55 protein-coding genes and 1 tRNA gene (2 of these 56 cut by a window edge) are annotated in these 55,393 nt (G+C 65.9%); 13 read left to right on the top strand and 43 right to left on the bottom strand.

Annotated features, from left to right (window positions below):
* From DTPSY_RS02130 to DTPSY_RS02085, 10 genes are all read right to left on the bottom strand, one after another.
* Positions 1-522 carry the 5' portion of a peptidylprolyl isomerase gene (locus tag DTPSY_RS02130; RefSeq protein WP_012655474.1) on the bottom strand. The gene continues 315 nt to the left of window position 1, outside the view, so the window shows 522 of its 837 coding nt (coding positions 1-522); its start codon is at positions 520-522; its stop codon lies off the left edge, out of view.
* Between the two features lie 91 nt (positions 523-613).
* A complete protein-coding gene (gene narI / locus DTPSY_RS02125) occupies positions 614-1,348 on the bottom strand; it encodes a respiratory nitrate reductase subunit gamma (protein WP_012655473.1) in 735 nt (244 codons plus the stop codon).
* A complete protein-coding gene (narJ, locus tag DTPSY_RS02120) occupies positions 1,345-2,043 on the bottom strand; it encodes a nitrate reductase molybdenum cofactor assembly chaperone (RefSeq protein WP_012655472.1) in 699 nt (232 codons plus the stop codon). The genes narI and narJ overlap by 4 nt, the downstream gene beginning before the upstream one ends.
* 19 nt (positions 2,044-2,062) lie before the next feature.
* Positions 2,063-3,586 carry a nitrate reductase subunit beta gene (gene narH, locus DTPSY_RS02115; RefSeq protein WP_012655471.1) on the bottom strand — a complete coding sequence of 508 codons (1,524 nt, stop codon included), beginning with the start codon at positions 3,584-3,586 and terminating at the stop codon, positions 2,063-2,065.
* A gap of 18 nt (positions 3,587-3,604) precedes the next feature.
* Positions 3,605-7,393, bottom strand: coding sequence for a nitrate reductase subunit alpha (locus DTPSY_RS02110; protein ID WP_012655470.1), 3,789 nt, complete (start codon positions 7,391-7,393; stop codon positions 3,605-3,607).
* Between the two features lie 36 nt (positions 7,394-7,429).
* Positions 7,430-8,875: a NarK family nitrate/nitrite MFS transporter gene (locus DTPSY_RS02105; RefSeq protein ID WP_012655469.1), complete on the bottom strand. Its 1,446-nt coding sequence runs from the start codon at positions 8,873-8,875 to the stop codon at positions 7,430-7,432.
* A gap of 19 nt (positions 8,876-8,894) precedes the next feature.
* Positions 8,895-10,202, bottom strand: coding sequence for an MFS transporter (locus DTPSY_RS02100; RefSeq protein WP_012655468.1), 1,308 nt, complete (start codon positions 10,200-10,202; stop codon positions 8,895-8,897).
* Between the two features lie 145 nt (positions 10,203-10,347).
* Positions 10,348-11,019: a response regulator gene (locus tag DTPSY_RS02095; protein WP_011803893.1), complete on the bottom strand. Its 672-nt coding sequence runs from the start codon at positions 11,017-11,019 to the stop codon at positions 10,348-10,350.
* Positions 11,016-12,932, bottom strand: a complete 1,917-nt coding sequence (locus DTPSY_RS02090; RefSeq protein ID WP_012655467.1) for a type IV pili methyl-accepting chemotaxis transducer N-terminal domain-containing protein — start codon at positions 12,930-12,932, stop codon at positions 11,016-11,018. Before DTPSY_RS02090 ends, DTPSY_RS02095 begins: the two co-directional genes overlap by 4 nt.
* Positions 12,933-13,102: 170 nt before the next feature.
* Entirely contained in the window at positions 13,103-15,544 is a 2,442-nt protein-coding gene (locus DTPSY_RS02085) for an adenosylcobalamin-dependent ribonucleoside-diphosphate reductase (protein ID WP_012655466.1), read from the bottom strand.
* A gap of 276 nt (positions 15,545-15,820) precedes the next feature.
* On the opposite strand from DTPSY_RS02085, the gene DTPSY_RS02080 reads away from it, so the two are divergent.
* Positions 15,821-16,675 carry a ChaN family lipoprotein gene (locus DTPSY_RS02080; protein ID WP_041838936.1) on the top strand — a complete coding sequence of 285 codons (855 nt, stop codon included), beginning with the start codon at positions 15,821-15,823 and terminating at the stop codon, positions 16,673-16,675.
* 27 nt (positions 16,676-16,702) lie between these two features.
* Here the strand turns inward: DTPSY_RS02080 and DTPSY_RS02075 are convergent, their stop codons facing one another.
* Positions 16,703-19,075 (bottom strand): putative bifunctional diguanylate cyclase/phosphodiesterase, encoded by a 2,373-nt coding sequence (locus tag DTPSY_RS02075; RefSeq protein WP_012655464.1) that lies wholly within the window; start codon positions 19,073-19,075, stop codon positions 16,703-16,705.
* Here DTPSY_RS02075 and purU point away from each other — a divergent pair, their 5' ends adjacent.
* The 4 genes from purU (at position 19,076) to DTPSY_RS02055 (ending at position 23,077) form a co-directional block, all read left to right on the top strand.
* A complete protein-coding gene (gene purU / locus DTPSY_RS02070; RefSeq protein WP_012655463.1) occupies positions 19,076-19,924 on the top strand; it encodes a formyltetrahydrofolate deformylase in 849 nt (282 codons plus the stop codon).
* A gap of 24 nt (positions 19,925-19,948) precedes the next feature.
* A complete protein-coding gene (locus DTPSY_RS02065) occupies positions 19,949-20,869 on the top strand; it encodes a LysR substrate-binding domain-containing protein (protein ID WP_012655462.1) in 921 nt (306 codons plus the stop codon).
* Between the two features lie 175 nt (positions 20,870-21,044).
* Positions 21,045-22,529: an FAD-linked oxidase C-terminal domain-containing protein gene (locus DTPSY_RS02060; protein ID WP_187148595.1), complete on the top strand. Its 1,485-nt coding sequence runs from the start codon at positions 21,045-21,047 to the stop codon at positions 22,527-22,529.
* 92 nt (positions 22,530-22,621) lie between these two features.
* On the top strand, positions 22,622-23,077 hold the full coding sequence (locus tag DTPSY_RS02055; protein WP_012655460.1) for a hypothetical protein: 456 nt from the start codon (positions 22,622-22,624) through the stop codon (positions 23,075-23,077).
* Between the two features lie 59 nt (positions 23,078-23,136).
* On the opposite strand, the gene DTPSY_RS02050 is transcribed toward DTPSY_RS02055, so the two are convergent.
* The 3 genes from DTPSY_RS02050 to DTPSY_RS02040 all read right to left on the bottom strand — a co-directional run bounded on the left by DTPSY_RS02050 (position 23,137) and on the right by DTPSY_RS02040 (position 26,454).
* On the bottom strand, positions 23,137-24,483 hold the full coding sequence (locus DTPSY_RS02050) for a DUF445 domain-containing protein (RefSeq protein WP_187148593.1): 1,347 nt from the start codon (positions 24,481-24,483) through the stop codon (positions 23,137-23,139).
* 79 nt (positions 24,484-24,562) lie between these two features.
* Positions 24,563-25,699 carry an aminotransferase class V-fold PLP-dependent enzyme gene (locus DTPSY_RS02045; protein WP_012655458.1) on the bottom strand — a complete coding sequence of 379 codons (1,137 nt, stop codon included), beginning with the start codon at positions 25,697-25,699 and terminating at the stop codon, positions 24,563-24,565.
* 38 nt (positions 25,700-25,737) lie between these two features.
* Positions 25,738-26,454: a YggS family pyridoxal phosphate-dependent enzyme gene (locus tag DTPSY_RS02040; protein ID WP_012655457.1), complete on the bottom strand. Its 717-nt coding sequence runs from the start codon at positions 26,452-26,454 to the stop codon at positions 25,738-25,740.
* A 39-nt stretch (positions 26,455-26,493) separates the two neighbouring features.
* Between DTPSY_RS02040 and DTPSY_RS02035 the strand changes: the two genes are divergently transcribed.
* The 4 genes from DTPSY_RS02035 (at position 26,494) to DTPSY_RS02020 (ending at position 30,419) form a co-directional block, all read left to right on the top strand.
* The gene (locus tag DTPSY_RS02035) at positions 26,494-27,537 is read left to right on the top strand and encodes a type IV pilus twitching motility protein PilT (RefSeq protein WP_011803881.1); all 1,044 of its coding nucleotides are present in this window, start codon (positions 26,494-26,496) and stop codon (positions 27,535-27,537) included.
* 76 nt (positions 27,538-27,613) lie between these two features.
* Positions 27,614-28,243, top strand: a complete 630-nt coding sequence (locus DTPSY_RS02030) for a Crp/Fnr family transcriptional regulator (RefSeq protein WP_012655456.1) — start codon at positions 27,614-27,616, stop codon at positions 28,241-28,243.
* 46 nt (positions 28,244-28,289) lie between these two features.
* Positions 28,290-29,426, top strand: coding sequence for a PilT/PilU family type 4a pilus ATPase (locus tag DTPSY_RS02025; RefSeq protein ID WP_012655455.1), 1,137 nt, complete (start codon positions 28,290-28,292; stop codon positions 29,424-29,426).
* 63 nt (positions 29,427-29,489) lie between these two features.
* Positions 29,490-30,419: an NAD(P)-dependent oxidoreductase gene (locus DTPSY_RS02020; RefSeq protein WP_012655454.1), complete on the top strand. Its 930-nt coding sequence runs from the start codon at positions 29,490-29,492 to the stop codon at positions 30,417-30,419.
* 97 nt (positions 30,420-30,516) lie between these two features.
* Here the strand turns inward: DTPSY_RS02020 and DTPSY_RS02015 are convergent, their stop codons facing one another.
* From DTPSY_RS02015 to DTPSY_RS02005, 3 genes are read right to left on the bottom strand one after another with little or no spacing between them, the layout of a single operon-like run.
* Positions 30,517-31,191 (bottom strand): BON domain-containing protein, encoded by a 675-nt coding sequence (locus tag DTPSY_RS02015; RefSeq protein WP_012655453.1) that lies wholly within the window; start codon positions 31,189-31,191, stop codon positions 30,517-30,519.
* Positions 31,188-31,781 carry an SIS domain-containing protein gene (locus tag DTPSY_RS02010; RefSeq protein WP_012655452.1) on the bottom strand — a complete coding sequence of 198 codons (594 nt, stop codon included), beginning with the start codon at positions 31,779-31,781 and terminating at the stop codon, positions 31,188-31,190. The genes DTPSY_RS02015 and DTPSY_RS02010 overlap by 4 nt, the downstream gene beginning before the upstream one ends.
* Positions 31,782-31,839: 58 nt before the next feature.
* Positions 31,840-32,238 (bottom strand): YraN family protein, encoded by a 399-nt coding sequence (locus DTPSY_RS02005; protein ID WP_012655451.1) that lies wholly within the window; start codon positions 32,236-32,238, stop codon positions 31,840-31,842.
* On the opposite strand from DTPSY_RS02005, the gene rsmI reads away from it, so the two are divergent.
* Positions 32,238-33,176: a 16S rRNA (cytidine(1402)-2'-O)-methyltransferase gene (gene rsmI, locus DTPSY_RS02000; protein WP_041838778.1), complete on the top strand. Its 939-nt coding sequence runs from the start codon at positions 32,238-32,240 to the stop codon at positions 33,174-33,176. The two genes, DTPSY_RS02005 and rsmI, sit on opposite strands and share 1 nt — an antisense overlap.
* A gap of 208 nt (positions 33,177-33,384) precedes the next feature.
* Here rsmI and DTPSY_RS01995 read toward each other — a convergent pair whose 3' ends face one another.
* Together DTPSY_RS01995 and DTPSY_RS01990 are read right to left on the bottom strand one after the other, a co-directional pair.
* Positions 33,385-34,314, bottom strand: coding sequence for a lysylphosphatidylglycerol synthase transmembrane domain-containing protein (locus DTPSY_RS01995; RefSeq protein WP_041838777.1), 930 nt, complete (start codon positions 34,312-34,314; stop codon positions 33,385-33,387).
* Entirely contained in the window at positions 34,311-35,342 is a 1,032-nt protein-coding gene (locus tag DTPSY_RS01990; RefSeq protein WP_012655448.1) for a glycosyltransferase family 2 protein, read from the bottom strand. Before DTPSY_RS01990 ends, DTPSY_RS01995 begins: the two co-directional genes overlap by 4 nt.
* Before the next feature lie 112 nt (positions 35,343-35,454).
* Here DTPSY_RS01990 and DTPSY_RS01985 point away from each other — a divergent pair, with 112 nt between their 5' ends.
* From DTPSY_RS01985 to DTPSY_RS01975, 3 genes are read left to right on the top strand one after another with little or no spacing between them, the layout of a single operon-like run.
* Positions 35,455-36,972, top strand: a complete 1,518-nt coding sequence (locus tag DTPSY_RS01985) for an ArnT family glycosyltransferase (RefSeq protein WP_012655447.1) — start codon at positions 35,455-35,457, stop codon at positions 36,970-36,972.
* Positions 36,969-37,979, top strand: coding sequence for an NAD-dependent epimerase (locus DTPSY_RS01980; protein WP_012655446.1), 1,011 nt, complete (start codon positions 36,969-36,971; stop codon positions 37,977-37,979). The genes DTPSY_RS01985 and DTPSY_RS01980 overlap by 4 nt, the downstream gene beginning before the upstream one ends.
* Positions 37,976-39,316, top strand: coding sequence for a UDP-glucose dehydrogenase family protein (locus DTPSY_RS01975; RefSeq protein ID WP_012655445.1), 1,341 nt, complete (start codon positions 37,976-37,978; stop codon positions 39,314-39,316). The genes DTPSY_RS01980 and DTPSY_RS01975 overlap by 4 nt, the downstream gene beginning before the upstream one ends.
* A 149-nt stretch (positions 39,317-39,465) precedes the next feature.
* Here the strand turns inward: DTPSY_RS01975 and DTPSY_RS01970 are convergent.
* From DTPSY_RS01970 to DTPSY_RS01860, 24 genes are all read right to left on the bottom strand, one after another.
* Positions 39,466-39,542, bottom strand: a tRNA-Met gene (locus DTPSY_RS01970).
* A gap of 24 nt (positions 39,543-39,566) precedes the next feature.
* Entirely contained in the window at positions 39,567-39,956 is a 390-nt protein-coding gene (gene rplQ, locus DTPSY_RS01965; protein WP_011803868.1) for a 50S ribosomal protein L17, read from the bottom strand.
* An 89-nt stretch (positions 39,957-40,045) separates the two neighbouring features.
* Positions 40,046-41,038, bottom strand: coding sequence for a DNA-directed RNA polymerase subunit alpha (locus DTPSY_RS01960; RefSeq protein WP_011803867.1), 993 nt, complete (start codon positions 41,036-41,038; stop codon positions 40,046-40,048).
* A 111-nt stretch (positions 41,039-41,149) separates the two neighbouring features.
* Positions 41,150-41,773, bottom strand: a complete 624-nt coding sequence (gene rpsD, locus DTPSY_RS01955) for a 30S ribosomal protein S4 (protein ID WP_012655444.1) — start codon at positions 41,771-41,773, stop codon at positions 41,150-41,152.
* Between the two features lie 88 nt (positions 41,774-41,861).
* The gene (rpsK, locus tag DTPSY_RS01950; protein WP_011803865.1) at positions 41,862-42,266 is read right to left on the bottom strand and encodes a 30S ribosomal protein S11; all 405 of its coding nucleotides are present in this window, start codon (positions 42,264-42,266) and stop codon (positions 41,862-41,864) included.
* Between the two features lie 17 nt (positions 42,267-42,283).
* Complete coding sequence (rpsM, locus tag DTPSY_RS01945; protein ID WP_011803864.1) at positions 42,284-42,649, bottom strand: 30S ribosomal protein S13; 366 nt, start codon at positions 42,647-42,649, stop codon at positions 42,284-42,286.
* Between the two features lie 23 nt (positions 42,650-42,672).
* The gene (gene rpmJ / locus DTPSY_RS17825) at positions 42,673-42,786 is read right to left on the bottom strand and encodes a 50S ribosomal protein L36 (protein WP_003050535.1); all 114 of its coding nucleotides are present in this window, start codon (positions 42,784-42,786) and stop codon (positions 42,673-42,675) included.
* A gap of 144 nt (positions 42,787-42,930) precedes the next feature.
* A complete protein-coding gene (gene secY / locus DTPSY_RS01940) occupies positions 42,931-44,250 on the bottom strand; it encodes a preprotein translocase subunit SecY (protein WP_011803863.1) in 1,320 nt (439 codons plus the stop codon).
* Between the two features lie 23 nt (positions 44,251-44,273).
* The gene (gene rplO, locus DTPSY_RS01935) at positions 44,274-44,705 is read right to left on the bottom strand and encodes a 50S ribosomal protein L15 (RefSeq protein WP_011803862.1); all 432 of its coding nucleotides are present in this window, start codon (positions 44,703-44,705) and stop codon (positions 44,274-44,276) included.
* A gap of 10 nt (positions 44,706-44,715) precedes the next feature.
* Positions 44,716-44,898 carry a 50S ribosomal protein L30 gene (rpmD, locus tag DTPSY_RS01930; protein ID WP_012655443.1) on the bottom strand — a complete coding sequence of 61 codons (183 nt, stop codon included), beginning with the start codon at positions 44,896-44,898 and terminating at the stop codon, positions 44,716-44,718.
* A 14-nt stretch (positions 44,899-44,912) separates the two neighbouring features.
* Positions 44,913-45,434, bottom strand: coding sequence for a 30S ribosomal protein S5 (gene rpsE, locus DTPSY_RS01925; protein WP_011803860.1), 522 nt, complete (start codon positions 45,432-45,434; stop codon positions 44,913-44,915).
* A gap of 17 nt (positions 45,435-45,451) precedes the next feature.
* The gene (gene rplR, locus DTPSY_RS01920) at positions 45,452-45,817 is read right to left on the bottom strand and encodes a 50S ribosomal protein L18 (protein ID WP_011803859.1); all 366 of its coding nucleotides are present in this window, start codon (positions 45,815-45,817) and stop codon (positions 45,452-45,454) included.
* Positions 45,818-45,828: 11 nt separating this feature from the next.
* Positions 45,829-46,362, bottom strand: a complete 534-nt coding sequence (gene rplF, locus DTPSY_RS01915) for a 50S ribosomal protein L6 (protein WP_011803858.1) — start codon at positions 46,360-46,362, stop codon at positions 45,829-45,831.
* A 24-nt stretch (positions 46,363-46,386) separates the two neighbouring features.
* A complete protein-coding gene (gene rpsH, locus DTPSY_RS01910) occupies positions 46,387-46,782 on the bottom strand; it encodes a 30S ribosomal protein S8 (protein WP_011803857.1) in 396 nt (131 codons plus the stop codon).
* Positions 46,783-46,802: 20 nt separating this feature from the next.
* A complete protein-coding gene (rpsN, locus tag DTPSY_RS01905) occupies positions 46,803-47,108 on the bottom strand; it encodes a 30S ribosomal protein S14 (protein ID WP_011803856.1) in 306 nt (101 codons plus the stop codon).
* 9 nt (positions 47,109-47,117) lie between these two features.
* A complete protein-coding gene (gene rplE, locus DTPSY_RS01900; protein ID WP_011803855.1) occupies positions 47,118-47,657 on the bottom strand; it encodes a 50S ribosomal protein L5 in 540 nt (179 codons plus the stop codon).
* Between the two features lie 9 nt (positions 47,658-47,666).
* Entirely contained in the window at positions 47,667-47,987 is a 321-nt protein-coding gene (rplX, locus tag DTPSY_RS01895; RefSeq protein ID WP_011803854.1) for a 50S ribosomal protein L24, read from the bottom strand.
* Positions 47,988-47,997: 10 nt separating this feature from the next.
* Entirely contained in the window at positions 47,998-48,366 is a 369-nt protein-coding gene (rplN, locus tag DTPSY_RS01890) for a 50S ribosomal protein L14 (protein ID WP_011803853.1), read from the bottom strand.
* 191 nt (positions 48,367-48,557) lie between these two features.
* Positions 48,558-50,156: a glycerol-3-phosphate dehydrogenase/oxidase gene (locus DTPSY_RS01885; RefSeq protein WP_012655442.1), complete on the bottom strand. Its 1,599-nt coding sequence runs from the start codon at positions 50,154-50,156 to the stop codon at positions 48,558-48,560.
* A 101-nt stretch (positions 50,157-50,257) separates the two neighbouring features.
* On the bottom strand, positions 50,258-51,991 hold the full coding sequence (locus tag DTPSY_RS01880; RefSeq protein ID WP_012655441.1) for an ABC transporter substrate-binding protein: 1,734 nt from the start codon (positions 51,989-51,991) through the stop codon (positions 50,258-50,260).
* Positions 51,992-52,164: 173 nt separating this feature from the next.
* A complete protein-coding gene (locus DTPSY_RS01875; RefSeq protein ID WP_011803850.1) occupies positions 52,165-52,473 on the bottom strand; it encodes a DUF2160 domain-containing protein in 309 nt (102 codons plus the stop codon).
* A gap of 12 nt (positions 52,474-52,485) precedes the next feature.
* On the bottom strand, positions 52,486-53,298 hold the full coding sequence (locus DTPSY_RS01870) for a carbohydrate ABC transporter permease (RefSeq protein WP_012655440.1): 813 nt from the start codon (positions 53,296-53,298) through the stop codon (positions 52,486-52,488).
* Entirely contained in the window at positions 53,291-54,187 is an 897-nt protein-coding gene (locus DTPSY_RS01865) for a carbohydrate ABC transporter permease (protein WP_012655439.1), read from the bottom strand. The genes DTPSY_RS01870 and DTPSY_RS01865 overlap by 8 nt, the downstream gene beginning before the upstream one ends.
* Positions 54,188-54,328: 141 nt before the next feature.
* Positions 54,329-55,393, bottom strand: the 3' portion of a protein-coding gene (locus tag DTPSY_RS01860; RefSeq protein ID WP_012655437.1) for an ABC transporter ATP-binding protein. It continues 6 nt past the right edge of the window; only the last 1,065 of its 1,071 coding nucleotides appear in the window; the start codon falls outside the window, past its right edge; its stop codon occupies positions 54,329-54,331.

Here is a 55,393-nt window from a genome sequence, read left to right as displayed (position 1 = left end):
CCCGCTGGGGCAGTTGGACCACTGGCCCGCCGCGGCGGCAAAGCGCGCGCCGTCATCGTCAGCGCAACGCAGGTCCAGCAACACGCCTTCGGCGCGCTGGCGCAGCAGCTTCACATCCACCCCCGGGGTGACCGCGAACAGCACGTGGCGCATCCGCACGCGCTCGCCCTGCCCGCCCAGCGTCGGGTGGGCGGCGTGGTAGCGGCGGCAGGCCTCCTCGGAGGGCTCGGGCACTTGCAGGGCCTGGTCGAGCAGGCGCTCGATGGCCTGCGATGCCTCGGCGCTGGTGGCGCCGTCCAGGCCCGGCGCGTCGTCTTGCGACAACAGCCCCTCGCGCTGCGCCTGCTGGCGCAGCAGTTCGGTGCAGGCGCGCTGGCGCAGTGCATCGGGCGGCAGGATCTCGCCTTCGGCGTGCAAAGGCACGCCATTGATGCGGGCCACCGGGGCGGCGTCTTCCTGTGGGAGGTTGTCGGTGCTGCCGGCGCAGCCGCAGCCGCCCGATCCGCAGGTGGTGTTGCTCATGGGGTTCTCCTGGAGGCTAGGAGGCCGAAAGCCGATTTCAAGCGAAATTGGCCTCCAGCCCGCTACCAGCAAGCGCTGGTAGCTATTCACTTCATAGCGCGTTGCGATTGCCCGGCTGGTTGTGGCCTGCGGGCAGGTTCATGCGGCGGGCGCGCACCAGTTGGTACGGGCGCGTGATGTAGGCCAGTGTGCCAAACCCGCTCCACACGTGCACCAAGCGGGTGAACGGGAAGATCAGGAACACGGTCATGCCCAGGAACATGTGCGCCTTGAACACCCAGCCGGCATTGGCCAACAGTTCCACGGCGCCGCCGCGGAAGGTGACGATGCGTTGCGCCCATTCGGCCAGCAGCATCATCATGGAGCCGTCCAGGTGCTGCGCCGACAGCGGAATGGTCGCCAGGCCCAGGGCCAACTGCACCCACAGCACCCACAGCAGCAGGATATCGCTGGTCTTGGAGGTGGCGCGGATACGCGCATCCGTCAGGCGGCGGTGCAGCAGCAGCGTCACGCCGATGAAGCCCAGGGTGCCGGCGACGCCGCCAACAACCATGGCCATGATCTGCTTGGCGCCTGCGCTCATGAAGGGCTCGTACAGCGCGTGCGGCGTGAGCATGCCCACGAAGTGGCCGAAGAACAGGACCAGCACGCCCACGTGGAACAGGTTGCTGCCCCAGCGCAGGCTGCCGCGGCGCAGCAGCTGCGAGGAGTCGCTCTTCCATGTGTACTGGTCGCGGTCGAAGCGCGCCCAGCTGCCGATGAAGAAAACGGCCAGACAGATGTAGGGGTACAGGCCGAACAAGAGGTTGTCGATCCAGGCGGTCATACCGAGGCTCCTTGGGACGAGTTGGTGCGTGCGTTGCGCACGAAATGCAGGGGTTGGGGCTGGTCCGGGCGGTTCTGGCCGCGGGTGGCGCAGCCGTCGAATGCCTCGGGCTCGGCCCAGGCGTCGTCCAGGCCCGGCTCGGGCGCGATGGCGACGGCCTGCACGCGCTGGCCGGCGACTTCGAGCACCGCCGCGATCACGCAGGCGTAGGGGTTGCCCTTGCTGGTCAGCGCGGTGAACAGCGCATTGAGGATGTGCGCCATCTCGCCGAGGAATTCGCGCGCCACGGCCGGCGGCTGGGTGGAGGCGAACTCCAGCACCACCGCCAGATGGTCGGGCAGTTCCTGCGCGTCGAACTGCAGGCCGGCCTTCTCGTAGGTCTGCATCAGGTCGATGAGCGCGGGGCCGCGCTCGCGCGAGTCGCCGTGCACGTGCTCGAACAGGTGCAGCGAAGTCTGCCGGCCGCGGTCGAAGGTGTCGACGTAGCGCGCCTCGGCCTCGTAGGGCTCCATGGCACACAGTTGGCGGCACAGGGCTTCGATCTCCTGCATGCGCGCCTCGGGCAGGGCGCGCTCCAGCCGCAACGCGTCCAGCAGCGCCGGCGCGTTCGCACGCAGCGCGGCATCGGGATAGCCCAGCAGGTGCGCCAGCGCACGCAGCGTCAGGCGCAGGGATTCAGGCGTTTTCTGGAACATGGCAATTCTTCCTTTCGCCTCAGACCGTGGCCTTGATGGGGATGGTGCGTCGCTTCTTGCCACCGAACATGCTCACGTCCGTGGAGCCGTCGGAGCAGCCATTGCCGAACGAGAAGCCGCAGCCGCCGCGCAGGTCGAATGCGTTCTCGGCGTACTCGCGGTGCGCCGAGGGGATGACGAAGCGGTCTTCGTAGTTGGCGATCGCCATGACCTGGTACATGTCTTCCACTTCATGCACCGTGAGCCCCACCTGTTGCAGCACGGCCAGGTTCTGCTGGCGGTCCACATGCATACCGCGCTGGTAGGCGCGCATGGCCAGCATGCGCTCCAGCGCCCGCACCACGGGGCCGGTGTCGCCGGCGGTGAGCAGGTTGGCCAGGTACTGCACGGGGATGCGCAGCTGCGACACGTCGGGAATCTCGCCATTCACGCCCAGGTGGCCGGCGTTGGCCGCCGAGGTGATGGGCGACAGCGGCGGCACGTACCACACCATGGGCAGTGTGCGGTACTCGGGGTGCAGCGGCAGTGCGATCTTCCAGTCCACGGCCATCTTGTAGACGGGGCTGTTCTTGGCGGCTTCCAGCCAGGCGTCGGAGATGCCGTCGGCTTTGGCCTGGCGGATCACGTCCGGGTCGTTGGGGTCCAGGAAGATGTCCAGCTGCGCCTCGTACAGGTCGCGGTCGCGCTCCACGCTGGCGGCTTCCTGGATGCGGTCGGCGTCATACAGCAGCACGCCCAGGTAGCGGATGCGGCCCACGCAGGTCTCGGAGCACACCGTGGGCTGCCCCGCCTCGATGCGCGGGTAGCAGAAGATGCACTTCTCGGCCTTGCCGGTCTGCCAGTTGTAATAGATCTTCTTGTAGGGGCAGCCCGAGACGCACATGCGCCAGCCGCGGCACTTGTCCTGGTCGATCAGCACGATGCCGTCTTCCTCGCGCTTGTAGATCGAGCCCGAGGGGCACGATGCCACGCACGCCGGGTTCAGGCAGTGCTCGCACAGGCGCGGCAGGTACATCATGAAGGTGTTCTCGAACTGGCCGTACATGTCCTTCTGGACCTGCTCGAAGTTCACGTCGGCGCTGCGCTTGGAGAACTCGCCGCCCAGGATTTCCTCCCAGTTCGGGCCCCATTCGATCTTTTCCATGCGCTGGCCCGTGATCAGGCTGCGCGGGCGCGCCGTGGGCGCGGCCTTCATCTCGGGCGCCGACTGCAGGTGGTCGTAGTCGAAGGTGAAGGGCTCGTAGTAGTCGTCGATCTGCGGCAGGTTAGGGTTGGCGAAGATGCGCATGAGCAGCTTCCACTTGCCGCCCTGGCGGGGGGCGATGGAGCCGTCCGGGTTGCGCACCCAGCCGCCGTTCCACTTGTCCTGGTTTTCCCATTCCTTGGGATAGCCGATGCCGGGCTTGGTCTCGACGTTATTGAACCAGGCGTATTCCACGCCGGGACGGCTGGTCCAGACGTTCTTGCAGGTGACGGAACAGGTGTGGCAACCAATGCACTTGTCCAGGTTCAGCACCATGCCGATTTGTGCGCGAATTTTCATCGTGTCTCTCCTTGTCGCTCAGGCGTGGGCGGCGCTGGTGGATGCCTCGTCGTCCATCCAGTCGACGCGGCGCATCTTGCGCACCAGCACGAACTCGTCGCGGTTGGTGCCGATGGTCCCGTAATAGTTGAAGCCGTAGCTGTACTGCGCGTACCCGCCGATCATGTGCGTGGGCTTCAGCACCACGCGCGTGACGGAGTTGTGGATGCCGCCGCGCGTGCCCGTGATCTCCGAGCCCGGGGTGTTGATGATCTTTTCCTGCGCGTGGTACATGAGCACCATGCCCGGGTTCACGCGCTGGCTGACCACCGCACGGGCCGCAATGGCGCCGTTGGCGTTGAACAGCTCCACCCAGTCGTTGTCCACGATGCCGCCGCGCTTGGCGTCGTCCTCGCTGAGCCAGATCACCGGGCCGCCGCGGTTGAGCGTGAGCATGTGCAGGTTGTCGCTGTACGTGCTGTGGATGCCCCACTTCTGGTGCGGCGTGATGAAGTTCAGCGCGATCTCGGGATTGCCGTTGGGCATCTTGCCCTCGACCTCGTGCAGTGCCTTCAGGTGCACCGGCGGACGGTAGCTCACGAAGCCCTCGCCAAAGTCGCGCATCCAGGGATGGTCCTGGTAGAACTGCTGGCGACCCGTGAGGGTGCGCCATGGGATCAGCTCATGCACGTTGGTGTAGCCGGCGTTGTAGCTGACCTTCTCGCTCTCCAGCCCGCTCCAGGTGGGCGAGCTGATGATCTTGCGCGGCTGCGCCTGGATGTCGCGGAAACGGATCTTCTCGTCCTCGCGGTGCAGCGCCAGGTGCACGTGTTCGCGCCCGGTCTGCTTGCCCAGGGCCTCCCAGGCCTTGCAGGCCACGTGGCCGTTGGTCTCGGGGGCGAGCATCATCACCACTTCGGTGGCGTCAATATCGCTCACGATGCGCGGACGGCCCTGCGTGACGCCTTCCTCGCGCACGCGGCCGTTGAGGTCGCCCAGCTGCGCCACTTCGGTCTCGGTGTTCCAGGCAATGCCTTTACCGCCGTTGCCGACCTTGTCCATCAGCGGGCCCAGGGCCGTGAAGCGCTTGTAGGTGTTGGGGTAGTCGCGCTCGACCACCGTCACCTGCGGAGCGGTCACGCCGGGGATCAGGTCGCACTCGCCGCGCTTCCAGTCCTTCACGCCGTAGGGCTGTGCCAGCTCGGCCGGGGTGTCGTGCATGATCGGCGTGAGTACGACTTCCTTTTCCACGCCCAGGTGGCCCACGCAGACTTCGCTGAAGGCCTTGGCGAAGCCCTTGTAGATCTCCCAGTCGCTGCGCGACTGCCACGCAGGGTCGACGGCTGCCGACAGCGGGTGGATGAAGGGGTGCATGTCGCTGGTGTTGAGGTCGTTCTTCTCGTACCACGTCGCCGTGGGCAGCACGATGTCCGAATACAGGCAAGTCGTGCTCATGCGAAAGTCCAACGTCACCAGCAGGTCCAGCTTGCCTTCGGGCGCCTGGGCATGCCACTTCACCTCGGTGGGCTTGGCCTCGTCCTTGCCCAGGTCCTTGCCCTGCACGCCGTTGGTGGTGCCCAGCAGGTGCTTGAGGAAGTACTCATGCCCCTTGCCCGACGAGCCCAGGATGTTGGAACGCCACACGAACATGTTGCGCGGCCAGTTCATCGGGTTGTCGGGATCCTCACAGCTCAGCGTGAGCGAGCCGTTCTTGAGCGACTGCACCACGTAGTCCTTGGCGTCCATCCCCTTGGCGGCAGCATCCCGCACCACTTGCAGCGGGTTGGTCTGCAGCTGCGGCGCGCTGGGCAGCCAGCCCATGCGCTCGGAGCGCACGTTGAAATCGATCATCGAACCCTGGTAGGCCTTGGCATCCGCCAGGGGCGAGAGCACTTCCTCGACGCCCAGTTTCTCGTAGCGCCACTGGTCGGTGTGGGCGTAGAAGAAGCTGGTGGAGTTCTGCTGGCGCGGCGGACGGATCCAGTCCAGCGCGAAGGCCAGCGCGGTCCAGCCCGTCTGCGGGCGCAGCTTTTCCTGGCCCACGTAGTGCGACCAGCCGCCGCCGCTCTGGCCGATACAGCCGCACATCATCAGCATGTTGATGATGCCGCGGTAGTTCATGTCGCAGTGGTACCAGTGGTTCATGGCCGCGCCGATGATCACCATGGACTTGCCGTGGGTCTTGTCGGCGTTGTCGGCAAACTGGCGCGCAATGGCGATCACCTGGTCGCGCGGCACGCCGGTAATGCTTTCCTGCCACGCCGGGGTATAGGGGGCGTTGGCGTCGTAGCCTCCGTCCTTCTCCTCGCCCTGCAGGCCGCGCAGGATGCCGTAGTTGGCCACCTGCAGGTCGAACACCGTGGCCACGGCCACGCGGCCCTGCACGCCCTCGCCCTGCAGGTCGAGGTGGGTGATGGGCACGCGGCGCACGATCACGTCGCCGCCCTGGTCGTTGGCCTCAAAGTTGGGGGTCTCGATGCCGCCGAAGTACGGGAAGGCGACATCGGTCACCTGGTGCTCTTGCGCCCCGTCTTCCAGCACCGACAGCTTGAGCTGCACGTCGTTGCCCGTGCGCGCCTCCTTGGACTCCAGATTCCACAGGCCCTGGTCGTCACGGCCGTCCTTGCCCCAACGGAAGCCGATGGAGCCATTGGGCAGCGCCACCTTGCCGTCGGTACCGTAGGCCACGGTCTTCCAGTCGGGGTGGTTGGTCTGGCCCAGCTTGTCGCCGAAGTCGCTGGCGCGCACATAGCGGTCGGGGACCATCACCGTGCGGCCATCCGGCAGCGTCTTCTCCTTGAGCACCACCAGCAGCGGCAGGTCGGTGTAGCGGCGCGCGTAGTCGTCGAAATACGCCGAGCGCTTGTCGAAGTAGAACTCCTTGAGGATCACGTGGCCCATGGCCATGGCCACGGCGGCGTCGGTGCCTTGCTTGGGGTGCAGCCACAAGTCCGCCAGCTTGGCCACCTCGGAGTAATCGGGCGTCACGGCCACGACCTTGGCGCCCTTGTAACGCACTTCGGTGAAGAAGTGCGCATCGGGTGTGCGCGTCTGGGGCACGTTGGAGCCCCAGGCGATGATGAAGTTGGAGTTGTACCAGTCGGCCGACTCGGGCACGTCGGTCTGCTCGCCCCACACCTGCGGGCTGGACGGCGGCAGATCACAGTACCAGTCATAGAAGCTCATCGGCACGCCGCCGATCAGGTTCAGGTAGCGGCTGCCGGCAGCGTACGAGATCATCGACATGGCCGGGATCGGCGAGAAGCCGATGATGCGGTCCGGCCCGTGCTTCTTGATGGTGTAGACGTTCGCCGCAGCGATCATCTGGTTGACCTCGTCCCAGGTGCTGCGCACGAAGCCGCCCAGGCCGCGCTGCTTCTGCCATTCGCGGCGCGCGCTGTCGTTCTCGACGATGGCGGCCCAGGCGTCCACGGGGCTCTTGGCGATGGCCAGTGCGGCACGCCAGTGCTTGAGCAGGCGGCCACGCACCATGGGGTATTTCACGCGATTGGCGCTGTACAGGTACCAGCTGTAGCTGGCGCCGCGTGCGCAGCCGCGCGGCTCATGGTTGGGCAGATCGGGGCGCGTGCGCGGGTAGTCGGTCTGCTGCGTTTCCCACGTGACGATGCCGCCCTTGACGTAGATCTTCCACGAGCAACTGCCCGTGCAGTTCACACCGTGGGTGGAGCGCACGATCTTGTCGTGCGCCCAGCGGTCGCGATAGGCGTCTTCCCATGTACGGTCTTCGCCGTTGGTCTGGCCGTGGCCCTGCGAGAAGGTTTCGCGCGGCTGCGCAAAGTACGAGAGACGGTCTAGGAAATGGCTCATCGTGGGACTCCTTGGAAATCGTTGTAGTGGCGTGGCTCAGCAGGGCATCTCTGCATGCTTGCGAGAGTAGTACCACCAAGTGATGATGATGCAGAGAACATAGAAAACGGCAAACATCCACAGCGCGAATTCGGGACCGCCCGTCGCGGCGATGGAGCTGCCATAGCTCTTGGGAATGAAAAAGCCCCCGTAGGCGCCCAGCGCTCCGGCGAAGCCCACCGCGGCCGCGCCTTCGGTGTTGCCATCCTTGATGGCTTGGGCGCGCGATGCTTCGTCATCGGTGCGCAACTCGCGCAGCTTCTGGGCCAGAAATATCACGGGGATCATGCGGAAGGTGGAGCCGTTGCCGATGCCGGTGGTGAAGAAGAGTACCAGGAACATCAGGAAGAAGCCCGTGAAGCTGCCTTCAGCCGGGCCAAAGGGCAGCGCAAAACCGCCCGAGCCCTTGGGTAGGAAAAACAGAACACCCACCACGGCCAGCGCCATGACGAGGAAGTTCCAGACCGTGACCCGGGCACCGCCCACCTTGTCGGCCAGCCAGCCGCCGAACGGACGCACCACGGCGCCCACTAGCGGACCCAGCCAGGCGTAGGCCAGGGGGTTGACTTCAGGGAAGAGCGCCTTGATCAGCAGCGGAAAGCCTGCGGCAAAACCGATGAACGAACCGAAGGTGCCCAGGTACAGCACGCACATGATCCAGTTGTGCTTGCGCTTGAAGATGGCCGCCTGCGCGGCGAAGCTGGCACGCGCATCGGCAATGTCGTTCATGCCGAACCACGCCGCCACCGCGGCCAGTGCGATCCAGGGCACCCAGATGAAGGCGGCGTTCTGCGCCCACACCATCTGCTCCTGGCCATTCTTCACGATGGTCTGGGGCTCCCCGCCAAAGATACCGAAGATGCCTGCCGTAATGACCAGCGGGCTCAGGAACTGCACCACCGACACCCCCAGGTTGCCCAGGCCGGCATTCACACCCAGCGCGGAACCCTTGCGCTCCTTCGGAAAGAAGAAGCTGATATTGGCCATGCTGGAGCTGAAGTTACCGCCGCCCAGGCCGCACAGCAGCGCCAACAAAAGCATGGTGGGGTAGCTGGTGGTGTTGTCCTGCACCGCATAGCCGATGCCGATGGCGGGGACCAGCAGCGACGCGGTGGACAGCGCAGTCCAGCGGCGGCCGCCGAAGATGGGCACCATGAAGGAATAGAAGATACGCAGCGTGGCGCCGGACAACGCCGGGGCGGCAGCCAGCCAGAACAGCTGGTTGGTCGAATACTTGAAACCCAGTGCCGGCAAGTTCACGGCGACCACACTCCAGACCTGCCAGATGGCGAAGGCCAGGAACAGTGCGGGCACCGAGATCCAGAGATTGATCTTGGCGACAGCCTCGCCCTCTCGCGCCCAGAAGGACTTGTCCTCGGGGGTCCAGAGCGTGAGCACCCGGCCTTTGCGGCCGCTGCCTTGCGAAACGGTGTTGGTGGACATGTGGGATCTCCGGTGGGGATCAGTGGGCAGCCGGGGCGGCGTTGTGAGACTTCATCACGTCGGTGCGGCGCACCTCGGTGAAATACATCCAGATCAACGAAACCCATACCACGCCGTACATCAGCATGAAGGCACTGGAGCGGATGCCCGTCCAGTCCATGAGCATGCCGAACAGGATGGGCAGGATGAAGCCGCCCATGCCGCCCGCCAGGCCCACGATGCCGCTGATGGCGCCGATGTTCTTGGGGTAGTCGTCGCTGATGTACTTGAACACGCTGGCCTTGCCGAAAGCCCAGGCGATGCCCAGGACGAACATCAGCGCGGTGAACATGTATACGTTCAAGCCGACGTGCAAGGTGGTGGGTCCGTTGACGGTCTGGATGGTGAAGTCGGTCTGCGGGTAGGACAGCAGGAACAGGCAGATCCAGCTCACCCACATCACCCACCAGGTCACGGAGTGCGCCCCGAACTTGTCGGACAGCACGCCGCCGATGGCGCGCAGCACGCCACCCGGCAGCGAGAAGCAGGCTGCCAGCAGCGCCGCCACACGGATGTCGAGGCCGTACTCACCGACGTAGTACTGCACCATCCACAGGGAAAGCGCCACATAACCACCGAACACGATGCTGTAGTACTGGCAGTACTTGAGCACCTTGGGGTCCTTCAGTGCCTTGAGCTGTTCGCCAAAGGACACGTTGCTGGGCACCAGGTGTGCCGGGTCGCTGTGGCTGAACAGCCAGAACAGCACCAGCGTACCGAGCATGATGGCGGCATACACATGCGGCACGGCAGCCCACCCGAAAGCCACCAGGATCACGGGCGCCACGAACTTGTTCACGGCCGCGCCCGAGTTGCCCGCGCCATACACGCCCATGGCCGTGCCCTGGCGGTGCTTGGGGAACCACCGGGCCACGTAGGGCGTACCGACCGAGAACGAGCCGCCGGCCAAACCGACGAACAGGCCGATCACGAGGAAATGCCAGTATTCGGTGGCGTAACCCATCATCCAGATGGCGGGAACGGTGGCGGCCATGAGCAACGCCATCACGATGCGGCCGCCGTAGCGGTCGGTCCAGATACCCAGCGGCACGCGCACCAGCGAGCCCGTGAGCACGGGCATGGCCGTGAGCAGACCGAACTGGGTGGAGCTGAGGTTCAGCATCTTCTTGATCGGGATCCCGATGACGCCGAACATCATCCAGACCATGAAGCAGACGGTGAAGGCGAGCGTGCTGACGATGAGCACTGACCAGGCTTTGCGGGTATGGCGTGGATCTTCGCCGATGGTTGAGGCGCTCGGCGCGGCGCGCTGGGGCAGTTGAGCCATTGCAGATGTCCTCTCTTGGGTACGGTGCAATGGTCCCGCAACTGGCCGTGCCTGCACATCCTTCGCTGGGACACCGCGGGCGGTGCAAAAGGACGAGGGCGGCCTATGCCGCCCTACTCCCTAAGAACTATGCCGGGCTCTGGGGTTATTCCGTGAGGCGGTGGCGGTCCGAGGCGTAGACCGCCGCCTGCACGCGCGAGGACAGTCCCAGCTTGCGCAGAATGTGCTGCACATGGATCTTCACGGTGGTCTCGGCAATGTCGAGCGCACGTGCGATCTCCTTGTTGCTGAGACCGCGCGCAATCTCGCGCAACACGTCTTCTTCGCGCGGCGACAGCACCGACGCGGGCTCTTCCTCTTCGGGCAAGGGCTCGGGCGTGGGCGCCCCCTGGGACTGGAACGCCGCCACCAGCTTGCCCATCATTTCGGGGCTGACCACCGGCTCGCCGCGTGCAGCCCGCCGTATCGCCTGCGCAAGCAGGTCACCGTCAATGGTCTTGAGCAAATACCCCTGCGCGCCGTTGCGCAAGGCGGCCGCCAGATCCTGCCCATCTTCGCTCACCGTGAGCATCAACACGCGGCTGCCCTGCGACGCCTCGCGCAGGCCGGCGATGGCGTCCACGCCGCGCACACCGGGCAGGTGGTTGTCCAGCAGGATCACGTCGGGGCGCAGCGCAGGCAGCAGACGCAATGCCTCCGCGGCGTCCCCGGCCTCGCCCACCACGCGCAGGTCCGGCTGCTGGGACAGCAGCGCCACCAGTCCGCGGCGCAGCAAGGTGTGGTCATCGATCAGGAAAAGCGTGGTGGGAGCATTCATGCGGCGGCGGAAGAAACAAGGGAGAGGGGCAACGCAGGCTCCTCGCGGGTGGTTGGTGGCAGCTCCAGGATTACGCAGGTGCCACCGCCGCCGGGGCGCGAAACCAGCTCCAGATGCGCACCAATGCGCTGCGCGCGTTCACGCATGATGCCCAGGCCCACATGCAGCGAATCGGGTGGCACGCTGTCCGGGTCGAACCCGCGGCCATCGTCCTGCACCTCGAAGCGCCAGCGGGGGTGACGCTGCACCCGCAGCTCCACGCGGCGTGCATCGGCGTGCTTGCGCACGTTGGACAAGGCCTCCTGCAGGATGTGCAGCACCTGGATCTGCACGTCCTGCGCCAGCGGCAGGCCGTGCCCCGCCATGCTCAGCGCCGTGGCCGCGCCGGTCTGGTGTTCGAACTTCGAGAGCGTGGCGCGCAGCGCCGCTTCGATGTCCTCGTCCTGCGTGCGCGTGCGAAAGTGCACCAGCAGCTCACGCACGTCGGCATAGCATTCGCGCACACCGGTATCCAGCTCCGCCATGCTGCGGTCACGCGCCTCGGTGTTGCCCTTCGCCACCGCGTCGCGCAGCAGCTGGGTTTGGATCTTGAGAAAGGCCAGCGACTGCGCGATGGAGTCGTGCAATTCGCGCGCAATGAGGCTACGCTCCTGCGCCACCGCTGCCTCGCGCTCCAGCGCCGAGGCGCGCAGGCTTTCCATGGAAGTGGCCAAGTGGTGCGCCATGGTGGACAGTAGCTCGCGCATCTCCGCCGACAGCTCCAGCGGACTGCGATACAGCAGCGTGACCTCACCCAACAGGCGCTGGTGCATCTGCACCGGGATACTCACCACCGTCTCGAAGCCGGCCTCGCGGCAATGCGGCAACTGCAGGCCCCCGGCAGGCATGATCGGAATCACACGCATGCGCGCCTGGCCCTGCGCCTGTCCGCATTCGCAGGCGCCGGTGACCACACAGTGCTCATGTTCCACCAGCGACTGGGGCAGCCCGTCGGAGGCCAGCAGCACGTAGCGCTCGTTGGCTTCGTCCGACCAGCGCACAGCCGCCGCGTCGCACCCCGCCACGCGGCGGATCTGCTGCACGAAACCCTGGGTCAACTCTTCCAGGCTTCCCGCCTCCGCCGCAAGGGCGCTCACCGCATACAACGCCGCCAGGCGCTGGTTGCGCACTTCGATGGTGGCGGTCTTTTCGCGTACCTTGCGCTCCAGGTCCTCATGCGAGGTCTGCAGCGCATGGGCCATGAGGTTGAAACCCGCCGTCAGCTGGCCGAACTCGTCGTCGGCTTCCACCTCCAGGCGCGTGCCCAGGTCGCCCTTGCGCAACCGCGCCAGGGCCTGTTGCAGCCGCGTGACGGGGTTGAGTACGAGCAGGTAGCTCAGCGCCATGAAGGCCACAGCCGAGCCGATGGCCAACGCCACCATGAACAGGTGGAACAGATGCAGCACCGCCGTGAGGCGCACGATCTGGATCTCGATGGCCTCGACAAAGCTGTCCAGGTCCAGCACGAAGGCATCGGCGCGCGCCACGGCCGCGGCGGTGCTTTCATAGTGCGCGGCGGCTTTCCAGTCGTTTTCGATGAGCAGCCACTGCCGCCGGATGTGTTCGTAGCGCTCGCGCGTGTCATCGCTCCAGGGCACGAACAGCGGCCGGGCGGGGTCACCCGTGCGCAGCAACTCCAGCCCTTCGTTGAAGCGCGTTTCCAGCCGCGCGAATTCCTGGGGCGACTCGTTCTGCTGGGCCAGCACCATGCGCAGCATGTTCATGCGCAGGCGGCCCGCCTCGTTCACCGCAGCGGCGCCCCCCTCCAACTTCCAGGTCACCCACAGCGTGAAGCCGATGGATGCCAGCGCCACCAGCAGGAACACCGTGCCCATGGCCAGCAGCTTGGTGGACAGCGTGGACTTGTTGCGCATGGCGGCAGTGTAGGCACACGCCTTTGAAATGTCTTGATGGAAGTCAAGTTTGCTCAAGCCTACGGCCGCGGCATACAAGCGAAAACATGATTTCGCGCGCTCCCATCAAGCGCGGATAGCTATCATACTGATAGTAAACGCCCTGGCGTTGCCAGGGCATTCCGGTCTGCTCAGCCGCAGCTGCCCAGGGCGCCGCACTGGGTGCAGTAGTCGCAGCCGTCCTTGCGGATCACGGCGTGGGCACCGCACTCATTGCACTTCTTGCCGGCCATGGCCGGAGGCATGCCGGTCGCGGGCGCTGCGGCGGGCTCGTCCAGCGGCAGCACCTGCTGCTGCGGCATGGCACGCTGGGCCAGGATGTTCTGCACGGCATACGCGATGGCGGCCACCTCGGAGTCGTGCCACAGCGGCACGTGGGTGCCGTCGGCCTTCTGGTGCGTGCCCAGGCGCACGGGGCCACGGTCCCAGGCGACCTTGCGCATGTCGGACAACGCGCGCTCCAGGAAGCCGCCGCGCGCGGCCAGCGACAGCAGGCGCATGCTGGAGGTGATCCACTGCTGCGATTCGCCGCTCTGCCCCACGGGCATGAAGAACTCGATGGCGCGGTCCACCGTGCCGCCGCGCCCGTCAGGCACGGGCAGGAAGGAGACGATCAGGTACAGCGTCTTGTGGCCTTCCTGCGTCCAGTACTCCAGCTTCTCCGCCACGGCCGACAGGCCGCCCGTGGGACGGCTCTCGATCATGGTGCGCATGGGGTCCACCACCACCGGGGCGGGCACAGCCTCGGGTGCGGCGGCGGGGGCTGGCGCTGCGGCGGGCGTGACTTCCAGCACAGCGCCCAGGATGCTGTTGGGCCGGTAGGTGGCCAGGCCCTTCAGGCCCGAGTGCCAGGCCTGCATGTACAGGCCCTTGAAATCGGCGTAGGGGTAGTCCTCGGGCACGTTCACGGTCTTGGAGATCGCCGTGTCCACGAAGGGCTGCACGGCCTCCATCATGGCCACGTGGTCGGCGGCCGCCATGTCCATGGCGCTCACGAAATACGCAGGCAGATGGTTCACGTCGCCGCCCAGCGTCTTGTACAGACGCCAGGCGTAGTCCTCCACCACGTACTCGCTCTTGCTGCCGTCGGCCTCGCGCTTGCGGCGCGTGTAGCTCCAGGAGAACGGCGGCTCGATGCCGTTGGAGGCGTTGTCGGCGAAAGCCAGACTCACCGTGCCCGTGGGCGCGATGGACAGCAGATGGCTGTTGCGGATGCCGTGCTTGCGGATGGCCTTCTGGATGTCCGCGGGCAGGCGGCTGGCGAAGGTGCCCTTGGCCAGGTAGCCATCGGCGTCGAACTTGGGGAATGCGCCCTTTTCCTTGGCCAGTTCCACCGACGCGCGGTAGGCCGCGTTGCGCATGCGCTCGGCGATCTGTACCGCCATGTCGCGCCCTTCCCGGCGGTCGTAGCGCTTGCACAGCATGGCCAGCGTGTTACCCATGCCCGTGAAGCCCACGCCGATGCGGCGCTTGGCCGCCGACTCGGCCTGCTGCTGCGGCAGGGGCCAGAAGGTCACGTCCAGCACGTTGTCCAGCGCGCGTACCTGGGTGGCCACGGCCTGCTCGAAGGCATCGAAGTCGAACGACGCCTCGCCATGCAGCCCGAACGGGTTGCGCACGAAGCGTGTGAGGATGATCGGGCCCAGGTCGCAGCAGCCGTAGGGCGGCAGCGGCTGCTCGCCACACGGGTTGGTCGCCTGGATGGTCTCGGTGTAGTGCAGGTTGTTGTCGGTGTTGATCTGGTCCAGGAACAGGATGCCGGGCTCAGCGAAGTCGTAAGCCGACTTCATGATCGTGTCCCACAATTCGCGCGCGCGCACCGTGCGGTACACCCACTGGCCGTCGGCACGCTGGTGTGCGCCCTGGGCCTGCAGCTCCGCACCGGGCGCGGCGCCATGCACCAGCTCCCAATCACGGTCCTGCTCCACCGCCTCCATGAAGGCATCGGGCACGCCCACGGACACATTGAAATTGTTCCAGCGGCCCGGCGTACGCTTGGCGGTGATGAAGTCCAGCACGTCCGGGTGGTCGATGCGCAGCACGCCCATCTGCGCGCCGCGGCGCGCGCCCGCACTCTCCACCGTGGAGCAGGACTGGTCGAAGACGTTGATGTAACTGCAGGGGCCCGAGGCCATGGAGGCCGTGCCCTTCACCAGCGCGCCGCGCGGGCGGATGCGCGAGAAGTCGTAGCCCACGCCGCCGCCGCGGCGCATGGTCTCGGCGGCCTCGCGCAGGGCCTCGTAGATGCCGGGGTAGCCCGCGTCGTCCACGCCCTGGATGCAGTCGCCTACGGGCTGCACGAAGCAGTTGATGAGGGTGGCCTGGATGTCGGTGCCGGCGGCGCTCATGATGCGCCCCGCCCCGATGGCGCCGGCACGCAGGTTGTCCAGGAAGCGCGCCTCCAGGGCCTGGCGCATGTCCTCGCGCTCGACCGAGGCCAACGCCCGCGCCACGCGGCGGAACAGATCCTCGACATCGCTCTCGCCGTCTTTGAAGTATTTCTCCTTCAGCACATCCATGCTGATGGGTTGTGTAGACAGGGCGGGGGCAAGGTCGGTGATTTCACGCTGCATGGAGGGGCTCCGAAAGGGATTCTGACGGGCACGCCGCGGGCAGCCGCGGCGGCGATCCTAGATTTTTACACTGCTCGGGAGCCCGCGCCGCGAACCTGCGTCAAGACCCTGCGGGGGGCACCACACAAAGGCGCCCCTGTAGTCCGCCGCGCTCTCCGTTTCCTGTAGCACGCCAGCCGCCTGGGAAGCGGCCCCGCGCAATTACGCACCCGCATGATCGGCATGCAAGTCGCATTTACGCCCGGTTGCAAGGCAACCACGCCCTACCATTGGCCCATGATTTTCTCGCCGCTGGTTCGTCTCTTGCTCACCGCTTTGGCACTGGTCTGGATCGCAGGCTGTACGACACCCCCCGAGCAGCCACAGCCCACCTCTGGGGCCGAAACGGCCTGGGATTCCCAACTGGAGCGCTGGCCGCCCGTGGACGCCCTACTGCTGGGCGAGCAGCATGACGCCGCCGCCCACCAACAGTGGCAGCGGCACACGGTCCAGTGGCTCGCCGTGCGCCAGCGCCTTGCGGCCCTGGTGTTGGAGATGGCGCCCGAAGGCGCGGGCACCGATGGCCTGCCGCCGGACGCGGGCGCTGCCCAGGTGCGCGCCGCGCTGCAATGGGATGAACAGGCCTGGCCCTGGGACCGCTATGCGCCGGTGGTGATGGCTGCCGTGGCCGCGGGCGTGCCGGTGCGCGGCGGTAACCTGCCGCGCAGCCAGATGCCGCAAGCCATGCGCGACACCGCGCTGGACACGCACTTGCCTCCCGCAGCGCTGGCGCGCCAGCGCACCGCGATCGAGGAGGGCCACTGCGGCCTGGTGCCGGCGCAGCGGCTGATGCCCATGGTGCGCATCCAGTTGGCGCGGGACGCCCGCATGGCGCGCGCCGTGCAGGCCGCCCACCGCCCCGGCCGCACGGTATTGCTGGTGGCGGGCTTCGGCCACGTGCAGCGCAGCCTGGGCGTGCCCACGTGGCTGCCGAGTGATTTCATGTCAAAAGTGGCAATAGCCCAAGCGGGACAAGCGCGAGCAGCTATTGAAAATGAAGCGGATTACATCCACCGCACGCCGGCGCTGACGCCCCACGACCCGTGCGCGGAGCTGCGCGAGCGCTGGCCCGGCCCGCCGCCCGCGCCGTAGCGGACGCTGGCCCCAGCCCGCGCTCGCTCAGCCCGCCATGCCGTTGTGCGCCTGCAGCAGCCGGGCGAACTCCTCCGCCGGCAGGGGGCGGCTGCACAGGTAGCCCTGGTAGGCGTCGCAGCCGCGCTCGCGCAGGAACGCCAGCTGCTGCGGCGTCTCCACCCCCTCGGCCAGCACCGACAGCCCCAGGCTGTGCCCCATGGCAACGATGGCGGCGCTGATGGCCATGTCGTCGGCGCTGCGGGGAATATCGCGGATGAAGCCTTGGTCGATCTTGAGCACGTCGATGGGAAAGCGCTTGAGGTGCGCCAGGGACGAATAGCCGGTGCCGAAGTCGTCCACCGCCATGCGCACGCCCAGCTGCTGCAGGCGTTGCAGCACGGCGCGGATCTCGTCGGGCCGCTCGGCCAGCACCGACTCGGTCAGTTCCAGCTCCAGGCAGCGGGCCGGGAAGCCGCTGGCCTTGAGCGCCTCGGCGGCGCAGGCGGCCACGTCGGTCAACTGGAACTGGCGCGGCGAGAGATTGATGGCCAGGCGGATCTCCGGCAGGCCGTCGGCGCGCCAGCGCTGGCCCTGCTCGCAGGCGGCGCGCATCACCCACTGGCCCAGCGGGCCGATCACGCCCGAGGTCTCGGCCACGGGGATGAAGCGGGCGGGCGAGATCATGCCCTCCTGCGGGTCCAGCCAGCGCACCAGCGCCTCGGCCCCCATGATCCGGCCGGTGACGATGCATACCTGCGGTTGGTAGTACAGCCGCAGGTGCCCCTGCGCCAGGGCCACGCGCAGCCGCGCCTCGATCTCCAGGCGCTCGCGCGCGGCCTGAATGAGCGATTCGTCAAAGAAGCAATACGCGCCGCGCCCGCGGGCCTTGGCGCCGTACACCGAGGAATGCGCGCCCTGCAGCAGCGCCTCGGTGGTCCGCGCATGCGCGGGGAACATGCAGATGCCCACGCTCACGCCCACCACCACCTGGATGCCATCGGGCGTGCACCAGGGCGTGCTGGCCGCGGCGATCAGGTGCCGCGCCACGGCTGCCGCGCCGTCCGCATGGCGCAGGTGGCGGGCCAGCACGGCGATCTCGTCGCCGGCCAGCCGCCCCAGCAGATCGCCCGGGCGCAGACTCTGCTCCACCTGGCGGGTGATGTGCCTGAGCACCTCGTCGCCCACGGCGTGGCCGTAGCTGTCGTTCACGTCCTTGAAGCGGTCCAGGTTCAGGAGCAGCAGGGCCATCTGCTCGCCGCTGTCCTGGGCCTGGCGCACGGCGCTGTCGAGCTGCTCGCCGAACCAGGCGCGATTGGGCAGGCCGGTCAGCGGGTCGCAGTGCGCCAGAAACTCCAGGCGCTGGTGCTGGGCCTTTTCCTCGGAGATGTCGGTGAACATGCACACGTAGTGCGTCACCGCGCCGTCCGCGCCGCGCACGGCCGAGAGCGACATGCGCTCCGGGAACACCTCGCCGTTCTTGCGCCGGTTCCAGATCTCCCCCTGCCAGTGGCCCGTCTGGCGCATGGTGTCCCACATGGCCTCGTAGAACGCCGGTCCGTGCCGCCCCGACTTGAACACACGCGGGTTCTGGCCCAGCAACTCTTCCTCGGTATAGCCCATGAGCCGCGTGACGGCCGGGTTGACCGAGAGGATGCGGCCGTCGGCATCGGTGACCACCACGCCTTCGATGGTGTTGTCCACCACCGTGGCCGCCAGGCGCCAGCGCTGCTCGCTGAGCGCCTGCGCGTCGCGCGCGGCATGCACTTCGCGCAGGGACTGCAGTACGCACACCAGGTGGTCGGGCTCACTCTCCAGGGCCAGCACATGGCTCACGGTGCACAGCACGGGCAGCTGCGATCCATCGCGCTGGTTGCGGCACCAGCGCTCGCCCTGGTAATGGTCGATCTCGCCGGCGCGCAGCCGCTGCAGTTGCCGCTGCGCCCAATCGCTGTCGTGCGGGCGCACCAGCGTGCGAAAGTCGACCTGGGGTAGCGGCTCGTGCGGCGCCACGCCCAGCCATTCACGCAGGCGTTCGTTGGCCCATACCAGGCGGCCGTCCATGCTCAGCCGCGCCATGCCGGCGGGCGCGTGGCGCAGCACCTGCTCCACCCGGCGCGCCAGGGTGCGCCGGCTCCCGCCCCGGCGCCAGCGCAGCAGGAGCCAGCCCAGCAGTGCGCCCGCCAGCACGGCGTCCAGCCCGCTCTTGTACTGCAGCAGGGTCTGCAGCGCCTGCGGCTCCAGGGGCAGATACTGCAAGGCGGCCGCACCCGCCCAGGCCCAGGCCGCACCCATGGCACCAACGGCCAGCGCCAACATCCAGCGGCCCTGCAGGGGCCTCCACGAGGGCCTGCGGCCCGCGCCTTTACTCAGCAATCCACACTCCTGAAGGGGCCTCGCGTGCTGCGACAATCGCAGCATATGACCCATTCCTACATCCTGACACTGTCCTGCCCCGACCGGCTCGGGCTGGTGCACGCCGTCTCCGGCTTCCTGCTGGACCACGGCGGCAACATCGAGGAAGCCGCTCAGTACAACGACCAGGGCACCGGCCTTTTCTTCATGCGCGTGCAATTCGCATGCGAGTCCACCGACGAAGCCACGCTCAAGGCCGAACTGGCCACCTTTGCCGAAGAGCACAGCATGCGCTGGAGCCTGCATGCCACCAGCGCGGCCATGAAGACCGTGCTGATGGTCAGCAAGGAAGGCCACTGCCTCAACGACCTGCTGTTTCGCTACAAGAGCGGTCTGCTGCCCATCGACATCCGCGCCATCATCAGCAACCACCGCGACTTCTACCAACTCGCGGCCAGCTACAACATCCCTTTCCACCACATCCCCGTCACCGCCGCCACCAAGGCGCAAGCCGAGGCCAAGCAGTACGAGATCATCCAGGCCGAGGGGGCCGAACTGGTGGTGCTGGCGCGCTACATGCAAGTGCTGTCCAACGACCTGTGCGCCAAGCTGTCGGGCCGCGCGATCAACATCCACCACAGCTTCCTGCCCAGCTTCAAGGGCGCCAAGCCCTATTACCAGGCGCATGACCGCGGGGTGAAGCTGATTGGCGCTACCGCCCACTACGTGACGGCCGACCTCGACGAGGGGCCGATTATCGAACAAGATGTTACAAGAGCAGATCACACGGATACCGTGGAAGATCTCACCGCCCGCGGTCGGGACACCGAAAGCCAGGTGTTGGCGCGCGCCGTGAAGTGGCACAGCGAGCACCGCGTGCTGCTCAACGGCCACAAGACCGTCGTCTTCCGCTGAACCCGCCCTGCCCCACACGCCGCCATGGCCACGCAATCCCTTTCCATCGCGGCCAAGGCGGCCCTGGACGCCGCCAGCCTGCGGCGCATCCCGCCCATTCAGTGCCTGCTGACCTTCGAGGCGCTGGCGCGCCTGCGCAGCGTGACGCAGACGGCCGATGAGCTGTGCGTCACCCCCAGCGCCGTAAGCCACCGCGTCAAGCAGCTGGAGCAGATCCTGGGCACGCGGCTGTTCGGGCGGGCCGATTTTTCCCTAACCACCGACGGCAGCGCCTATCTGGCCCATGTGCGCGAGGGGCTCACCGCGCTGCAGCGCTTCCCAGGCACGGCAGTGGCGCCGGGCAAGCGCCGGCTGAAGATCGCGGTCACCCCCACCTTCGCGCGCGCCTTGCTCATCCCGCGGCTGCGCCAGTTCACCGAAACCTACCCCGAGATCGACCTGGCCCTGCAGGTCTCCATCCCGCTGCTGGACGTGGTGGCGGAGGACGCGGACCTCGTCGTGCGCTACGGCCCCGGCCACTACGCCGACATGGAGCATGTGGAGATCGCACGCGACGTGCTCACGCCCCTGGCCTCGCCCGGCTTCGTGCGCGAGCACGGCCCCTTCGAGCGCCCCGAGGACCTGGAAGGCCTGCCCCTGCTGCGCAGCCCGCTGGAGCCCTGGCGCAGCTGGTTCGCGGCCGTGGGCCTGGCCTGGGCCGAGCCCAACGAAGGCTCGCAATTCAACGACGTGGGCCTGATGTGCGACGCCGCCGCGGCGGGCATGGGCGTGGCCCCGGTACGGCTCAAGCTCGCCGCGCCCTGGCTGGACCAGGGCACACTGGTACGCCTGTTCGACACCGACGCCCCCAGCCCCTACGCGCACTACCTGTGCTGGCGCACCGGCACCATGGACCGCTGGGAATGCGCGGCCTTCGCGGACTGGCTGCGCCGCACGCTGGGGTAACCCCGCAAGCGGCGCGGCCGTGCGCAAGCCAATTTCTATAAGCCAAATCAGGCTCTAGCGCTTATCCATCAAGCGCCAGTAGCTATTAATAACGCAGCAATTGGCGCAACACGGCTCACGCCCGCCTGCAAGAAAACTCACGCCGCGCGCGCACGCCATGGCCTACAGTCACGCCATGCCCAGCCCCACATCCACCGAACGCGCCCAGCGACAGGCCGAGGTCGTGCAGGCCCTGTCGGCCTGCGTGCCACAGCATGCGCTGCTCTGGCAGCCCGAGGACACCACGCCTTACGAATGCGACGGCCTCACGGCCTACCGCCAGCGCCCGCTGGTCGTGTGCCTGCCCGAAACGGAAGGCGAAGTGCAGGCCGTGCTGAAGACCTGCCACCGCCTGGGCGTGCCCGTGGTGGCGCGCGGCGCGGGCACGGGCCTGTCGGGCGGCGCCATGCCGCATGCCATGGGCGTGACGCTGTCGCTGGCCAAGTTCAACCGCATCCTGGACCTGGACCCGGTCGCCCGCACGGCGCGCGTGCAGTGCGGCGTGCGCAACCTGGCCATCAGCGAGGCCGCCGCGCCCTACAACCTGTATTACGCCCCTGACCCCAGCAGCCAGATCGCCTGCACCATCGGCGGCAACGTGGCCGAGAACTCCGGCGGCGTGCACTGCCTGAAGTACGGCCTGACGGTGCACAACGTGCTGCGCGTGCGCGGCTACACCATGGAGGGCGAGCCCATCACCTTCGGCAGCGAGGCGCTGGACGCGCCCGGCTACGACCTGCTGGCCGCCGTGATCGGCAGCGAGGGCATGCTGGCCGTGGCGCTGGAGGTCACCGTCAAGCTGGTGCCCAAGCCGCAGTTGGCGCGCTGCATCATGGCCAGCTTTGACGACGTGCGCAAAGCCGGCGACGCCGTGGCCGCGGTGATCGCCGCCGGCATCATCCCGGCCGGCCTGGAGATGATGGACAAGCCCATGACCGCCGCCGTGGAGGACTTCGTCAAGGCTGGCTACGACCTGACGGCCGAGGCCATCCTGCTGTGCGAGTCCGACGGCACGCCCGAGGAGGTGGAGGAAGAGATCGCGCGCATGAGCGAGGTGCTGCGCGGCTCGGGCGCCACGGCCATCTCGGTCAGCACCAGCGAGGAAGAGCGCATGCGCTTTTGGAGCGGGCGCAAGAACGCCTTCCCCGCCAGCGGCCGCATCAGTCCCGACTACATGTGCATGGACTCCACCATCCCGAGGAAGCGCCTGGCGGACATCCTGCTCGCCATCCAGGAGATGGAGAAGAAATACCAGCTGCGCTGCTGCAACGTATTCCACGCGGGTGACGGCAACCTGCACCCGCTGATCCTGTTCGATGCCAACGACCCCGACCAGCTGCACCGCTGCGAGCTGTTCGGCGCCGACATTCTGGAAACCAGCGTGGCCATGGGCGGCACCGTGACGGGTGAGCACGGCGTGGGGGTGGAAAAGCTCAACTCCATGTGCGCGCAGTTCACCGTGGAGGAGAACGCGCAGATGTTCGCGCTCAAGGAGGCGTTCGACCCGCAGGGCCTGCTCAACCCCGGCAAGGTGATCCCGACGCTGAACCGCTGCGCCGAGTACGGCAAGATGCTGGTGCGCAACGGCAAGATGAGCCACGCCAACCTGCCGCGCTTCTGACGGCCACCACGCGCGCTCGCGCCCTGGGCTGACAGCGCGGCGCGCAACCAGGTGCCAGCATGGCGCTTTTACCCCTGACAAGGAGGTGCGCCATGCCCGTGTTGTCCCCGTTCCCGTTTCGACTTCCGCGCCGTCTCGCGCCACTGGGTCTGTGTGCCCTGCTGGCCAGCGGCGCCAGCGCCGTGCAGGCGCAGGCCGACAGCGCGCCCCGCCCGGCCGTGCTGCCGCCCGTGCAGACGGCCGGCGCGCTGCACTACCAGTGCGGCGGCATCGGCACGGACGAATCCACCGCCATGCGCGCAGCCATGAAGGACTACCCCCTGTCGCTGCTGTTCGCGCGTGCCGATGGCGCCTACGAGGCCAACGTCGACGTGCGCATCACCCCGCAAGGCGGGGGCGACGCGATGCAACTGCGCGCCGGCGGCCCCGTGTGCCTGCTGCAACTGCCTGCGGGCAGCTACCGTGTGGAGGTACAGGGCGCCGGCCAGAACCACAGCCGCACCGTGCAAGTGGGCCGGGCGCCGCAAACGCTGGATTTTCGGTTCTAAGCAAAATCGGGTCTTAGCGCTTATCCAGTAAGCGCTAGCAGCTACTAATTAGATAGCACTCACGACCCGACCACCGCCGCCCACAACGCGCCCGCGTGCGAGACGGCGAACAGCAGCAGCCCGATGCAGCCGCCCACCACGGTGCCGTTGATGCGGATGTACTGCAGGTCGCTGCCGATGTGCAGTTCCACCAGCCGCGCCATCTCCTGCGCGTCCCAGCGCTGCACCGTAGCGCGGATGTGTTCGGCCACCGACTGCGCCACATCGGGCGCAAAGGTGGCGGCCCACAGTTCCAGGCGCACGTTCAGGCGCACCCGCAGCGCCGCATCACCCGCGAGCGACAGCCCCAGCCACTGCCCCATGTCGGCCACGCGCGCGGACAATGCCGAGTCTTCGTTCATCAGATCGTCGCGCAGCTTCTGGCGCAGGTCGCTCCACAGATCGCGCACATAGCGGCCCAGCACCTCGTCGTTCTGCAGGTAGCCGCGCACCTCGTCGCCGCGGCGCGCCCAATCGGGGTCGGTCTGCAGGCGGGCGATGAGGCGCTGCACGGCGCCGTCCAACGCCTCGCGCAGCTCGTGCTGCGGGTCCTCGGCCACCGCCTTGAGCAGGGTGTCCACGGCGTGCGTGATGGCCGAGGCGCCCTTGCCCGAGAGCCAGTCGGTGGGCAGCACCTTCTGCTTGAGCGGATGCTCACGCTTGATCCACTGCAGCAGCGTGTCGGCCACGAAGGCGCGCGTGTCCTCGGATCGCACCATGCCGCCCAGGCGCTCCAGCAGGTCGTCCAGCAGCGCCTGGTGCCGGCCCTGGTAGGTGAGCGCGCCCAGCGCCGACGCCATGGAGCGCGACAGGTCGATCTTGCCCACCAGCGTGCGCGCGGCCTGGCTCAGGAAGGCCTGGATCTTCGCGTCCTCCACCGTGTCCAGCGCGGTCAGCGCCAGCCTGGCCACCTGCCTGCCCAGCAGGCGCGCGTTGGCCGGTGCCGTGAGCCACTGCGCCAGCATGTTGGCCGGATCGTGGCGGCGGATCATGGTCACGAGCGAAGGCGCGTCCAGGAATTTGTCGCGCACGAACACCGCCAGGTTGCCGCCGATGCGGTCCTTGTTGCGCGCAATGATGTCGGTGTGGCGCTGCACCAGCGGCAGCGGGATGCGCCGAAACAGCGCCGACACCGCAAACCAGTCGGCCAGGGCGCCCACCATGGCAGCCTCCGCCACGGCGCGCACGCAGGCCACGCCCAGACTGGGTGGAAAGAAATAGGTCAGCGCAAAGACGACGACCACTGCCAGCAGCAGGCCGGTGGCCTGGCGCTTGGCCCGGGACAGCTGGGAGGCGCGGCCCGCAAGCGCGGCCGGCTCGGCCGAAGCCGCGGCCTGCGCACCAGGCTCCAGGGGGGACGCATGCATGCGGGAAAGCATAGCCGCGCACCGCGGCCCACGCCACCCCGCGGTTGTAGGAGATGGACGCTTTTGCGCCGCCGGCCAGTCAGCGCGCCGGCGCGACCTGGTCCAGCGCCGCGGCCAGGTGGCCCACCGTGCGGTCCACGTTGTGCCACTTCTCCAGGCCGAACAGGCCCAGGCGGAAGGTCTGGAAGTCCGCACCCTCGCCGCATTGCAGCGGCACGCCCGAGGCGGTCTGCAGCCCCGCCTCGGCGAACTTCTTGCCGCTCTGGATGCCGGGGTCGGTGGTGTAGCTCACCACCACGCCCGGTGCCTCGTAGCCCGCAGCCGCCACGCTGGGAAAGCCCCGCGCCTGCAGCAGCGCGCGCACCTTGGCGCCGAGTGCGATCTGCTCGTCGCGCACCTTGGCAAAGCCGTAGTCGCGCGTTTCCAGCATCACGTCGCGCAGGCGCACCAGCGCATCGGTGGGCATGGTGGTGTGGTAGGCGTGCTGGCCCTTTTCGTAGCCCTCAGCGATCTGCATCCACTTCTTGAGGTCGCACGAGAAGCTGGAGCTCTGCGTCTGCTCGATCGCCTCGCGCGCGCGGGCCGACAGCATCACCATGGCGCAGCAGGGCGAGCCGCTCCAGCCCTTTTGCGGCGCGGAGATCAGCACGTCCACACCGGTCTTTTCCATGTCCACCCACATGGCACCGGAGGCCACACAGTCCAGCACGAACAGCGCGCCCACCTCGTGCGCGGCGTCGCTCACGGTGCGCAGGTAATCGTCGGGCAGCAGGATGCCACTGGCCGTCTCCACATGCGGGGCGAACACCACCTTCGGCCGCTCGGCGCGGATGGCGGCGGCCACCTCACTCGCCGGGCAGGGCACCCAGGGCGCCTGTGGACCGTCGCCCTGGCGGCGCGCCTGGCAGACCACGGCACCACCGCCCAGCCCGCCGGCGTCGAAGATCTGGCTCCAGCGGTAGCTGAACCAGCCGTTGCGCACGATGAGCACCTTCTCGCGGTTGGCGAACTGGCGTGCCACGGCCTCCATGCCGAAGGTGCCGCTGCCGGGCACGAGCACCGCCGTGTGCGCGCGGTAGACCTCCTTGAGCGTCGCCAGGATGTCCTGCATCACGCCCACGAAGCGGCGCGACATGTGGTTGAGCGCACGGTCGGTATAGACCACCGAGAATTCGAGCAGGCCATCGGGATCGACGTCGGGCAGCAAACCGGGCATGAGGGAATCTCCGTCAAAACTAGATGACGGCCAGCTTATCAGGCCGGGTAGTGGCGCGCACCGAAGATGCCGCTGCCCACGCGCACCATGGTGCTACCGGCGCGCACCGCGGCCTCCAGGTCGCCGGTCATGCCCAGCGACAGGGTATCGACCGCCTCGAACCCCGGGCCGCCCTGCGCGCGCAGGGTGTCGAACACCTGGCGCACGCGCAGCAGCACGGCCAGTTGCGCGGCCTCGTCGGGCGCCGGGTCGGGGATGCTCATGACGCCGCGCAGCGTGAGCCGCGGCAGCGCTGCCACCGCCTGGGCCAGAGCCAATGCCTCCTCGGCCGGCACACCGGCCTTGGTGGCGCCACCATCCACGTTCACCTGGATACAGACCTGCAGCGCGGGCAGGTTGTCGGGACGTTGGTCGGACAGACGCTGCGCCGTCTTGGGGCGGTCCACCGTGTGCACCCAGTCGAAGTGCTGGGCCACCAGGCGGGTCTTGTTGCTTTGCACCGGGCCGATGCAGTGCCACTCCAGCGCCTGCGGCAGCCCGAGCGCCGCCACCAGAGCCATCTTTTCCACGGCTTCCTGAATGTAGTTTTCGCCAAACCGCCGCTGGCCCGCCAATGCCGCGTCACGCACGGCCTCGGGGCCGAAGGTCTTGGAAACCGCCAGCAGCGCCACGGCATCGGGTGGCCTGCCGGCAGCCGCGCAGGCGCGCGCGATGCGCTCCCGCACATTCTGGAGGTTGCTGGCAATCGTCGTCATAATGTTCGCCCAAGCGTATCAAACGATAAGAGGGAATCCGTGGACATCACCCAATTGCTCGCCTTCAGCGTGAAGAACAAGGCGTCCGACCTGCACCTTTCCGCCGGCCTGCCGCCCATGATCCGGGTCCACGGGGACGTACGCCGCATCAACGTCGATGCACTGGACCACAAGACCGTCCACGCCATGGTGTACGACATCATGAGCGACGCCCAGCGCAAGACCTACGAAGAGTTCCTGGAAGTGGACTTTTCCTTCGAGATCGACGGCCTGGCGCGCTTTCGCGTCAACGCGTTCAACCAGAACCGCGGCGCGGCCGCGGTGTTCCGTACCATTCCGAGCAAGATCCTGACGCTGGAGCAGCTCAACGCGCCCAAGATTTTTGCCGACCTGGCGCTCAAGCCGCGCGGCCTGGTGCTGGTGACGGGCCCCACAGGCTCGGGCAAGTCCACCACCCTGGCGGCCATGGTCAACTACCTCAACGAAAGCGAGTACGGCCACATCCTCACGGTGGAAGACCCGATCGAGTTCGTGCACGAGTCCAAGAAGTGCCTGATCAACCAGCGTGAAGTCGGCCCGATGACGCTGTCGTTCGCGGCCGCGCTGAAGTCCGCCCTGCGCGAAGACCCGGACGCCATCCTGGTGGGCGAAATGCGCGACTTGGAAACCATCCGCCTGGCCATGACCGCCGCGGAAACGGGCCACTTGGTGTTCGGCACGCTGCACACGTCCAGCGCCGCCAAGACCATCGACCGGATCATCGACGTCTTCCCCGCCGAAGAAAAGGAAATGGTGCGCGCGATGTTGTCGGAGTCGCTGCAGGCGGTGATCTCGCAGACGCTGTGCAAGACCAAGGACGGTTCTGGCCGCGTGGCGGCGCACGAGATCATGCTGGGCACGAGCGCCATCCGCAACCTGATCCGCGAGGCCAAGGTGGCGCAGATGTACTCCACCATCCAGACCAGCAACAGCGTGGGCATGCAGACGCTGGACCAGAACCTCTCCGACCTGGTGCGCCGCAACATCATCAGCCCGGCCGAGGCGCGCAGCAAGGCCAAGATTCCCGAGAACTTCCCCGGCTGACCCCCCTCCAAGGCGGGCCCGCACACTTTTTCACTACCAGGCTCGTTGGTACACGAGCCCGCATCGGAGCCCCATCATGAAAGGCATTCTCGGCCTGCTCAAGTCCAAAAACCGCAAGTCCGGCGAGGAGAGCACCGACTCGGTGTTCTTCACCACCGCATTTGCCGGCCAGGGCGTGGAGCAATCACAACTGGTCCCCTGGGAGGCGCGCGCCGTCGAAGTCGATGTCAAGCGCCTGCCCCAAAGCCGTGGCGGCAGGCTGCTGCAATCGCTGTGGAGCAAGGACAAGTACATGGCGCACCTGGACCACGACGCCGTGGAACGCATGGAGCGCTTCTTCGAGTTCGCCTCCGTTGCGCCCAACCGCGACCTGATCCGCCAGGACGAATACGGCAACTTCATGGTCGTGCTGCTCACGGGCACCATCGCCGTGGACCGTGTCCAGCCCTGGGGAGAGCAACTGCGCCTGGCCGAGACGCGGCCCGGCGATATCCTGGGCGAGATGTCGCTGCTGGACAGCGGCATCCGTTTTTCGGCGTGCACCACGCTCACGGAATGCGAGATCGCGGTGCTCAGCGCCGAGGCGCTGGATGAGATGATGGCCCACGACCCGCAACTGGCCGCCAGCCTGGTGGCCCTGCTGGCGCGCAAGCTGTCGCAGCGCCTGCGCGTGGTGAGCGCGCGTCTGAGTGAAAATCAACGCTGAACAGCCCGGCACAACAACACAAGGCTGACGACCAAGGGGGTATGGGATGGAACGGGATCAGGCGAGTAAATTCATCAACGATCTGCTCAAGCTGATGGTCAGCCGCGGGGGGAGCGACCTTTTCATCACGGCGGAGTTTCCGCCGGCGATCAAGGTCGACGGCAAGGTCACCAAGGTCTCTCCCCAGCCTCTGACGCCCAACCATACGCTCACGCTGGCGCGCGCCATCATGAGCGACAAGCAGGTGGCCGACTTCGAGCGCACCAAGGAGTGCAACTTTGCCATCTCGCCCGCGGGCGTGGGCCGGTTCCGCGTGAACGCCTTCGTGCAGCAGGGCCGCGTGGGCATGGTGCTGCGGACGATTCCGCTCACGCTGCCCACCATCGACGGCCTGGGCGTTCCGCAGGTGCTCAAGGAAGTCACCATGACCAAGCGCGGACTGTGCATCCTGGTCGGCGCGACGGGCTCGGGCAAGTCCACCACGCTGGCCGCCATGCTGGACTGGCGCAACGAGAACTCCTTCGGCCACATCATCACGGTGGAAGACCCGGTGGAATTCGTGCATCCGCACAAGAACTGCGTGATCACGCAGCGCGAGGTGGGCCTGGACACCGACAGCTGGGAGGCGGCCCTCAAAAACACCCTGCGTCAGGCGCCGGACGTGATCCTGATGGGCGAAATCCGCGACCGCGAGACCATGGAGCACGCCGTGGCGTTTGCCGAAACCGGCCACCTGTGCCTGGCCACGCTGCACGCCAACAGCGCCAACCAGGCGCTGGACCGGATCATCAACTTCTTCCCCGAGGAGCGGCGCGCCCAGTTGCTGATGGACCTGTCGCTGAACCTCAAGGCACTGATCTCGCAGCGCCTGATTCCCAAGCAGGACGGCAAGGGGCGCGCGGCCGCCGTCGAGGTGATGCTGAACACGCCGCTGATCGCCGACCTCATCTTCAAGGGCGAGGTGGCCGAGATCAAGGAAATCATGAAGAAGAGCCGCAACCTGGGCATGCAGACCTTCGACCAGGCACTGTTCGACCTGTTCGAGGCCAACGTGATCAGCTATGAGGATGCCCTGCGCAACGCCGACTCGGTGAACGACCTGCGCCTGCAGATCAAGCTCAGCAGCCAGCGTGCCAAGACGACGGACCTGGCCTCGGGCACCGAGCATTTCGCCATCGTCTGATACCCACACACTCGCCCCCCCGGCCCGCCCCTGCGGGCCTCTCTTTTTGACGGAGCCCAACCCATGAGCAGCAGCATCAATCCCCGCACCTACGATCCGGTCCCCGCACGCCGCGTGGCCTTCCTGGGCTTGGGCGTCATGGGCTACCCGATGGCGGGGCATTTGGCATCGGCGGGCCATACCGTGACGGTGTACAACCGTACCGCTACGAAATCAGAAGCATGGTGCGCTGAATTCAAGGGCGTTGCAACCGTAAAACATGCCAAGACGCCGCGCGAGGCCGCACAAGGCGCGGACATCGTGTTTTGCTGCGTGGGCAATGACGACGACCTGCGCTCCGTGGTGCTCGGGGCCGACGGCGCGTTCGCCGGCATGCAGCAGGGTGCGGTCTTCGTGGACCACACCACGGCATCCGCGGCGGTGGCGCGCGAACTCTATGGCGCCGCCCGCACGCTGGGCCTGCAGTTCATCGACGCGCCGGTCTCCGGCGGGCAGGCCGGCGCGCAAAACGGGCAACTGACCGTGATGTGCGGCGGCGACGCTGCAGCCTTCGATGCCGTACGCCCCACGGCGATGGCCTTCTCGCGCGCGTTCACCCGCATTGGCGACAGCGGCGCCGGCCAACTGGCCAAGATGGTCAACCAGATCTGCATTGCCGGCCTGGTGCAGGGTCTGTCCGAGGCGATCGCCTTCGGCCAGCACGCGGGCCTGGACATGCCGCTGGTGCTCGACGTGATCGGCAAGGGCGCTGCCCAGAGCTGGCAGATGGACAACCGCGGCAAGACCATGGTGGAGGGCCGTTTTGACTTCGGCTTTGCCGTGGACTGGATGCGCAAGGACCTGGGGCTGGTGCTCGACGAAGCCAAGCGCAACGGTGCGCGTCTGCCGGTCACGGCGCTGGTGGACCAGTTCTATGCCGACGTGCAGCGCGCCGGCGGCAACCGCTGGGACACGTCCAGCCTGATCACCCGCCTGGCGCCCAAAAAAGACTGAGGCCCCAGACGCACTGCCCGCGCAGGGCGGGCAGTGGTTCAATCACCTGTCACAAGGCGCGGATGGTGCCGACCTGTTCGGCGCGAGCAGCCCGTGCTCAGGGCTTGACTGGCTGCGCCGCCGCGGCGGGGTCCTGCGAGACGGGCGCGGGCTGCTGCGCCGCGCCACCGCGGATCAGTTCCTCTTCGGAGATCACCTCGAACACGCGCACGACCTTGCGTACGCCATCCACGCCGCGCGCGATCTCCGCGGAGCGCTTGGCTTCGCGCTGCGTGACACGGCCCATCAGGTACACCACGTCGCGCTCGGTGACGACCTTGAACGCATTGGCAGACAGGTCCTTGGCGTCCACGAGGCTCGCGCGCACCTTGGTCGAGATGAAGGCGTCGCGCGAGCGCTGCGTCAGCGAGGACGCGGGCATCACGCCCAGGTCGTTGACCACCGAGCGCACGTTGTCCACGCCTTGCGCGATCTGCTCCACCTTCTGGCCGTCGGCGGCCGTGGGCACTTCGCCCGTCAGCAGCACCTGGCGGTTGTAGCTGGTCACGTTCACGTGCACGCGGTCGCCCAGGGTCTCACGGATGCGGCTGGCGGTGCGCATCTCGATGCCTTCGTCCTCCACCTGGGTGCCGGTGGTGCGCCGGTCGGTCGCCATCAGGGTGCCGACCACGGCACCGCCGCCGATGACCAGCGGCGCGCAGCCGGCGAGGCTGCCGGCCAGGGCCGCGGCCGCGAGCGCGGCGCTAGAAATTCGCAGCAGGGGAAATGTCATAGAGGAATCTCCTGTTCTCCAAGTAACTGGGCGTCCACGCCGTCGCACAGGCAGTGCAGCACCAGCGCATGCACCTCGCGCACACGGGCGGCTCGGTCGTGCGGCACGCAGATCTGGACATCGGTCTCGTGCAGCAGCGCGCCCAACGCCCCGCCGTCGCGGCCACACAGGGCGACCACGGTCATGTCCCGCTCATGGGCGGCCTGCACGGCCTGCAGCAGGGCTGGCTCGTTGCCGCCGATGGTGATGACCAGCAGCAGATCTCCTGCCTGCCCCAGGGCGCGCACCTGGCGCGCCAGCACGGCGCTGTCCGCTACGGCGCTGGTGCCGGTGGCCAGGGCATCGGGCACCAGGGCCAGCGCCGCCAGTTCGGGCCTATCGCGCTCGAAACCGGCCACGCAAAAGGCCGCGAACTGCAGGGCCTGCGCGGACGAAGGGCCGCTACCGCAGGCCAGCACCTTGGCGCCGTTGGTCACACAGGCCCAGATGGCCTGCACGGCTGCGCTGATGGGATGGCTGAGCGCCTGGGCCGACTGGTATTTCAGGTCGGCGCTGTCGATGAAATGCTGTTGGATGCGTTGCTCAAGCATGGGCCGTGAATGATACCTGCGGGTATCGCGGCGCCTGTAGCAAACGGTAGGCCGCGCGCTACGCGGCGTCGAATGCGCCGCGCAGCCACTGCAGCCGGTCGCCCTCGATGAGCACCGCATCGAAGCGGCACGGCGGCGGTGCGGGCCAGCGCAGCAGGTAGTGCTGCGCAGCAAAGACGATGCGCCGCTGCTTGGCCACGCCGATGCTGCCGCCCGCGCCGCCGTAGGCGCTGGCGCCGCGGCTGCGCACCTCCACGAACACCAGCGTGCCGTCGCGCTCGCGCAAGATCAGGTCGATCTCTCCGCCGCCGCGCCCCGGCGTCCGATAATTGCGCTCCACCAGCGCCAGGCCCGCCGCCGTGAGATGGGCCAGCGCGCGGTCTTCCGCCGCCTGCCCCGCGGCGCGCGTGGTGCGCGCGGGCGCACTGCCATTCACCTTCTTGCCGAGGAATCCCATTGAGCGCCTCTTTTGCCTCTGCCTTGAGCGCCGCGCGCGATGCGGCGGCCGCGCAGCATTATCCGCAGGGCGCCCTGTACGTGGTCGCCACGCCCATCGGCAACCTGGCCGACATCACACTGCGTGCGCTGCACGTGCTGCAGCTGGCCGACACGCTGGCGTGCGAGGACACGCGCCACACCCAGTCGCTGCTGCGCGCCTACGGCATCGACAAGCCCTCCGACCGCCTGCTCGCGCTGCACCAGCACAACGAAGCGCAGGCCGCGCAGATGGTGGTGCAGCAACTGCAGGCCGGCCAGCGCGTGGCATACGTGAGCGACGCCGGCACGCCCGGGGTGAGTGATCCCGGCGCGCGCCTGGTGGCGGCCGTGCAGGCCGCGGGGCTGCGCTGCATTCCCTTGCCGGGGGCCAGCAGCGTGACGAGCGCGCTGAGCGTCGCGGGCGCGGTGGCCCCCACCGCCGACAGCGGCGGCTTTCTGTTCGCGGGCTTTCTGCCGCCCAAGGGCGCCGAACGCGCGGCCGCGGTGCAGCGCCTGGCGGCCGAGCCGCGCTGCGTGGTACTGCTGGAGGCGCCGCACCGCATCGCTGCGCTGGCCGACACACTGGCGGACCTGGGCGAGCGGCCGGTGACGCTCGCACGCGAACTCACCAAGCAGTTCGAGGAAGTCTCCACGCATCCCGCGCGGGAGCTGGCCGCCTGGCTGGCCGGCGCTCCCCAGCGGGTCAAGGGCGAGTTCGTGGTGCTGCTGCACCCGTTGGCGGCCACGCAGGGCGACGGCGCGGAGGCCGAGCGCGTGCTGCGCCTGCTGCTGGACGAGCTGCCGACCAAGACCGCGGTGAAACTGGCGGCCGACATCGCGCACGCCTCGCGCAACACGCTGTACGAGCGCGCGCTGCAGATCAAGCGGGACGCAGAGGCCGCGGGCGAACACGGCTGAATCGCGCCGGCGCCCCGGTGCCGGCAGCGCCAGCGCCCCATCCGACCGGCATGCGCCACGGGCACGGCGCCGCTGCATGGTCGGCGCGGGCACGCCCCTCATTTCAAGCCGAATTGACATCCAGCGCTCATCCATCAAGCGCAAGGTGCTATCAATTTGATAAAAATACACCAATGATGGCCAGGCCATCGCGGGCCAGCGCCCGGGCCTACCGCCCCGCGCTGCGCGGCAGGCCGAACGCCAGCGCCCCCAGCGCGCCCTGCGCCAGCCCGTAGACGCCATAGACCACGCCCACGCCCACGGCGGCGGACGCGGCCACGCCGAAGGGGGCCAGCGCGGCCACGGCGGCCGCCTCGCGCGTGCCCCAGCCGCCCACGCTCACCGGCAGCGCCGCCATCAGGAACACGGGCGCGATCGCCCAGGCCCACACGCTGGCCGGCAGCGCCACACCCAGTGCCAGCCCGCCCCCCGCCAGCGCCGCGGCCGACAGCAGCTGCACCGCCGCCGATGCCCCGGCCTGCCAGACCAGTTGACGCGGGAAGTCGGGGCGCGTTGCGGCTTCACGCAGCGGTGCGAGCCAGCCGCCCGCAAACCGGCGGCTGCGCAGCAGCGCAGGCAGGCACCACGGCAGCGCCAGCCACAGCAGCGTGCCCACAAGCATCAGCGCGATGAAAAGTCCCCTTGGCAACCGCAGCCAGGGCGCCAGCACGTCGGCACAGGCGGCAGCGCCCAGGCCGCCGATGGCGCACAGCATCCACAGGCCGCTCAGCCGGTCCAGCACCACCGACCAACTGGAGGCCGCCGTGTCCTGACCGGTACCACGCAGTACCACGGCGCGGTACACGTCGCCCCCCACCACGGCCCCCGGCAGCAACGCATTCAGGCCGATGGCCTGGAAGTACCAGCGGCAGGCATCGCGCGCGCTCGCGTCGGCGCCCAGCCACCGCGCCAATGCCCGCCAGCGCAGCGCCGAGACGAGGTTGGAAGCGATGCCCGCCAGCAGCCCCGCCAGCAGCCACCCTGGCTGGGCCTGGCGCAGTTGGCTCCACACGCGGGCCGGATCGGCCAGCGCCACCACCGCGCCCAGCAGGGCCAGGCCCACCAGGCCGCGCAGCATGGCCTTGAACGGACGCTTCACGCTATGTTATTAGTAGCTGCTTGCGCTTTCTGGTCGCGCGCCGCAGGCATATTTACTCTTGAATCCGGCACATATTCCTGCGCATGGAACTGCGGTGCCCCGCCGGCCTCGTGGTAGATGCGCATCAGCAGCTCGCCGATCAGGCCCGCCACCACCATCTGCACGCCCATCAGCACCAGCATGACGCCGGCAAGCAGCAGCGGCCGGCCGCCGATGTCCTCGCCCAGCACTTTCTGCAGCAGCAGCCAGGCCAGGATCAGCACGCCCGGCGCAGCCAGCCACAGCCCCAGCCCGCCAAAGGCATGCAGCGGGCGCTGGCGGTAGCGCATGAAGAAGACGATGAGGATCAGGTCCAGGATGACGCGGAAGGTGCGGTCGATGCCGTACTTGGACACGCCGCGGGTGCGCGCATGGTGGCGCACCGGCACTTCCGTGATGCGCGCGCCCGCCTCCTTGGCCAGCGACGGGATGAACCGGTGCAGCTCGCCGTAGAGGCGGATCCGGTCGATGATGGGCCGTCGATAGGCCTTGAGCGCGCAGCCGTAGTCGTGCAGGTGCACGCCCGTGGCGCTGGAGATCAGCCGGTTGGCGATGCGCGAGGGCAGCTTGCGCGACAGCTCCGCGTCCTGCCGGTCCTTGCGCCAGCCGCTGACCATGTCCACGCTGGAGTCGTTCTCCAGGCGCTCCAGCAGCAGCGGAATGTCGGCGGGTTCGTTCTGCAGATCGGCATCCAGCGTCACCACATAGCGGCCGCGCACGCGATCGAAACCCGCCTGCAGGGCGCTCGACTGGCCGTAGTTGCGTGCCAGGAACACCGGGCGCAACCAGGGGCGCGTGGCCGCCAGTTCACGCAGCGTGTCGGCGCTGCCGTCGCGCGAGCCGTCGTCCACCGCCAGCAGTTCGAAGCTGAGCGGCTGCGCGGACATCGCCTGCGCGATGCGCTCCACGAGGTCGGGCAAGTTCTCGACCTCGTTGTAGATCGGCACCACGATGGAGACGTCGGGCGCTGGAGTAGGGGCGGTGTTCATCAAGGAAACAGTTGTAGCGGGATAATGGCTGCGATTGTGCCTCGCGTGCCTCGCGCGCCCCGCGCGTTCGCGCCCGCCGGACGCACACAGTGCGCTACTTTCCCCTTGCCCCATGACCGCCTCCACCGCGCCCCGCGCGCTTTCGTCCCGCCTTCCCTGGACCCACCCGCTGTTCTGGTTCGCGGCCATCTCGCTGGCGCACGTGGCCATGCGCCTGCTCGCTTCGCCCGCGCTGAAGTGGGATGAGGCCGAGCAGATTCTGTGGACCCAGGAGCTGGCACTGGGCTACGGCCCGCAGCCGCCGCTGTACACCTGGCTGCAATGGGCGATGAACCAGGTGTTCGGCCCCAGCGTGCTGGCACTGTCGCTGCTCAAGCATGGGCTGCTGGCACTGACGTATTCGCTCATGTACCTGGCCGGGCGGGAACTGCTGGACGAGCGGGGGGCCTTCTGGGCGTCGGCCAGCATGGTGCTGATGCCCGCGCTGGGCTGGTATTCGGTCCGCGACCAGACCCATACCATCCTCGTCACGGCGATGGCCTGTGGCGCGTGGTGGCTGCTGCTGCGCATCGTGCGGCGCCCCCGGCCGCTGGACTTTGCCTTGCTGGGGCTGGTGTGCGGCTTCGGCATGCTGGGCAAGTACAGCTTCGCGCTGGTGGCGGGCGCCATGCTGCTGGCGGCGCTGTCGGTACCCGAGGCGCGCCGCGCGCTGCTGTCGCGCGGCTGGTGGTGGGCGCCCCTGGTGGGCCTGCTGGTCGTGCTGCCGCATGCGGCATGGCTGCTGTCACACCTCACCGAGGCGACGTCCGGCACCATCAGCAAGATGAACATCCAGCCTGAAAACGGGCTGGTCAAGGGCCTGCTGAGGCTGCTGGAGGGTGTGGTCCCCAGCACGCTGCTGCTGTGGGCGCTGTTCGCGTTGTGGGCTTTCCGTTCGGCCTGGTGGCAGCGGCCGCTGGCGCCGGTGTCTCCGCCGATGCACCGCGTGTTCGTGCGCTACCTGGGCCTGGTGTTGCTGGCGCTGGCCGGCATGGTGGTGTTTGCAGGCGTGAGCAACTTCAAGGGCCGCTGGATACTTCCACTGCTGTGTATGGCACCCCTGGCCGCCTTCTCTGCGCGGCCCGAATTGCAACACCACCCGCGTGCACGGCGCTACACGATCGCCGTGGCCACGATGGCCGTCATCCTGCTGGTCGCTGCCGGCATACGCCCCTGGTTCAGCGGGCTGCGCGGCGAGGTGGATGAGCTGAACCACCCGTCCATCGAACTGGCGGACGCCCTGCGCGCCGCGGGCTATGACGGCACCAGCCCCATCGTCGCGTCCGACCATATGCTGGCCGGCATGCTGCGGGTGCGCTTTCCCGACGCGTTGGTGGACGCCTGTGCGCCGGGCGAAGACGAGATCCCGACCTGTGTCGCCGACCATTTGCGCCGCAGCGAGCAGCGGGGGCAAGGCCTGCTGTTGATTTCACGCACCGACTACGTTCCGTCGAGCTGGTGGGATCAGGCCCAGGCCCGCATCGCGCCGCGTGCGCTGCAGTCCATCCACCTGCCATTCCATATGGTGCGCGCGGGCACACCCCAGGCCCATTACGAATACATCTGGAGCCCACGCGGCACACAACCATGAGCGTCACCCTGGTCACCGGCTGCGCCGGCTTCATCGGCATGCATTGCGCGCAGCGGCTGCTGGAGCGCGGCGAACGGGTGGTGGGCATCGATAACCTCAATGCCTACTATGACGTCGGCCTGAAGCACGCGCGCCTGGGCCGCTTACACGGTCAGGGCGACTTCACTTTCGAGCAGATCGATGTCGCCGACCGCGACGCCATGCATGCGCTGTTTGCGCGGGTGCGTCCCCATCGGGTGTTGCATCTGGCGGCACAGGCCGGCGTGCGCTACTCCATCGACCAACCCGACGATTACACCGACTCCAATCTCCTGGGCTTCGGCAACATCCTGCAGGGCTGCCGCGCACAGCAGGTGGAGCACCTGGTGTTTGCCAGCAGCTCCAGCGTGTACGGAGGCAACGCGAAGTTGCCGTTCTCCGAGCGCGACGCGGTGGACCATCCCGTCAGCTACTACGCGGCGACCAAGAAGGCCAATGAGGTGATGGCGCATGCCTACGCACACCTGTACGGCATTCCGACCACGGGCCTGCGGTTTTTCACGGTGTATGGGCCATGGGGGCGGCCCGACATGGCGCTCTTCAAGTTCACCCGCGCCATGCTTGCGGGCGAGACGATCGACGTCTACGGCGAAGGTCAGTTGGTGCGTGACTTCACCTACATCGACGACATCGTCGAGGGCGTATTGCGCGTACTCGACAAGCCCGCCACGCCCGACGCCGCATTCGATCCACTGTCGCCGTCGCCCGGCACGGGCCTCGCGCCCTACCGTATCTTCAATATCGGCAACAGCGCTCCTACGCTGCTCATGGACTACATCCATGCGCTGGAGGAGGCACTGGGGATGGTCGCCCTCAAGCGCATGCTTCCACTACAGCCCGGCGACATGCACAGCACGGCAGCCGACATGGCGGCACTGGCTTCCTGGGTCGGCTTTGCCCCCCATACGCCCGTGCGGGACGGCGTGGCGCGCTTCGTCCACTGGTACAAGGATTTCTACCCATCATGAAAGTTACGGTTTTTGGCACCGGCTACGTCGGCCTGGTGCAGGGTGCAGTGCTGGCCGACGTCGGCCACGACGTGATCTGCGTGGACGTCGATGCCGCCAAGGTGGCCGCGCTGCAAGCGGGCCGTATTCCCATCCACGAGCCGGGGCTGGAGCCACTGGTGCAGGCCAACCAGGCGGCAGGCCGCCTGCGCTTCACTACTGACGCCGCTCAGGGCGTGGCCCATGGGGAGCTGATCTTTCTCGCCGTCGGCACCCCGCCCGATGAGGACGGCAGCGCTGATCTGCAGCATGTGTTGGCCGTCGCGCGCACCATCGCTACGCACATGACCGCGCCGAAGACCATCGTCAATAAATCCACCGTCCCCGTGGGCACGGCCGACAAGGTCGCCGATACCGTACGCAAGGTGCTGGAGACGCGGGGCGTGGCCTTGGCATTCGAGGTGGTGTCCAACCCCGAATTCCTCAAGGAAGGCGCTGCCGTCGCCGATTGCAAGCGGCCCGACCGCATCGTCATCGGTACACGCGCACCCCAGGCCGAGCGCCAGTTGCGCGAGCTGTATGCGCCTTTCAATCGGAACCACGATCGCATCGTGATGATGGATGTGCGCAGCGCCGAACTGACGAAGTACGCCGCCAACGCCATGCTGGCCACCAAGATCAGCTTCATCAATGAAATGGCCAACCTGGCCGAGCAACTGGGTGCGGACATCGAAGACGTGCGCCGCGGGCTCGGAAGTGACCCGCGCATTGGCTACCACTTCATCTATCCCGGCGTGGGTTATGGCGGGAGTTGCTTTCCTAAGGACGTCAAGGCCCTCATCCACACGGCCCAGTCCATTGGCTTCACCCCCGATCTGCTGCTGGCGGTCGAAAGCCGCAATGACGCGCAGCGGCAGTTGCTGGCGCGGCGCATCATTGCGCACTACGGCGGCAACCTGCGCGGCAAGACCATCGCGGTCTGGGGGCTGGCCTTCAAGCCGGAAACCGATGACATGCGCGAAGCGCCCAGCCGTTACCTCCTACAGAGCCTGTGGGCAGCAGGCGCCCAGGTGCGCGCCCACGACCCGGCCGCCATGGACGAGGCCCGGCGCATTTTTGGAGAACGTGACGACCTGGTGCTGTGCGGCAGTCCCACCGAGGCATTGGAAGGAGCGGACGCGTTGGCCATCGTGACGGAATGGAAAATCTTCCGCGTGCCCGACTTTGCGCAGATGGCCCATGCGCTCCACGACCGTATGGTCTTTGACGGACGCAACCTCTATGACCCCGAGACCATTACGCGCTTCGGCCTGGGGTACGTATCGATAGGACGCGCGCCAGTCGTCGGCATGTCCTGAAACACAACCACGTGGGGGGACCTAAGACAACAGAGGGCCGTTTCCGTCCGCCCTCGGGGCCCGCGCGCCGCAGATTCAAGAAGCGGAGCAGCCTGAACAAAAACAAAAAGGCCCACCGAAGTGGGCCTTTTTTTTTGACTGCCAAAATTTGGTTGCGCGAGAAGGATTTGAACCTCCGACCTTTGGGTTATGAGCCCAACGAGCTACCAGACTGCTCCATCGCGCGGTAGACAGAAATTATAACCTATATTTAAGCTTCCGTGGAAGAAACTTCAGGCGTCTCAGCACGATCCACCAGTTCGACGTACGCCATGGGCGCGTTGTCGCCCACCCGGAAACCCATCTTCAGAATACGGGTGTAGCCGCCGGGGCGCGTCTTGAAACGCGGACCCAGGTCGTTGAACAGCTTCGTCACGCTGTCACGATCACGCAGGCGATTGAAAGCCAGGCGGCGATTCGCAACGGAATCTTCCTTGGCCAGGGTGATCATGGGTTCGATCACGCGGCGCAGTTCCTTGGCCTTGGGCAATGTGGTCTTGATGGCCTCGTGCTCGATGAGCGAGTTCATCATGTTCTGCAGCATCGCGAGGCGGTGCGAGCTGGTGCGATTGAGTTTACGGAGACCGTGTCCGTGGCGCATGGTGCTTTCCTTAGATGTAATTAAATCGGGCAGCCGTATCAGGTACTGCCCGAGGCACTGGCTCTTTTCAAAGAGCTCAAAATTATAACTTAACGCTTGTCGAGCCCTGCCGGAGGCCAGTTCTCGAGCTTCATACCCAGGGTCAGGCCGCGCGAAGCGAGCACTTCCTTGATCTCGTTGAGCGACTTGCGACCCAGGTTCGGCGTCTTCAGCAGTTCATTCTCGGTTCGCTGAATCAGATCACCGATGTAATAGATGTTCTCCGCCTTGAGGCAGTTGGCGGAGCGAACGGTGAGTTCCAGTTCGTCCACAGGACGCAGCAGGATCGGATCGAAGGTCGCAGCGCCGCGAGAGCTTGCCGGCGCATCGAAAGCTGCCAACTCACCGCCTTCCAACTGCGCGAACACTGCCAGTTGTTCCACCAGAATCTTGGCGGAAGCGCGGACCGCGTCCTCGGCAGTAATAGCGCCGTTGGTTTCGATCTCGACGACGAGCTTGTCCAGGTCCGTGCGCTGTTCCACACGCGCGCTCTCGACGGTATAGCTCACGCGTTTGACCGGCGAGAAGGAAGCATCCAGCACGATACGGCCAATGGACTTCGTCGCCTCGTCCGCGTAGCGGCGCAGGTTGCCGGGCACGTAGCCGCGGCCCTTCTCCACCTTGATCTGCATGTCCAGCTTGCCGCCCGCAGACAGAGTGGCAATGACGTGCTCGGGGTTCACGATTTCAACGTCGTGCGGCGTCTGGATGTCGCGCGCCGTGACGACGCCTTCGCCATCCTTGCGCAGGCTCAGCGTGACTTCGTCACGGTTGTGCAGCTTGAACACCACCCCCTTGAGGTTGAGCAGGATGTTGACCACATCCTCCTGAACGCCATCAATGGACGAGTATTCGTGCAAGACACCGGCAATCGTCACCTCCGTTGCTGCGTAACCCACCATGGAAGAGAGCAGTACACGGCGAATGGCATTGCCCAGCGTGTGCCCGTAACCGCGCTCAAAAGGCTCCAACGCCACCTTGGCACGGTTGGGGCCAAGTTGCTCGACATTGATTGCCTTGGGTTTCAGCAAATTGGTTTGCATGCAGACTTCCTCTCAATACCCCCAGCTCGTTACACCGGTAAGGCTGGTGAAGCGCCTAAACCGCGATGCCTCGCGGTTCAGGGACGATTTCGGCTAAATTAAAGCTATGGTTTAACGCGAGTACAACTCAACGATCAAGGATTCGTTGATGTCTGCACCGAACTCATCGCGATCCGGGACCTTCTTGAAGGTACCTTCTACCTTGTCGGCATTCACTTCGACCCAAACGGGCATGCCCACCTGCTGCGCCAATTGCAAGGCTTCAACAATACGTGCCTGCTTCTTGGATTTTTCGCGTACCGCAACCACGTCGCCGGCCTTGACCAGATAGGATGCGATGTTGACGCTTTGACCATTCACAGTGATGGCCTTGTGGGACACGAGCTGACGCGCTTCGGCACGGGTCGAGCCGAAGCCCATGCGGTACACCACGTTATCCAGGCGGCACTCGAGCAGGCCGAGCAAATTAGCGCCCGTATTGCCCTTGAGGCGTTCAGCGGCCTCGAAATAGCGGCGGAATTGCTTTTCCAGCACGCCATACATGCGCTTGACTTTCTGCTTTTCGCGCAGTTGCAGACCATAGTCTGACGTGCGTGCGCCAGAAGTACGGCCATGCTGGCCTGGCTTCGAATCAAACTTGGCCTTGTCCGCGATAGAGCGGCGTGCGCTCTTCAGGAACAGGTCGGTGCCTTCGCGGCGGGAGAGTTTGGCCTTAGGGCCGAGATAACGTGCCACTTTTTATATCCTTGAATCGACTGCCGCAGCGGACTGCGGGAGCCACCATCGCGCCAGGCGATCGGTGGCGGTGGGCTTATGAAACCAATTAAATACGGCGGCGTTTCTGGGGACGGCAACCGTTGTGGGGCACAGGCGTCACATCCGAGATGGAGGTGATGCGGATGCCGAGAGCGCCCAGCGCGCGCACCGAGGATTCGCGGCCAGGACCGGGACCCTTGATTTCGACATCGAGGTTCTTGATGCCTTGTTCAATGGCTGCGCGACCGGCCACTTCCGATGCCACCTGAGCAGCAAAAGGAGTCGACTTGCGCGAACCCTTGAAACCCTGGCCACCAGAAGACGCCCAGGACAGAGCATTGCCTTGGCGATCGGTGATCGTAATGATCGTGTTGTTGAAGGAGGCGTGCACGTGGGCGATGCCGTCCGAAATGTTCTTGCGAACCTTCTTGCGCACACGTTGCGCGGCATTATTGGCAGGAGATTTAGCCATAGTGATCTTTCAGAATCTTACTTCTTCAGTGCCGCTGCACCCTTGCGCGGGCCCTTGCGGGTGCGTGCGTTGGTGCGCGTGCGCTGACCACGCATCGGCAGACCGCGACGATGACGGAAACCGCGATAGCAACCAATGTCCATCAGTCGCTTGATGTTCATCGTGGTCTCACGGCGCAGGTCACCTTCGATGGTGAACTGAGCGATCTGGTCGCGAATCTTCTCCAGATCGGCATCGGTCAATTCCTTGACCTTCTTGGAATAAGCAATTCCGCATGCCTCGCAAATCTTGCGAGCACGGGTACGCCCGATCCCGTAGATGGCCGTCAGGCCAATCTCGGTGTGCTGATGGGGCGGGATATTGATACCAGCAATACGTGCCATGTTCGTCCTCTAATACTTCCCAATCAACCTTGGCGCTGCTTGTGGCGCTGATCCGTGCAGATCACGCGCACAACGCCCTTGCGGCGGATGATTTTGCAGTTACGGCAAATTTTCTTGACCGAAGCCGAAACCCTCATTGCATTCTCCTAAACTTGTCCAATCGTTCCGGCCCAGTGCGCGGAACACAAAGTAAGTGCCCGCGATGGATCGAAGGGCATCAATAAGCCGTTGCTTCTTGGCGAACCCGCGACTATAGCGCATTCGCCAAAGGCACACGGACATCAGGTACCTAATGTCGTCTTGAAGTTAGCCTTCTTCAGCAGCGACTCGTACTGCTGCGACATCATGTAGTTCTGTACCTGAGCCATGAAGTCCATCGTCACGACAACGATGATCAGCAACGACGTACCACCAAAATAGAACGGCACGTTGTACTTCAGGATCAGGAACTCGGGCAGCAAACACACGAAGGTGATGTAAACAGCCCCGGCCAGCGTCAGCCGCACCAGGATCTTGTCGATGTAGCGCGCGGTATGTTCACCCGGGCGGATGCCTGGAATGAATGCTCCGCTCTTCTTCAGGTTGTCTGCCGTTTCGCGGCTGTTGAAAACCAGAGCCGTGTAGAAGAAACAGAAGAAGATGATCGCCGCGGCGTAGAACATCACATAGACCGGCTGGCCGGGCGTCAGTGCCGCAGAAATATCACGCAACCACCGCATCGACTCTCCCGCGCTGAACCAATTCACAATGGTTGCAGGCAGCAGGATGATGGACGATGCAAAGATTGGAGGAATCACACCGGCCATGTTGAGCTTCAAAGGCAGATGGGAGGATTGCCCACCATAGACCTTGTTGCCCACCTGGCGCCGCGCATAGTTCACCAGTATCTTGCGCTGACCACGTTCGACGAAGACGACGAAGTACGTCACCAGTCCCACGACGATCACGATGAAGATGGCTGCCAGGATGCTCATCGCCCCCGTGCGCACCAACTCCAACAGACCACCGATAGAACTGGGCAGACCCGCGGCGATACCGGCAAAAATCAGGATCGAAATACCGTTGCCCAGGCCGCGCTCAGTGATCTGTTCACCCAGCCACATCAGGAACATCGTGCCGGCGGTCAGGCTGACCACTGCCGTGAGCCGGAAGCCGAAGCCCGGACTCAACACGAGACCTGCGGAGCTCTCCAGAGCCACCGCGATACCCAGCGATTGGAAAATCGCCAAGCCCAACGTTCCATAACGGGTGTACTGCGTGATCTTGCGGCGCCCGGCCTCCCCTTCCTTCTTCAACTGCTCGAATGTGGGCACCACATAGGTCATCAGCTGCATGATGATCGATGCCGAGATGTACGGCATGATCCCCAGCGCGAAGACCGTGAAGCGCGAGAGCGCTCCACCCGAGAACATATTGAAGAGGTTGAGAATGCCGCCCTGCTGGCCACTGAACAACTGCTGCAGCTGCGCCGGATCAATCCCAGGAACGGGAATGTGCGCGCCGATGCGGTACACAACCAACGCGAGCAGCAGAAAGACCAGACGCCGGCGGAGATCGCCAAACTTACCGGTTTTTGCCAGTTGAGCTGCGTTAGTAGCCACAGATGCCTTTCGTCAGAACCAGATCAGGCCAGGCTACCGCCGGCCGCTTCGATGGCAGCCTTGGCGCCAGCAGTTGCGGTGATTCCCGACAGCTTCACAGCCTTGGAAATCTCGCCACTCTTGATCACCTTGACCACCTTGGCCAGCTCGCCAACCAATCCTGCGTTCTTCAACGCCAGCACATCCACCTCAGCCAACCCCAGGTTTTCCAGGGCGGTCAAGGAGATTTCCGCATTGAACTTCAGCAGGTGCGACTTGAAGCCGCGCTTGGGCAGACGGCGCTGCAAAGGCATTTGACCGCCTTCGAAGCCCACCTTGTGGTACCCCCCGGAGCGGGACTTTTGTCCCTTGTGGCCACGGCCAGCGGTCTTGCCCAGGCCGGAACCAATGCCGCGACCAACGCGGCGCGCGGCGTGCTTGGCACCATCTGCGGGCTTGATGCTATTGAGTTCCATCATCAACCTCTCAGAGGACTTTGACCAGATAGCTGATCTTGTTAATCATGCCGCGCACTTCAGGCGTGTCCTTGAGTTCGCTGATGCTGTTGAGCTTGCGAAGACCCAGGCCACGAACGGTAGCGCGGTGCGATTCTTTGGTGCCAATCGGGCTGCGCACCAGTTGAATCTTGATGGTTTGTTGCGTTGTCATTGCACGCCTCCCTATCAGGCAGCGAAGAGGTCTTCGACCGTCTTACCGCGCTTAGCGGCCACTTCGGCCGGCGTAGTGGAATTGGTCAGGGCGTCAAACGTGGCGCGAACCATGTTGTAAGGGTTGGACGAACCGTGGCTCTTGGCCACGATATCGGTAATGCCCATCACCTCGAACACGGCGCGCATCGGGCCGCCAGCGATGATGCCGGTACCCTTGGGGGCCGGGGCCATCATCACCACGGCTGCGCCGTGGTGGCCCGTCACGTTGTGGTGAATGGTGCCGTTCTTCAGCGACACCTTCACCATGTTGCGACGTGCCTCTTCCATGGCCTTTTGCACGGCGGCGGGCACTTCCTTGGACTTACCCTTGCCCATGCCCACGCGGCCGTCACCATCGCCAACCACCGTCAGCGCAGCGAAGCCCAGAATGCGGCCACCCTTCACGACTTTGGTCACGCGGTTGACCGCGATCATTTTTTCGCGCAGACCGTCGTCCTGACCTTCGCTCTGTACCTTGGGTTGAAATTTAGCCATTTTGTATTCCGCTCCGCTTAGAACTGCAGGCCGGCTTCACGGGCTGCATCGGCCAGGGCCTTCACGCGGCCGTGGTATGCAAAACCTGCACGATCAAATGCAACCTTCTCGACACCGGCCGCCTTCGCCTTCTCGGCGATGCGCTTGCCGATGATCTGGGCTGCAGCGGCGTTGCCACCCTTGCCCGAGCCACCGAGCGACTTGCGCACATCGGCTTCGGCCGTGGATGCGCTGGCCAGCACCTTGCTGCCATCGCCGGAGATCACACTGGCGTAGATATGGAGATTCGTACGATTGACCGTCAGACGCGCGACACCTTGCTGGGCAATGCGGATGCGGGTCTGGCGGGCACGACGAAGACGCTGCTCTTTTTTGGTCAACATGCTGCAGCTCCTTACTTCTTCTTGGTCTCTTTGATCGTGACTTTTTCGTCCGCGTAGCGGATACCCTTGCCCTTATAGGGCTCGGGCGGACGAACGGCACGGATCTCGGCGGCCAGCTGGCCCACCACTTGGCGGTCAGCACCCTTGATCACGATTTCGGTGGGCGTCGGCGTGGCAACGGTGATGCCGGTGGGCATCTCGAAGTTCACGGGATGCGAAAAACCGATGGCCAGATTCAGCTTGTTGCCGGAGGCTGCTGCCTTGAAGCCCACGCCGATCAGCGTCAACTTCTTCTCAAAGCCCTTGCTCACACCGACCACCATGTTGTTCACCAACTGGCGCACGGTGCCGCTCATGGCATTGGCTTCACGCGAGTCGTTGACCGGCTCAAAGCTCAGCTTGCCTTCGTTGTTAGACACCTTCACCAGCGCGTTCTGCGCCAGCGACAGCACGCCGCCAGCACCCTTGACACTGATCTGGTCGTCCTTGATGGACACATCCACGCCTGCGGGGATGCTTACCGGGGATTTACCTACACGGGACATTTCAGTCTTCTCCTCAATGCCACGTTAAGCGACGTAGCAAAGCACCTCGCCACCGACACCGGTAGCGCGCGCCTTGCGGTCGGTCATCACACCCTTGGGCGTCGTGACAATTGCCACACCCAGGCCGTTCATGACTTGCGGAATGGAACCACAGCCCTTGTACACGCGCAGGCCGGGACGGCTCACGCGCTCGATGCGCTCGATCACCGGGCGACCGGCGTAGTACTTCAGGGTGATTTCGAGTTCAGTCTTGCCGCTCTCGGACTTCACTTCGAAGCCGTCGATATAACCCTCGTCCTTCAGCACCTGGGCGATGGCAACCTTCACTTTGGAAGAAGGCACCGACACGGTGGCCTTGGACACCATTTGTGCGTTGCGGATGCGGGTCAGCAAGTCAGCGATGGGATCACTCATGCTCATGTTGTATCTCTCCTGCCTGCTTACCAGCTGGCCTTGGTGACACCGGGGATGTCACCGGCAAATGCCAGTTCACGGATCTTTGCGCGACCCAGACCGAATTGACGGAAAGTGCCACGGGGACGACCGGTGATTTCGCAGCGGTTACGCTGGCGCGTGGGGTTGGCGTTGCGAGGCAGTTTCTGCAGGCCCAGACGGGCCGCTTCGCGCTCTTCGTCGCTGCGCTTGGCATCGCCGGCAATCGCCTTCAGTTCCGCGTACTTGGCGGCGTACTTGGCGGCCAGTTTTTCGCGCTTCAGTTCGCGCTGGATCAAAGCTACTTTAGCCATACGCTGCCTTTAGTTCTTGAACGGGAAACGGAAAGCCGTGAGAAGCGCCTTGGCTTCTTCGTCGGTCTTGGCCGTCGTGGTGATGCTGATGTTGAGGCCGCGCAAGGCATCCACCTTGTCGTACTCGATCTCAGGGAAAATGATCTGCTCTTTGACGCCGATGTTGTAGTTGCCACGGCCGTCGAATGCGCGACCGGAGATACCACGGAAGTCGCGCACGCGGGGCAGCGCGATCGTCACGAAGCGATCCAGGAATTCGTACATCTGCGCACCGCGCAGCGTCACCATGCAGCCAATGGCCTGGCCTTCGCGGATCTTGAAACCGGCGATAGCCTTCTTGGCCTTGGTCACCACGGGCTTCTGACCAGCGATCTTGGTCAGGTCCGCCACGGCGTTGTCCATGATCTTCTTGTCCGCCACGGCCTCGCTCACGCCCATGTTGAGCGTGATCTTGGTCAGACGGGGAACCTGCATGGGCGAGGTGTAACCGAACTGCTTGACCAGTTCGGGGGCGATCTTGTCGCGGTAGATTTCTTGCAGTCGTGCCATGTGGACTCCTTAGGCAGCCTTGATTTCGGCGCCGCTGGACTTGAACACGCGAACACGCGTGCCGTCGGCCTGCACCTTGATGCCCACGCGGTCAGCCTTGCCGGTAGCGGCATTGAAAATGGCCACGTTGGATTGGTGGATGGGCATGGCCTTTTCCACGATGCCGCCAGTCGTACCCTTCATGGGGTTCGGCTTGACATGCTTCTTGACCAGGTTAATGCCTTCGATGACCAGATGAGAGTCATCCTTGCGCAGCGACACCGTGCCGCGCTTACCCTTGTCGCGCCCGGTGAGCACGATGACTTCGTCGCCCTTGCGGATCTTGTTCATGGCGCGTCCTTTAGAGAACTTCGGGAGCCAGGGACACGATCTTCATGAAGCGCTCGGTACGCAGTTCACGCGTCACGGGGCCGAAGATGCGGGTGCCGATGGGCTCCAGCTTGGAATTGAGCAACACTGCTGCATTGCCGTCGAACTTCACGAGCGAACCGTCGCCGCGGCGGATACCCTTCGCCGTACGCACAACCACTGCGCTGTAGACCTCGCCCTTCTTGACGCGGCCACGCGGAGCAGCTTCCTTCACGCTCACCTTGATGATGTCGCCAACGCTGGCATAGCGACGCTTGGAACCGCCCAGCACCTTGATGCACAGGACGGACTTCGCGCCGGTATTGTCGGCAACGTCTAACCGAGATTCTGTTTGGATCATTTCAATATTCCCAACTTGCACCAGCGGTCGAATGCCCCGAAGCCTTTCAAGGCGGCCGACCTGCCAGTCAGTCTTGGGCCCGTCGTCCACGCCGCAAACCATTTGCGGCGCTTCCCGCTGGGCAGAAACCTCGCGCACTTAACGCGAAGCCCGGTAGTATCGCAAACTTAAAACCGGGCGTCAAGCGCTTTTTATACCGGCACCGTGGCGTAGTGTGCGGCCAACTCCAGGAACGCGGGCAGCTGCGGGTCCTGGCCGGGGATTTCCTCGCGCAGGATGTCCGCCACGCGCGGCGCCAGCGCGGCCGCCAGGCGCGCATCGAGAAACAGCACGCGCGAGCGCCGTGCGAGCACGTCCTCCACGGTGCGTGCGTACTCATGGCGCGCGGCAAAGCGCACCATGGCCTCGCTGAGCCCTTCGGCCAGTTGCACCTGCGAACCCGGAAGGGCTTGCACCCGCGCGGCCTCGTCACCGTAGGAATGCAGCCCCTGGGGCGCGTTCATTCCCTGGCGCTCCCGGGTGGCACCGGCTCCTACCAGGGGCAGCGCAACGGTGATCCCGCCCGGGCGGCGCGGCAGCAGGTGTTCGTCCATGCACTTGAGCAGTACATCCTCGGCCATGGCGCGGTAGGTGGTCCACTTGCCGCCAGTCACGGTGACCAGCCCGCTGCGGCTGGCCAGCACGGTGTGTTCCCGGCTGATGCTCTTGGTGGCGGCGGCGTCTTCGTCCGAGGGCTTGACCAAGGGACGCAGGCCCACCCAGATGCTGCGCACATCGCTAGCCTGGGGGGCGCGCCGCAGGTAGCGCGCCGATTCCCCCAGGATGAAGGCCACTTCCTCCCGCATGGCCTGGGGCTCGCGCGCCAGATCCTGGCGTGGGCTGTCGGTCGTGCCCAAAATCACCTTGCCCAGCCAGGGCACCGCAAACAGCACCCGCCCGTCGGCCGTCTTGGGCACCATCAGCGCATGGTCGGAGGGCAAGAACTCGCGGTCCACCACGATATGCACCCCCTGGCTGGGCGCCACCATGGGCTTGGCGGGCTGGCCGCTCACATCGCCATCGCGCTGGCGCAGGGCGTCCACCCACACGCCGGTGGCGTTGACCACGCAGCGCGCGCGCACCTCGTAGCGCTGCCCGGTCTCGGCATCCTGGCAAACCACGCCCGCCACCTTCCCCCCGTCGTACAACAGGTCATCCACGGGGCAGTAGTTGAGCAGCAGAGCCCCCCGCTGCGCGGCGGTACGCGCCAGGGCCAGGGCCAGTCGGGCGTCGTCGAACTGCCCGTCCCAATACTTCACGCCGCCCTTGAGCCCGTCGGCCATGGCCGTGGGCAGGCAGCGCAGGGTTTCCATGCGCCCAAGGAATTCGGTAGGCCCCAGGCCCGCCTTGCCGGCCAGGGCGTCGTACATCTTCAGGCCCACACCGTAGAACGGCGTTTCCCACACCTTGTAAGAAGGCATGACGAATGCCAACGGCTGCGCCAGATGGGGGGCGTTGCGCAACAGCGTGGTGCGCTCGTGCAGCGCCTCGCGCACCAGGGCGATGTTGCCCTGCGCGAGGTAGCGCACGCCGCCGTGCACCAGCTTGGTGGCACGCGAGGAGGTGCCCTTGGCGAAGTCGTGCGATTCCAGCAGCACGACGGAAAAGCCGCGCGCCGCCGCATCCAGCGCCACCCCCAGGCCCGTCGCCCCACCTCCGACGACCGCCAGGTCGTAGGTCACGGGTTGAGCCAGGCGGGCCAACAGGTCGGCCCGTACGGTTGCCAAAGGGGTGGAGGTGTCGCTAGTCATAAGGGGAATGGTCCGTAACCCTGGCAGAAAAATCAGGGTTTACCCTGAATTGTGACCGGATCCGCGGGATGGGCCCGGCAAAGGGCCCATCCGCTGCGGCATCAACGCACCTTGCCGTCTTTCCAGGCCTGCAGCAGGGTGTTGTAGTTGATGGTTTCGCCCTTGGGCTTCTCATTGGCGAGCTTCTTCCATGGCGCGTGCTGGTCGCTCAGCCACTTGGCCGGGTCACCCTTGGCGTTCAGCTTGGGCGCGCAGCGCTCCATGCCGGCGCGCTGCAGGCGGGCCATCACCTGGTCCATCTCGTCAGCCAGTGTGTCCATGGCGGCCTGCGGGGTCTTCTCGCCCGTGACGGCCTGGGCCACGTTCTTCCACCACAGCTGCGCCAGCTTGGGGTAGTCGGGCACGTTGGTGCCGGTGGGAGACCAGGCCACGCGCGCAGGGCTGCGGTAGAACTCGACCAGGCCGCCCAGCTTGGGCGCCATGTCGGTCATGGCCTTGGATCGGATGTCGGACTCGCGGATCGGCGTCAGGCCGACGACGGTCTTCTTCAGCGACGTGCTCTTGGCCGTCACGAACTGGGCGTAGAGCCACGCGGCGGCCAGACGGTCGGGGTTGTGGTCCTTGAAGAAGGTCCAGCTGCCCACGTCCTGGTAGCCGTTTTGCATGCCCTGCTTCCAGTACGGGCCGTTGGGGCCGGGGGCCATGCGCCACTTGGGCGTGCCGTCGGCATTCACCACGGGCAGGCCGGGTTTGGTCATGTCGGCGGTGAAGGCGGTGTACCAGAAGATCTGCTGCGCGATCTGGCCCTGGGCGGGCACGGGGCCGGCCTCGCCGAAGGTCATGCCCATGGCTTCCTTGGGCGCGTACTTCTTCATCCAGTCCACGTACTTGGTGAGCGCGTAGACGGCGGCCGGCGAGTTGGTCGCGCCGCCACGGGCCACGCTGGCGCCCACCGGGGTGCACTTGTCGTCGGCCACGCGGATGCCCCATTCGTCGATGGGCAGGCCGTTGGGCGTGCCGATGTCGGCGCTGCCGGCCATGGACAGCCAGGCGTCGGTGAAGCGCCAGCCCAGCGACGGGTCCTTCTTGCCGTAGTCCATGTGGCCGTAGATGGGCTTGCCGTCGATCTGCTTCACGTCATTGGTGAAGAACTCGGCGATGTCTTCATAGGCAGACCAGTTCAGCGGCACGCCCAGGTCGTAGCCGTACTTGGCCTTGAACTTGTCCTTCAAGTCTTTGCGGTCGAACAGGTCGGCGCGGAACCAGTACAGGTTGGCGAACTGCTGGTCGGGCAGCTGGTACAGCTTGCCGTCCGGGGCGGTGGTGAACTTGGTGCCGATGAAGTCCTGCAGATCCAGGCCGGGGTTGGTGTAGTCCTTGCCCGGGCCGGCCATGTAGTCGGACAGGTTCAGGATCTTGCCGTAGCGGTAGTGGGTGCCGATGAGGTCGGAGTCGCTGATCCAGCCGTCATAGATGGACTTGCCCGACTGCATGGAGGTCTGCAGCTTCTCGACCACGTCGCCCTCTTGGATCAGGTCGTGCTTGACCTGGATGCCCGTGATCTCGCTGAACGCCTTGGCCAGGGTCTTGGATTCGTACTCGTGCGTGGTGATGGTCTCGGAGACCACCGCGATCTCCTTCACGCCCTTGGCCTGCAGCTTCTTGGCCGCGTCGATGAACCACTTCATCTCGGCCATCTGCTGGTCTTTGCTCAGCGTGGAGGGCTGGAACTCGCTGTCGATCCACTTCTTGGCCTCGGCCTCGCCGGCCCAGGCTGCCTGCCCCAGCGCCAGCGCCGCGGCGGCGAACGCGATCGCCTTGAACTGCATCTTCATTGCTGTCTCCTCACAAGAACGCTCCCCGGGGTTGGATGGGCGCCGGTGCCGGGGGAGAGTCGGCTGGCCCCTTTTATAAAAATGTGAGCTACTGGCGCTTGTTGTTATTGGGTTTTAGATAGTTTTCTATCTCAAATCCCCGTAAATCAAGCGCAAGCAGCTATCTTTTTTGACTACCCTTTGCGCAGCACCAGCGCCAGCACCAGCATGGACAGCACGAAGCTGATCCACACCGAGGGCTCGGCCTCCAGCGAGAACCACTGCGCCATCTTCTCGCCCAGGCCCACCCAGGCCAGGTTGATGTACGCGGCGGTGAGCAGGCCGATGAACAGCCGGTCGCCGCGCGTGGTGGTCATGGGCAGGAAGCCCTTGCGCTCCACCGTGGGGGATTGGATTTCCCACACCGTCATGCCGATCAGCATGAGCACGATGCAGGTGAAGAACACCGCCACCGGGGTGGTCCAAGCCATCCAGTCGAACATTGCCCGCCCTCCTCAAACACGGCCCATCGCGAACCCCTTCGCGATGTAGTGGCGCACGAACCAGATCACGATGGCACCGGGCACGATGGTCAGCACGCCGGCGGCGGCCAGCGTCGCCCAGTCCATGCCGCTGGCACTCACGGTGCGCGTCATGGTGGCCACGATGGGCTTGGCATTCACGCTGGTGAGCGTGCGTGCCAAGAGCAATTCCACCCACGAAAACATGAAGCAGAAGAACGCTGCCACGCCCACGCCCGCCTTGATCAGCGGCAGGAAGATGGTGAGGAAAAAGCGCGGAAAGCTGTAGCCATCGATGTACGCCGTCTCGTCGATCTCGCGCGGGATGCCGCTCATGAAGCCTTCGAGAATCCACACCGCCAGCGGCACGTTGAACAGCAGGTGCGCCAGCGCCACGGCGATGTGCGTGTCCATCAGCCCCACGGTGGTGTAGAGCTGGAAGAATGGCAGCAGGAACACGGCCGGCGGCGTCATGCGGTTGGTCAACAGCCAGAAGAACACGTGCTTGTCGCCCAGGAACTGGTAGCGGCTGAACGCATAGGCCGCGGGCAGCGCCACGGTGAGCGAGATCACCGTGTTGATGGCCACGTAGATCAGGCTGTTGATGTAGCCCGAGTACCAGCTCTCGTCGGTGAAGATGGTCTGGTAGTTGGCCCAGGTGAAGTGCTGGGGCCACAGCGAGAAGCTGGACAGGATCTCCTCGTTGGTCTTGAAGCTCATGTTGACCATCCAGTAGATGGGCAGCACGGCGAACACCAGGTAGGCAATCAGGAACAGCGTGCGTTTCTGGAAGCGGGGCTCATTCATGGCCGGCACCCTCCTTCGGCGTGGTGCCCACGCGCTGCATCCAGTTGTAGAGGATGAAGCACAGCAGCAGGATGATGAGGAAGTAGATCAGCGAGAACGCCGCCGCCGGCCCCAGGTCGAACTGGCCCACGGCCTTTTGCGTGAGGTACTGGCTGAGGAAGGTGGTCGCGTTGCCCGGCCCGCCGCCGGTGAGCACGAAGGGCTCGGTGTAGATCATGAAGCTGTCCATGAAGCGCAGCAGCACGGCGATCATCAGCACGCCGCGCATCTTGGGCAGTTGGATGTAGCGGAACACGGCGAACTTGCTCGCACCGTCGATGCGCGCCGCCTGGTAGTACGCGTCGGGAATGCTGCGCAGCCCCGCGAAGCACAGGAGCGCCACCAGCGGAGTCCAGTGCCACACGTCCATGGCCAGCACGGTGAGCCAGGCGTGGGTGGCGTTGCCGGTGTAGCTGTAGTCGAAGCCGATGGCCTCGAACGCCGCGCCCAGCAGGCCGATGTCCGAGCGGCCAAAGATCTGCCAGATGGTGCCCACCACGTTCCACGGGATCAAGAGCGACAGCGCCACGATGACCAGCACCGCCGACGACTTCCAGCCCTGCGCGGGCATGCTGAGCGCCAGCAGGATGCCCAGCGGAATTTCCACCAGCAGCACCGCCAGCGAGAACGTGAGCTGGCGCACGAGCGCACCGTGCAGTTCCTCGTCGCGCAGCACGGCGGCGAACCATTCCGTGCCCACGAACACGCGGCGCTCGGGGCTGATGATGTCCTGCACCGAGTAGTTCACCACCGTCATCAAGGGCAGGATGGCCGAGAAGGCCACGCACAGAATCACCGGCAGCACCAGGAACCAGGCCTTCTGGTTCACGGGTTTGGTCGTACTACTCATGGCAGTGCTCCAAGGGATAGCCTGCGACGCGCACCACTGGTGCGGCGCAGACGGCGGGGCGCCCAGCAAGGGCCGCTCCGCAGCAAAGGGCACCGTCCCCCTTCCAGGGGGAAGCCGCGCAGCGGCTCAGGGGGTAGCCATTCATGGCAGCAGCTCCTCGTTCTTGTAGAAGCAGGTGTGCTCGCCCAGCACCTGGAGCCAGACCGCCTCGCCCGGCGCGGGCAGCGCCTGCTCGGGCGCGAAGCGGGCCTTGAGGGACTGACCCTCCACGGTGGCCGTGAGCATCTGGTGCGTGCCCACGTCCTGCACGCGCGCCACGGTGCAGCGCAACGCGCCGGGCGCGTGCGCGTCGGCCAGGGCCAGGTATTCGGGGCGCACGCCCAGTTGCACGGCGCCCTCCGGCAGCGCACGCGGCAGGGCCCAGCGCTGCGCGGCCACGGTGATCTCGCCGCCCTGCACCTGCGCGGGCAGGAAGTTCATGCCCGGCGAGCCGATGAAGTGGCCCACGAAGGCGTGCTGCGGGCGCTCGAACAGATCGCCCGGCGTGCCCATCTGCACCACGCGCCCGCGCGTCATCACCACCACCTGGTCGGCGAAGGTGAGTGCCTCCACCTGGTCGTGCGTCACGTAGATCAGCGTGAGCTTGAGCTCATGGTGGATCTGCTTGAGCTTGCGGCGCAGTTGCCACTTGAGGTGCGGGTCGATCACCGTGAGCGGCTCGTCGAACAGCACGGCCGCGACGTCCTCGCGCACCAGGCCGCGGCCCAGCGAGATCTTCTGCTTGGCGTCGGCCGACAGGCCGGCCGCGCGCTGGTCGAGCTGGCCGCTCATCTCCAGCATCTCGGCGATTTTCCCCACGCGCTGGCGGATGTGCGCCTCAGGCACCTTGCGGTTCTTCAGCGGGAAGGCCAGGTTCTCGGCCACCGTCATGGTGTCGTAGATCACCGGGAACTGGAACACCTGGGCGATGTTGCGCTCCTGCGGGCTCGCGCGCGTGACGTCGCGGCCGTCAAACCGCACCTGCCCCTGCGAGGGCACGAGCAGGCCGGACATGATGTTCAGCATGGTGGTCTTGCCGCAGCCCGAGGGGCCCAGCAGCGCGTAGGCGCCGCCGTCATCGAAGACCATGTCCAGCGGCAGCAGCGCGTAGTCGCTGTCCTGCTGCGGGCGGGGTTTGTAGGAATGCGCCAGGTTGAGCTCGATGCG

The sequence above is a fragment of the [Acidovorax] ebreus TPSY genome, assembly GCF_000022305.1.
In the GTDB taxonomy this organism is placed as follows: Bacteria; Pseudomonadota; Gammaproteobacteria; order Burkholderiales; family Burkholderiaceae_C; genus Diaphorobacter; species Diaphorobacter nitroreducens.
Note: the sequence above shows the minus strand (reverse complement) of the source record. Positions and strands in the feature narration are given on the sequence as shown.

Bases quoted from the DNA above. Each gene is read 5' to 3' on its own strand.
- narI (WP_012655473.1), bottom strand. From the start codon at position 1,348: ATGACCGCCTGGATCGACAACCTCTTGTTCGGCCTGTACCCCTACATC.
- narJ (WP_012655472.1), bottom strand. From the start codon at position 2,043: ATGTTCCAGAAAACGCCTGAATCCCTGCGCCTGACGCTGCGTGCGCTG.
- narH (WP_012655471.1), bottom strand. From the start codon at position 3,586: ATGAAAATTCGCGCACAAATCGGCATGGTGCTGAACCTGGACAAGTGC.
- DTPSY_RS02110 (WP_012655470.1), bottom strand. From the start codon at position 7,393: ATGAGCCATTTCCTAGACCGTCTCTCGTACTTTGCGCAGCCGCGCGAA.
- DTPSY_RS02105 (WP_012655469.1), bottom strand. From the start codon at position 8,875: ATGTCCACCAACACCGTTTCGCAAGGCAGCGGCCGCAAAGGCCGGGTG.
- DTPSY_RS02100 (WP_012655468.1), bottom strand. From the start codon at position 10,202: ATGGCTCAACTGCCCCAGCGCGCCGCGCCGAGCGCCTCAACCATCGGC.
- DTPSY_RS02095 (WP_011803893.1), bottom strand. From the start codon at position 11,019: ATGAATGCTCCCACCACGCTTTTCCTGATCGATGACCACACCTTGCTG.
- DTPSY_RS02090 (WP_012655467.1), bottom strand. From the start codon at position 12,932: ATGCGCAACAAGTCCACGCTGTCCACCAAGCTGCTGGCCATGGGCACG.
- DTPSY_RS02085 (WP_012655466.1), bottom strand. From the start codon at position 15,544: ATGCAGCGTGAAATCACCGACCTTGCCCCCGCCCTGTCTACACAACCC.
- DTPSY_RS02080 (WP_041838936.1), top strand. From the start codon at position 15,821: ATGATTTTCTCGCCGCTGGTTCGTCTCTTGCTCACCGCTTTGGCACTG.
- DTPSY_RS02075 (WP_012655464.1), bottom strand. From the start codon at position 19,075: ATGCTGCGATTGTCGCAGCACGCGAGGCCCCTTCAGGAGTGTGGATTG.
- purU (WP_012655463.1), top strand. From the start codon at position 19,076: ATGACCCATTCCTACATCCTGACACTGTCCTGCCCCGACCGGCTCGGG.
- DTPSY_RS02065 (WP_012655462.1), top strand. From the start codon at position 19,949: ATGGCCACGCAATCCCTTTCCATCGCGGCCAAGGCGGCCCTGGACGCC.
- DTPSY_RS02060 (WP_187148595.1), top strand. From the start codon at position 21,045: ATGCCCAGCCCCACATCCACCGAACGCGCCCAGCGACAGGCCGAGGTC.
- DTPSY_RS02055 (WP_012655460.1), top strand. From the start codon at position 22,622: ATGCCCGTGTTGTCCCCGTTCCCGTTTCGACTTCCGCGCCGTCTCGCG.
- DTPSY_RS02050 (WP_187148593.1), bottom strand. From the start codon at position 24,483: ATGCATGCGTCCCCCCTGGAGCCTGGTGCGCAGGCCGCGGCTTCGGCC.
- DTPSY_RS02045 (WP_012655458.1), bottom strand. From the start codon at position 25,699: ATGCCCGGTTTGCTGCCCGACGTCGATCCCGATGGCCTGCTCGAATTC.
- DTPSY_RS02040 (WP_012655457.1), bottom strand. From the start codon at position 26,454: ATGACGACGATTGCCAGCAACCTCCAGAATGTGCGGGAGCGCATCGCG.
- DTPSY_RS02030 (WP_012655456.1), top strand. From the start codon at position 27,614: ATGAAAGGCATTCTCGGCCTGCTCAAGTCCAAAAACCGCAAGTCCGGC.
- DTPSY_RS02025 (WP_012655455.1), top strand. From the start codon at position 28,290: ATGGAACGGGATCAGGCGAGTAAATTCATCAACGATCTGCTCAAGCTG.
- DTPSY_RS02020 (WP_012655454.1), top strand. From the start codon at position 29,490: ATGAGCAGCAGCATCAATCCCCGCACCTACGATCCGGTCCCCGCACGC.
- DTPSY_RS02015 (WP_012655453.1), bottom strand. From the start codon at position 31,191: ATGACATTTCCCCTGCTGCGAATTTCTAGCGCCGCGCTCGCGGCCGCG.
- DTPSY_RS02010 (WP_012655452.1), bottom strand. From the start codon at position 31,781: ATGCTTGAGCAACGCATCCAACAGCATTTCATCGACAGCGCCGACCTG.
- DTPSY_RS02005 (WP_012655451.1), bottom strand. From the start codon at position 32,238: ATGGGATTCCTCGGCAAGAAGGTGAATGGCAGTGCGCCCGCGCGCACC.
- DTPSY_RS01990 (WP_012655448.1), bottom strand. From the start codon at position 35,342: ATGAACACCGCCCCTACTCCAGCGCCCGACGTCTCCATCGTGGTGCCG.
- DTPSY_RS01985 (WP_012655447.1), top strand. From the start codon at position 35,455: ATGACCGCCTCCACCGCGCCCCGCGCGCTTTCGTCCCGCCTTCCCTGG.
- DTPSY_RS01980 (WP_012655446.1), top strand. From the start codon at position 36,969: ATGAGCGTCACCCTGGTCACCGGCTGCGCCGGCTTCATCGGCATGCAT.
- DTPSY_RS01975 (WP_012655445.1), top strand. From the start codon at position 37,976: ATGAAAGTTACGGTTTTTGGCACCGGCTACGTCGGCCTGGTGCAGGGT.
- rplQ (WP_011803868.1), bottom strand. From the start codon at position 39,956: ATGCGCCACGGACACGGTCTCCGTAAACTCAATCGCACCAGCTCGCAC.
- DTPSY_RS01960 (WP_011803867.1), bottom strand. From the start codon at position 41,038: ATGCAAACCAATTTGCTGAAACCCAAGGCAATCAATGTCGAGCAACTT.
- rpsK (WP_011803865.1), bottom strand. From the start codon at position 42,266: ATGGCTAAATCTCCTGCCAATAATGCCGCGCAACGTGTGCGCAAGAAG.
- rpsM (WP_011803864.1), bottom strand. From the start codon at position 42,649: ATGGCACGTATTGCTGGTATCAATATCCCGCCCCATCAGCACACCGAG.
- rpmJ (WP_003050535.1), bottom strand. From the start codon at position 42,786: ATGAGGGTTTCGGCTTCGGTCAAGAAAATTTGCCGTAACTGCAAAATC.
- rplO (WP_011803862.1), bottom strand. From the start codon at position 44,705: ATGGAACTCAATAGCATCAAGCCCGCAGATGGTGCCAAGCACGCCGCG.
- rpmD (WP_012655443.1), bottom strand. From the start codon at position 44,898: ATGACAACGCAACAAACCATCAAGATTCAACTGGTGCGCAGCCCGATT.
- rpsE (WP_011803860.1), bottom strand. From the start codon at position 45,434: ATGGCTAAATTTCAACCCAAGGTACAGAGCGAAGGTCAGGACGACGGT.
- rplR (WP_011803859.1), bottom strand. From the start codon at position 45,817: ATGTTGACCAAAAAAGAGCAGCGTCTTCGTCGTGCCCGCCAGACCCGC.
- rplF (WP_011803858.1), bottom strand. From the start codon at position 46,362: ATGTCCCGTGTAGGTAAATCCCCGGTAAGCATCCCCGCAGGCGTGGAT.
- rpsH (WP_011803857.1), bottom strand. From the start codon at position 46,782: ATGAGCATGAGTGATCCCATCGCTGACTTGCTGACCCGCATCCGCAAC.
- rpsN (WP_011803856.1), bottom strand. From the start codon at position 47,108: ATGGCTAAAGTAGCTTTGATCCAGCGCGAACTGAAGCGCGAAAAACTG.
- rplE (WP_011803855.1), bottom strand. From the start codon at position 47,657: ATGGCACGACTGCAAGAAATCTACCGCGACAAGATCGCCCCCGAACTG.
- rplX (WP_011803854.1), bottom strand. From the start codon at position 47,987: ATGAACAAGATCCGCAAGGGCGACGAAGTCATCGTGCTCACCGGGCGC.
- rplN (WP_011803853.1), bottom strand. From the start codon at position 48,366: ATGATCCAAACAGAATCTCGGTTAGACGTTGCCGACAATACCGGCGCG.
- DTPSY_RS01885 (WP_012655442.1), bottom strand. From the start codon at position 50,156: ATGACTAGCGACACCTCCACCCCTTTGGCAACCGTACGGGCCGACCTG.
- DTPSY_RS01880 (WP_012655441.1), bottom strand. From the start codon at position 51,991: ATGAAGATGCAGTTCAAGGCGATCGCGTTCGCCGCCGCGGCGCTGGCG.
- DTPSY_RS01875 (WP_011803850.1), bottom strand. From the start codon at position 52,473: ATGTTCGACTGGATGGCTTGGACCACCCCGGTGGCGGTGTTCTTCACC.
- DTPSY_RS01870 (WP_012655440.1), bottom strand. From the start codon at position 53,298: ATGAATGAGCCCCGCTTCCAGAAACGCACGCTGTTCCTGATTGCCTAC.
- DTPSY_RS01865 (WP_012655439.1), bottom strand. From the start codon at position 54,187: ATGAGTAGTACGACCAAACCCGTGAACCAGAAGGCCTGGTTCCTGGTG.